Raw genomic sequence first — 45,672 nt, 5'->3', positions numbered from 1 at the left:
TTGTTTTTATGATGTAAGAATGAATAATAGTAACCAAAAAGAATTCATTTGGTGTGTTTTTAAAGGTCTAACAGGCCTGTAGGCGTGAAATGAATGTGCGGTTAAGGGGTAAGGGTGGTTAAAGTGAGTTATTGCTTTGTACGAGCCTTTAAGGGTAATAAAAAGAGAAGTGCCTACTATATATAGGCACTTCTCTTTTTAACGAGGATTTAAAAGAAGGATGATAGGCTTACCAGCCTAGTCGGGATCGTGTTTTTAAAATAGTGAAGATGGATCTTCTTTATCTTTCATGTATTGAGCAATCATAATTATTAGCATTTCTTTAAACTCTAGTTGAGGTAGTTTAGTAAGAATTGCTTTGTGAATCTTTCTGAAATACTCTTCTTGTGTGAATAATTCATTTTTAATTGTTATTGTTACTAAGTCTTTCTTTAAATCATTAAGTTGATCGTAATTATTTATAACTTTATCGGCAAATAATTCTACAGAAAGTTTTTCATAGTAATTAAAAATTCCTTGTAGTTGTTCAAGATAACTTCTTTTTGATGCTTTTTTTATTTCCATAATTTTATTTTTGTCAATTCTTTGCAATGGAATATCTAAATTTTGTTTCAAAAAAATTCAGCCACCTTTTAAAAATATTATATTAAATTTATTTTGCTTTTATATGTTTTTAAGTTTTTTTTATTATACTATAAATGTATATCAAATTAATTGATAATTGTATAGAAAAAGGAGGAAATAAGCTATGAATAATGCTGAACAAACAAGAGATGATTTTAGTGAAGCAATGTATGAACTAATGAGTAGAATATGGAAAGCGATTTTTAAGAAAAGAGAGTTATCAAAAATAAAACGTGAACCGGAAGGTAAAGAAGGAAAAGAAAGCGACAAAGATAAGGATAAAGAAGGGAAAGAAAAAGAAAAAGAAAAAGATATTGATAAAAAAGCATTGGAAAGTATTAACAAAGAAGAATTGACTGGTAAATCGAAAAAAGTATATGAGTATTTAGAGAAAAATCCTGAAATAGCAAAGCAAGTAATTTTAAAATTTTTAGACGAGAATATAAAAATGCAATCTAAAGAATTTAAAGAAACTAATAACGAAGTTATTGAGGAAATACAAAAATTAAGAAAAGAAATGAATATGAATCATGAAAAAACAAATAAAACATTAGAATCAGTAAATAAAATTGAGAAAGATCTAATAGAACAACAGAAAGAAATGGAAGATTTAAAGCAAAAAGGAAAAGATATTAAAGTTGATGAAATTGAAGAGGTAAAAGAAGAAAAGAAACAAAATTCAATTTCAGATGAAATGTTAAAGATCTACAAAGAAGATTCTCAGTTTTATCAAAAACATGGAAGCCCATATGTGTATTTAGAGAAGAAAGAAAATGAATATTTTAGTGAATTTGAAAAATACAATTCATTCGATAAAAAAATTCAGGCTTCACAAAAAGAAATGCTACCTAAAATGGTTGCTTTAGGATGGAATCCTGAAAAAGATAAAGAAATGAATATTGTTGTTTTTAATGTTGAAACAAATAGGAAAGAAAAATTAAAAATTGAAATAACTAATAGTGAGTATGATAATGATAAAAAAGCATTCAAACTGAAAGATTTAAAAGGAAAAGAAATTGATGGAGATATCAAAATATTATTCAATCAAGATAAATATAGACTTATCCCTGAATCTTTTAAAGATCATGAAAAAACTAAGATGAAAAATTTAGAAGGTATCAAAGAAGTTTATACATTGAGCAAAGGAAGTAAAAATCAGAAAGAATTAGAAGAAGAAAATCCGCAATTCCGTCACATGAACGCAAGTACCAAAAATATGGACAATAAGTTCCTAGAATTTGCGGAAACAGGTGAAACAAAATGGGGAAAAAAATATGAAAAACCATATGAATCAAAAGAAGAAAATGAGAAAGAAAATGAGAAAGAAAGAGAAGAAGAGAATGAATTAGAACTCTGATAAAATTAGAAATATTTTTCTTTAATACCACAAAGTATTCATGAATACTTTGTGGTATTAATAAAGACACCTCTTTTAAAAAGAGGTGTCTTTATTTTTTTAAGTGATTCGGTTTATTAGCTTTTATGAAACTAGAAAAGATTTTGAAAAGATCTTCACGCTCAGAAATATCCAGATTGGTAATTTCAAAATATTTTTCAGCTAAAGCGCCTGTCTCGATTAAACGTCTAGCTCTTTCTTTTCTGAGATTTTGTGATTTTTTTCTCTCAATAGATTTTTTTGTATCATGATGTAACTTTTTTAAATCTTTAATTTTCTGATCAATTTTCTTTAATTGATCATCCTTAGTTTCCATTAGAACCTTCACCGTTTAGTGAAATATTTCTTAATTTATCTTTTGCTTGTTCTTTAAGTATATTGATCAAAGTAATAGCTGTTTGTTCGTCTTCTATTTCCCAAGACTCAAATAAGTGTTTTCCAACGTTTGTATTCTTTTGTTTTTCTAGGTTTTTCTTTTTTTGTTGGAGTTTTTTTATTTGTTCTTCAATATCATTTAGTTTCTCGTCTGTACGTAACTTTGCCATGATTACACCTCCTATTTGAATTATATAGAAAAGAAATAGAGAATAAAAGAGAAATCTAAATATAAGACCACTATGAAACTTGTTGATGGAAAAATGAAGTGGTATAATGATCACGAAGAGAAACGAGTGCCCATTTACACAGTCAGTTTCCTAACTGTTTCATGGGTAATCAAAACTTTTCCAAAGTTATGATTCAAACGTTGTCTGGCGACAATAGCCCTACGGGGGAAATGAAAGGAGGAAGAATCAAAATGAGTCTGTTTTATTTCAATGTGAGGAATATTAATAAGTCTAGTCAATCCGCTGTTGCTTCGGCTTCATATCGTAGTGGTGAGAAATTATATTCTGAGAGAGATATGGAATTTAAGTCTTATAGAGGTAGAGAAGTAAAACCCGATTCTTTTATTCTTGCTCCTAAACATGCTCCGAAATGGGCTTATGATCGTGAAAAGTTATGGAATGAAGTTGAAAAAGTTGAGAGGAACTGGAATAGTAGATTATCACGAGAACTTTTAGTTGCACTACCTGTTGAACTTACTAATGAACAACAAAAAGAAATGCTAAAAGAATATGTTAATGGGATGTTAGTAAGTGATGGAATGGTAGCTGATATTTCTATACATAGGGATCGTGAACATAATCCACATGCGCACATTATGTTGACAGTTAGACCTTTCAACGAAGATGGGAGTTGGGGGAAAAAAAGAATAAAAAACGAAGATGGAAAATGGATACATTCTATTAATTGGAATGATAAAGAAACATTGTTAAAATGGCGTGAATCTTATGCTGAAAAAGTGAATGAATGGTATAAAAAAATGAATATTCCTGAACGGATTTCCCATGAAAGCTATGAAAAGCAAGGTCTAAATAAAATCCCTCGATTGAGACTTACAAGAGAAGAATATCAATTTGAGGAAAGACAAAAGGAAATTTCAAAAAAAGAAGGTAAAGAATATCAGCCATCTTCACATTATGCTCAGATAAATAAAGAGATTGAAGTTGCCAATAAAAAGATAGAAATTATTGAACAAAAAGTAGTTTCATTATCTGATTATCGTCAAAAATTTGAGAATGAAAAGTTAAATGAATTTAATCAGATTCGTAGATCAATGGATTTATCAGAATTTGATTGGGAAGTACTTAAAAAAGTAGCTGGACGTGTCGGTGGTTTCCTTGATTATCAGAGTGCAAAAGAGAATCTAAAAAAATTAGATAATTGGAAGAAAAAAATTGATTATAAAAAACTACAAATTGATGCTGAAGAAAAGGTTTTATCAAAAGCAAAATTGTCCTTTGATAAGAATCCTAAAAGTGTTCTAGCTTATGGATTCATTCCAAATAAATTTGAAGATTTATTATTGGAAAGAACTAATGAGTTAGATAGTAAAAAAGATGAATTAAATCGAACAATTTCTTATTTTGAAACGATATATGATGAATCTTTAAGAGCCTATGAACTTCAAAAGGAATTTACTAAGGAGGAATTTAAGTTTTTATATCCTGAGTATGCACAAGAATTCGATGGATCTAATGTGGATCTTTATGATATTAAGTTTTCATACACGCAACAATTTAGAGAGAATACTATAATCCATGAATCGCTTCCTGATTTTAATAGGAATAATCCTTATTTAGATGATGAACATCATAATTTAAAAGATGTATTGAATGAATGGGATCGTGTAAATAAGGACTTGCTAATTTTAGAAAGAACTAAGACTAAAATTCAGAAGGATTATAAACACACATTTGATAATTTTGATGCGGAAAAAGTATATGATTCATCAATTAAATTTACCGCAATCAATGAACAAATTTCTGATAAGGAAAGTAGAAAAGAAGCCTTAAAAGAAAAACTATTTAATATGATGAAAAATTACTATCCAAATATTGATGATGTAACAATTAAGGTAATCCCTCCAAAGGTTCAAAGCCAATTACTACTTCTACATTTAACAGGAGAAAGTACAGGTATATTATCTGAAGATTTATTACTACTAAAGCAAAAGAAATATAATGATAAGTCTTATGAACAAAATCATTACAGACCTTCAGATAGAAAAGGATTTGAGCCAAGAGGAAAACATGAATTTGAAGAACAAACGAATAATAATGTCGCAAGTAATTCAGGACAATTATTTAACACTCTAATTCAAATGGCTCAAAGTCAAGAAACCAAAGATAATGATTTAGAAAGAAAACGAAAAATGAAGAAAAAAGCTAGAAAAAATTATCTTGGAGGTCATGAATTATAGGAGAGTGAAAATGAAAAGAAAAGGTAGAAATAAGTTTGTTCAAATTTTATGCGGTTTAACTATAGGTACTATACTTGGATATTTCTATGCTGGATTACTTAGAGTGCTGAAAGAACACAATAATCTTCAGGATAACTTAAAGGATTATGAGGGTACAATTCAGTTCATGAAAACAACTGATAAGCAAATGCAAATGTTATTTCTTGTAGTATTAGTTATATCAATGGGCTTTGTGTTCTCTAAAATGGGATTGAAAAATAAGAAATATGAGGATGCTAGTGACTTTGGTGTTCATGGTACTTCAAGATGGGGAACAATTCTAGAGCTACTTAAAGGGGGAGCGATTTCTAAAAATAGTAAATACTCCGAGACAGACCCCTTTAAAACCTTAAATGTTGAAAAAGGGATAATTTTAGGTAGAGATATTGAAACAAAGAAGTTGGTCATAGCTCATGATGAAACTACGGTGGACAATCTGAATGTAAATGTTGTGGGTTCTTCAGGATCAGGGAAAGGCCAAGCTTTTGCGATAAATAATTTAATAAACAACAGAGAGAGAACCATTATTTGTACAGATCCTAAAGGTGAATTACATGAAATGACTCGTAAAATAAAAGAAGATCAGGGTTACAAAGTATACCAAATTGATTTTATTAATTTTGAGTCTAATGCATATAATCCGCTTGATTATGTAAAAGATGATCAAGATGCATTACAACTAGCTAAAACAATATCAAAAAACTCTAAGAAAGATGATAAAGAGGATTACTTCTTTAATACCGCTAAAGATTTACTAGCTGGATTAATTATCTATTGTAAGAATGAAAAGCCTAATGCGAATATACCAAAAGATGTTAAGAGGGAATTTTATCGTTTATCAGATAATGAAAATTATTTGAGGGAATTATGTGACGAAATTGGAGAGGATCACCCAGCATACAATTTATTGAAAGATGCCAGTATTGCTGAAGGTAAAACAAGATCAAGTATATTATCATCTTTTGCGCAACAAACAGCTATATTTTCAATACAAAAGGTTGCAAGAATGACTATGCATAGTGATTTTAATTTTAACGAATTTCAAAAAGAGAAAAGTATATTGTATATAAAAATTCGTATGGATGAAAATCCGTTCACACCACTAACAGCAACTTTTTTTGATCAATTGATAAGTGTATTTTATGACATTGCTGATCGTAACCACTCTGAATTACCTATTCCATCGACCTTCTTGTTAGATGAATTTGCGAATATCGGAAAGATAGAGAAGTATCATAGGGTTTTATCTACTTGTCGTGGGTTAGGTATGAGTATGATTACAATTATTCAAGATAATGCACAATTAGAAAATTTATATGGAAAGGAAATAGCAAGAACTATTATTAATAACCATGACTTTACGCTCTTTTTAAGAACCAAAGATCCTGAGACAGCTAAATATTACTCTAATTTAGCTGGTGAGACTACGGTTCGCATGACATCTGAATCATTAAGTGGTCCTTCAGGTATGTTTAGTGGGAAGTCTACAAGTTCTAGATCAGTACAAGAACAATATGTAAAACGACCTTTAATTACTGAAGGAGAATTAATAAACATAGATAAGCAAGATTGTTATGTGTTTATTTCTGGATATTACCCTTTGAAATTGAAAAAGGCATGGCAATTTGTTATCTATAAAGATTTCTTGAAAAATTATGATGAATATAGAGAAAGATATCGTTCGCTATTTAATCATAATGATAAGAAAGTTGAGGAACTAACTGATAATGAGTTGGAAAAAGATGTGAAAGTTAATTTACAAAAAGAGAAGATCGTTCAAGAGCCTGAACCACAAATGGATAAAAAAGACGAAGTTGAGTTGAATATTCATGAGGAAAATGAAGTTAATAATTTGAATGATGATATAAATACACCTCAGTCGATAGAAAAATTGGCTAGAGATTACTTGGATGGTAAATTTACATTAAACGAATATCTACCGAGAGAAAAGATTGAGTCTATTAATATGACACTTTTTGAAGAAGAACGGGAATATGTAGATTATAGTGTAGAACTTGAAACGATTATGGAAAATGCTGATTTTTCAAGTGAAAGCATCGAATCCGTTATAAAAATTAAACAGGGTATGCAAAGTATGGAGGACAATAAAACTGAAATAGCCAAGAACGTTGAAATGGCTAACAATATTGATGATATTGAAAAGTTACTTTCACAGGACATAAAAGACATTGAAAAAGATATTGATGAAGAGTTAAACTTTTTAGTCCAATAAGAAATAGCTTTTAAAAATACCTAAAATACCCTAATTACCTTAAATGTTACGATAGGGGTATATGTAAGGGGAAGGTAATTTTATGAGGGGGAAATAGTAGTGGAACAAGTTATAAAGATTGAAGAGAAACCATTTGCTTTTATTGAAGGTTGCATAAATGCATTGATTTTAGTTATTCCATTTTGGCTAATTATTGGTTTTGTTGTTTATGTAAAATTATAAACAAAACTGATGCTTTGAAAAAATGTTCAAATAAGAAAGGAATATGAAAATGAAATATCAATTAGAGTACGATAAAGTCTTGTTAGCAAAAGACAGAATTGTTTTGGAAGAAACAGGAGAGATCATTTCATCTGTTTCAATATGGATTCGTTTTGGGAAGGTATTTGATGGAGATATCTCTTGCCCTGAACATATGATTTTAGTTGATGGGGAAGAAAAGTATTTATCTGAATTGTTGAGGGTAGCGTATGATCCTAAAACAAAAGAGTTTAGTTTCTACCCTCATGATGCCATTGGCGACAATTATGAAGTTGTTGATTATACAAAAGATGTGGGAGAAGTATTTACAGAACCTCAACCTATCAGTAAAAAAGAATTCTTCTCGATTATCGAAAAATACGGACATTTATTTGAAATGGATAATAGTTTGCAAAATTGTGCATACTCGTCTTATAAAATTGAAAGTAAGCTTTAAATTTGGGATTTTGATGTTATGAACAGTCTAACAAGACTTATATCATATAGAATTTAGGATAAAGGAGAATGAATTATAAATGGGATATACTTTAATCTTAGCGGAGAAGCAAAATCAGGCTGAAGCCTACGAGGAAGTATTCATGAATACCAAAAGAAAGAAAGGATATATAGAAATTCCAGCTTGTCCTTTGTTTCCGAATTCAGCAATTTTAACGTGGGCTATCGGTCATTTAGTAACACTTTATGATCCTGTAGATTACGATGAAAAATTAAAATATTGGAATTTAAAAGATCTTCCAATTATCCCTTCAGAATTTAAGTTTAAGGTATCAAATAATAAGGTAGAACAGTTCAATACTATTAAAAAACTAATGAAAGACGCTTCAGATGTGGTTATAGCGACCGATGCGGATCGAGAAGGGGAAACATTGCCTATAGTATAATTCGCTTGACAGGAGGTGGAGAGAAGCCTTTAAGAAGACTATGGATTAATAGTTTAGTTGAAAAAGAAGTTAGAAAAGGATTCGAAAATTTAAAAGATGCTAATCAATTTGTGAGCTATTACCATGAAGCACAGGCGAGACAAGTTTCAGATTGGTTAGTCGGACTAAATGGCACACGTTTATATAGTGGATTGCTTCAAAAAAAAGGGATTAAAGGAACGTTTACAGTTGGAAGGGTTCAAACACCAACGTTAAATTTAATTTATGAGCGTGAAAAGGAAATTACCAATTTTAAACCGACTTCTTTCTATGAAATAGAGGGGTGTTTTGAAAAAGATAATCAAAGTTTTTGTGCCAAATACAAAGAAAAATTTGATTCTGAGTACCTGTTAAAAGAAAAACTAAAAGAGCATAACATATCTTTGTATTCGAAAAATACAGCGATTGTAGAAGAAGTGAAAACGGAAGTGAAAAAGGTATCTTCACCGAAATTACATTCTTTATCGAGCTTACAGGCTCTAATAAATAAAAAATACAAATATAGCCCTAAGGAAGTTTTAGAAACGGTTCAATCGTTGTATGATAAACCGTTAACCCTAGTTACGTATCCAAGAACAGATACGCCATATATTACAGAAAACGAGTTTGAGTATTTGAAAGAACATTTAAAAGAATATCAAAAAATTGCTGGTGTAGATTTTGAACCATATTCATTAGAACCCAATTCTAGATATGTAAATAATAAAAAAGTACAGGAGCATTATGCTATTGTACTGACTGAAAAAATCCCAACAGAAAAACAAATAAGTCAATTAACGGACAAGCAAAAAAATATCTATTTTGAAATTGTTCATAGCGTACTAGGAATGTTCCATCATCCTTATATTTATGAGGAAACGAAAATTGATTTGAACCTTCAAAATTTAAAGTTTGAAAAAGTAGGGAAGGTGGAAGTGAGTAAGGGATGGAAAGTCTTATTCACTACAGATCATGAAGATAGTAAAGAAGAGGATGAAAGAGGAAGTTTACCCAAACTTAATCGTGGTGATAATTGTGCGGTTGTTTTGAAAACAAAAGAAGGGAAGACAAAAGTTCCTAAAAGATACACTGAAGGTGAGCTTATTATACTCATGAAAACCTGTGGTGGAAGTAAAGTGTTAGACAAATTAGATCAAGAAGAAAAAAATGCTTTGAAAGAGACAGAAGGATTAGGTCAAGAAAGTACAAGGGGTAATATCATTGAAAATTTAAAAAAACAAGAGTATATAGAAATTAAAAATAACCGGACGTATGTTACTAAAAAAGGAGCAATTTTATGTGATTTAGTGGAAGGGACAATGTTAGCTAATCCAAAATTAACAGCGGGTTGGGAAAAATATTTAAAGAGAATAGGAAAAAATGAAGGCACAAAAGAAAACTTTATTGCCAATACAGAACGGTTTGTACAACATTTAGTTACAACCACGAAAGAACAACTAGAGGAAATGGATATGTCGGAACAGGTAGAACAAATAGCTTCTCAGGATTATTTAGCCCTTTGTCCTACTTGTAAAAAGGGACACATTGTAGAAAAAGAAAAATTTTATGGTTGTACCAATTATAAAGAAGGTTGTAAGCAAACATTTCCTAAAGAGAAATCAGGAAAGAAACTTACAAAGACACAGATAAAATCCTTATGTGAAAAAGGGAAAACTAGTAAGATAAAAGGTTTTAAAGGCAAAAAAGAATTTGCTAGTGTACTTGTTTTTAATGATGGGAAAGTTTTATTTGAATTTCAATGTAAATAGGAGGACTAAAGATGTTAGAAAAACATGAGATTTTAGGGACGGATAAATCAATTTATGAGAAACAAGGGGAACAACATTTTGATTATGAAGAAATAATTCATTTGAATGAGGATATTAATGATTATGTGCTTGATGGTTATATAAGCATTAATAAATTTGATAAAGAATTCTTTAAACCAGTATATGTGAAAAGAGTGTGAGAAGGATGCAAAACTTTATAACAGTTGAAGATACCAATAAAAAATTAGAAAAAGGCCTTGAAGAAATTTTTAAAAATGATCGTTTTCAGCATTTACTAAAAGTAATGTCGCAATTTAAAGGTTATTCAACTAATAATACAATATTAATTATTGCTCAAAAGCCACATGCTACTATGGTGCAAGGTTTTAATGATTGGAAGAAGATTGGGAGAAGTCCGAAACAATATGAGAAAAGTATCCGTATCCTTGCTCCACAAAAGCAAAAAATAAAAGTTGAAAAAGTAGATCCTGTGACAAAAGAACCTATGCTAGATAAGAATGGTAAAGTTCAAACTGAAACTGTAGAAAGAACCGTTGGTTATAAAATGGTAAGCGTGTTTGATGTTTCCCAAACTGTAGGTAAAGAAATTCCTAAAGTGCGTGATTTTATTAAAAATAGTTTGTCAGATAACCAATCAATGGATAATTTATATAAAGATTTCTTTAAACATGTGAAGGAAACAACTCCATATGATATTAAGGAGAGTGTTACTGATCAAGGAGTTGGGGGATATTATAACAGGAACACAAATGAAATTGTAATAAGTACAAACGAAAATAAAAATACAAATGACAAATTTGCTACTTTACTACATGAATATGCACATGCGAAGTTACATCATAAAGAAAGTGAAATGAAAGACCTTCCGAGAGGACATAAGGAAGCGCAAGCGGAAAGTGTTGCTTATGTAGTTTCTAGTAATTATGGACTAGAAAGGGATGATTTTTCTTTAGGATATATAGCTACATGGGCGAAAGATCTAAACTTAGCTAAAAATGCAATTCGTGAGATTCAGGAGGTTTCAAGAGATATAATTTCTACTCTTGATGAACTACAAAAAGACAAAATTCTAGATTTCTATCAAAATAACGATAAACAATATTATGAAGCTGTAGAGTTCTTTGAAAAAGATTTAGGATTAAAACTAAGTAATAAAGAAAACCTAAATACTAATCAATTTGAATTACTTAACAAACAAAACAATATTATTCTATCAGCTAGATTAGAGCATTCACCTAAAAATGATAAATTCTATTTGAGAACCAATAAAAATATGATTATTCCATTATCTGAAGTTCATAAACAAGGAGATTACCATTTATTAAATAAAGAAATTACTAATAATAAACTAGTAGAAGCATCTCAATTTAAGCATGTTGAATCCTTGCTTGAAGTACACAAGATATCTGAGGGTAAGTATGCTGTTGCAAGTATGGGTGGAACAGACATTGTATCTAGGGAATATACAAATAGAAAAGATGCACAAAATCAATTGTTGAGAATAGCAATCTCTCAATCTTTACACAAAGAAACCGTTTTAAAGCAATATATGAAAGAACAATTAAATGAAAATCTTGAAGAAAAAGTTCAAGATATTAGAAATGATATAGATAAAAGGCTAAATGATATTAAAATAGATACCAATTTTCATGTAGGACAATATTTATCCTATGGTAGCCAAAAAGAAATACTCCTTTCAGAAAATAGTGGGAATGTAATAGGCTGGACATTATTAAAAAATAAAGAAATTCAAACTATGGATGAATTAGTTGATTATGCATTTAATAAAACTAAAAATCTACCAAGAAATAATGGATTAAGAGAAGAAATTACTAATAATGTTTATGTTGCCGAAAAAGAAAAAAGCGAGGATTTAAAAGTAATAAATTCTAAGGACGGTTGGTATGTAGGGAAGTTAGACAAATATAATGGCGTTGAAAGAGTTACAGAATTTTACTCTAGCGAAAAACAAGCTCAAAATGAATTCAATTCTTTAAAAGGGCTGGAAGATAAGCCGAAGGAAAAAGAAAAAGAGGAAGAGCTAGAATTAGAGAGATAATAAAGTAGTTTATGAGAATTATCATAAGATTAATGGAAAGGCTTACTATCGTAATAGTAAGCTTTTCTAATATTAAAATATGCTCTAATTCGGATATTTAAACATTTTTGTTTAAAAAATACACAAAAATTGTTGTTTAATTAAACACAAGATGGTACAATTTTCTTGTGATGAAAGAACGTTGATTAAATAAACATAGTCCTTTTTTTAGAAAGGGCTTTTGTTATAAATTTTGTGAATAAAATACACAAAAGAGTAGGTGGAATTATGAAATTAGCGATCTCGATGAAGTCCAATTTTGCTTTTGAGAGATTAGTCGCGATTTTAGAGAATCACGAATATGGAAAGGAGGTTGAAATATATCAAAAGAATGTACAGACGGTAACTGATGTAGAGGATGTAGTTGAATTTTGGAAGGTAGATTATATTGTTGTAGATTCAAAAGTGATTGATTCAAAATCTATATGTGATTTTTTAAACAGAAATGACATTGAATTTACTGTTTTTGAATCAGATTTTGAACTAGTTATTGAACAAATATTAAACTTCTTTTCCCTACAACCCAGTGAAGAAGATCCTTTACAAATCAAAGAAGTGAATGCAAGTGTAATAGCTACTAAACCACCTGTTGAAAAAAAGGAAAAGATAATTTATCAAGAAAAGGTTGTAGAAAAAGAAGTATTTAAAACATCTTATACATCTATTCCTAATCAACTAATTGTAGTAGGCTCTATGTGGTCTGGGGCTGGTTCTACAACATTTGCACATAATTTAGCTAAAGCAATAGCTGGACGAGGATTAAAGGTATCTTATGTTGAGTATCCAGTTCTAAAACCTTACACCTTTGATTACTTGGCTATTCCTGTTAAAGAACAAGAAAAGGAACAGGAATATGTAGATGTAGCAAGAGAACTTCGTATGAATAGATCATTTAAAAAGCATGGAGCTGTATGGAATGAACATGGTGTGGATTGGTATGTAATAGATTCACGTTTAGAGCCTATAGAGTCATTTGGATACGAAGAAATGCTGAAATTTGTTTATTCAATAAACTCGACAATTACTATTGTAGATGTTTCGAATCGTTTGAATGATCCAACAGTACAAAGTTTATTACACCATGCTGATCATATTTATATTTGCATAGAGCCTGATCCAATCAAAATAGATTGGCTATCAACCATTAAGAACGGTGGAATTGATGCTGAGGTACAAAGGGAAGAAAAAAGGGCTATTGATTTCCTAAATGAGATTGAGGAAACAGAGGGAGTAACTTATCAATTTATAAATATGAAATATACAAAAAAGATTGATACTACTACATGGCTTGAATCTCTTGGAGATAAGAAACCGTTAGTTCTTTTCCCGACAATTCCTTATGAGGATTTAATAGAGTTAACTTGGAAATCTGAATTCTTATATGATAATGAGCAATATAAAATAAAAATCGAAAAAGTGCTAAAACCCGTTCTAGTACAAATATTACCTCGTCAATTTTATGAATTACCTAATAATGGTGTGAAGAAAAGGTCTAGATTCATACCTAAAATATTTTAAGAAGGGGAAGAAGAAATGAAGTTGAAAAGGAAATTAAAGGTACTATTACCTGTTTCAATGATGGTATTAGGAATTGGTACAGTGGGATCTTATGAACTAGTTTTTAAAGACAAAATTAATACAACTGATGTAATTGTTGCAAAGCAAGATATCAAATTCAAATCGGAAATTACTAAAGATGACATAAAAGTAGTTTCTGTAAGAAAAGATATAGCTGTACATGATGCATTGAAACCTGAAGATGTACAACTTGTTTTAAATAAACATGCTTCAATTGATATTAAAAAAGGAACTCAAATTTATTCTAAATTAGTGGATACATATAATCTAATTCCAAATGAGGAAAAGGGAGAATTTATTGCTCCGATTCCTGATAGTTGGTTGTTTGCTGTTCCGGGATCATTACGAAAAACATACATTGCAGACTTTTATCTTGTGCCTGATAAAGATCAAGCTGTAATTCGTTCCCTTGTTCAAGATTCTAAGGAAAATGAAGGGAAAAATGATAAAGAGCCATTAAAAACTGATGAAGACTCAGATGTAGAAATTATGAGGTTAGCCAAACCGATTTTACAGAATGTTCGAGTAGCTTCAGTAAAAGATAACGGAAATAAAGAGGTAACGGAAACACAAGAAGATCAGCAGAATGCTACAGGATCAGTATCTAATATTGAAGTTATAGCTGATCAAAAAATGTTGAATAAATTAAAAGATTATACAAGTCAAGGATACAAAATTTATGTTGTCTATAAGTTTGGGAGATAACAAGAAAGGGGTTATGCAAATATGAAATTATTTGTAATGTCTTCCGATGAAGCGCTAATTAATAAAATTAAAGAACGAAAATTTTTTACTTCGGTACAACAGATTAATGATGTTGAAAAGTCTAGTAAAGATGGATATTTATTAATTTCAGATCGTGTATTACCTTATAGTGAATTATCTACTATAGAGTTTGAAAATAAAAAGGTATTTTACATGTTAGAGAATCAATACAAACCTCAACTTGAAAGTACAGTAAAAGCAATTTGTAATAGTAAGGATATTTATTTAATTCCACCTAGATTAGTAGTAGAACAAATTGTTGATTTTATTGATCAAAATCTTAATCTAGCAATGGTAAAGAAAACTAATATCATAACTTTCTTCTCTTCAGTTTCTAACATAGGTACTACTTCAACCTGTTTAAGCGTAGGAAAAGCGTTAAGCCAATATACAAATGCAAAAGTAGGAGTTTTATTACTGAATGCATGGGATAGTGGGACTGATCAACTGAATTTTAAAGGAAATTATATGGATCAGGTTAAAAGTAAGTTAGCATCTAAAACCATTAGTTCTGAACAGGAATTTCTGTCACAATTCCATATGGTTAATCCCAACCTATATATATTAGGTGGTAATCGTGATACTAAAATGGAAAGATTATTTACTAAAGAGGAAATTAACTATTTAATTGAACACTCTAAACAGACATTTGATGTAGTCTTAGTTGATGCTGGATCGCATTTTGATAATGCAAATATGGTTCAAGCATTAAATGAGAGCAATTTACGATTTTTAATTATGAACCAACAAACAAAGGCAATAAGAAAATTTAATCAATTTCATCGTGATATTTTATATCCACTCGGTTATGAAAAAGAGGATCTGTTAATGATTATTAATCAGTTCGAAGACTTATCGCATTTGCCTACTACAAAAGATATTCATAAAGATATTGATATACCATTATTAACAACAATAGAAAAAAGTGAAAATGGTATGCTTTCTGAGATTGAACGAACTGTACTTTATGATTATGAAGATGTCGGATACAAACAGTCAATTAATGCTGTTGCTAAGTCAATCGCATCCAGTGTTGATTTAATTTTTAATGATGAACTTCAATTGCCAAGAAGAAGGAAAATTTTTGGCATCCTGTAAAAAAGGAAGGAGGTAAAATAAATGTCAACAGTAACACCTAAATTATTTGATATAAACTCCCATTTACAGGAAAGTGGAGTGGCAGACGTTATTAATTACACTGTGGAAAAAGCCAAAAGTGTAAAACAAACGCATGAATTCTCAGAGGTACTAGAAATCGTCAAAAAAAGTATAGAAAATATATATGAAGACAGAGGTATTAGTTCCGATGAAAAGATAAAAAGGCAAGAAATAGAGCATAATGCAATTTTAGGTGATCATGAAGCCGAAAAGATTTTAACAAAAGAAATTGAAAAGTGTCTTAGGGAACAGAATTTACTAGATGTAAAGTATCCTGACTTTTTTGATTCACTTGCTCAAGCTCTATTCCATGAAATTTATGGATTCGGAGCGTTTTATAAGTGGAAAAAGTATCCTGAATCAGTATCAGCATCCATCATAGGTAAAGAAATATGGTTCAAAATTAACGGTAAGTTTGTAAAGCAAGAAGAAGAATTACGAGACGAGGAACATATCTATGAGATTTTTCGTGCATTGGAGGTAGGTCATAAAGGATTGAAAATCAATCATGAAAATCCAAGGGCTGAAATTGAAATGAAGGATGGAACAAGGGTTAACATTATTCGTCCACCAGCAAATTTATTCCCTGTAATTGTTTTTCGAAGATTTATAATTAAAAACTTCTCTTTTGAGGAACAAGCGAGAAGAAAAACAATTTCTTCTGAAGATGTAGAACTAATGGAAATCATATCACAGTTGTATCTTAATATGATTATAGCTGGACATGTTGAATCAGGAAAATCTACTATGTTAAAAACAATATTTGCTAGTAGGAGTCCTGAAAAGATTGCAATTTGTATTGAAACAAGTCCGGAAAGTTTTCTGAAAAAAGATTTTCCTGATCGACTCGTATATGACATGTATACCATTAATGGAAATATCGAAGATGTAATTTATTCAGCTTTAAGAACAGATCATGATTATGTAATCTTCCAAGAGGTACGTGGAATTGAAGCCGATGGTGCTATGAAGGGGGCAGAAAGAGGGACAACTGGAATGATGATGACCTATCATATTACTGATCCGTCTAGAACGCCTGAACAATTAGCACAACATATTGTTGATGCATACGCAAATAGAAAGCTAGAAAATGAAATTAGACGAGTAGCAAAAAACTTAGATCTTGGCATTATCATGAAAAATGATGAACCCAAAAATGAAAAGAGATTAATGAGTATTTATGAAATTTGTTACGACTATAAAGGCGATAAAGCTTGGATCAACTATTTAATGAAATATAATGAATTGGATGAAAGATGGGAATATAATTCAGCAATTTCCGAAGCATTAATGAAGAAAATAAAAGGTATTGATCGGAAAAAGGCTGAAAGATTTATTCAATTGCTACAAGAAAAAAGCAACCGTTGTCCAATAACTACAGCTGTAAAAGAAGATATTCTATTTTAGGGGTGAATAAGCGTGATTTTGTTTATCGAAGCAATTTCTAAGATTCTTGGATATTCCCTATTCTTTTATGGTTTATGGGCTTTATTAGGTGCTCCATTCTTACAAGGTGAGTTAGAAAAGAACTTTAGAAGATGGAAAAATAGACGAGAAATTAAAAGATGGGAAGAAGTCCATCAAACAGCAAAAAAGAATTACGAAGTACACCCATTTGTTAAACATCTAGAATTACTACTTTCTAGTATTTCTAAAAATAGTAAAAATGTAAATGTGTTTAATTTCTTGTTTGCATCAATGCTCATTTTCGTAATAACTGTTACAGTTTTATACTTTTTGATTCATGATCTTGTATTTGCTTTAGGTATAGGTATTACTTTTGGGATTTTACCGTATGTTGCAATTAGATATAGATTAACAATGTTACGATTAAAAACACAGTATGCATTCTTAATCGAATACCATGTTTTATTCCAAAATTATCAAAGTACCTCAAAAGATATATACTATACAATGTTAAATGCTGTAAAAGAAACAAAAAATAAAGAATTAAAGCATATCTATATGAAACTATTATCATCACTTCAAAAGGATAGAGGGAATTTAGAATTTGAAAGAGCGGTAAATGTATTTTCATATTCAATAAATTCAACCTTTGCGAAACGTTTTGCAAAATTATTAAAAAAAGCACATATAGATCGTGGTGATATCACCATGTCTTTAATGGATTTAAATGCAGATATAAAGAAAAGGAAACAAGATATTCAAACTGATAAAACAAGAAAATTAGAAACAGTAATTTTAGGGTATTCACCAATGATCTTATTTCCTCTCATGGTCTTTTTAGCTTATAGGATCTCAGGAGTAGTAGATTTTTGGTATGTTTTCCAACAGAGAACGCCACTAATACTATTTACGATTAGTTTAGTAATGTCAATTTTTTCAGTCCTCACAGCTTTTGTTATGAGTAAACCGAGAGCCGATATCTAAAATGGGAACTATTACAGCCTTAAAGTATTCTTGAATACCTAAATTGTATAATTCTAATTTTAGATATTAAATATATTTGCTAAATAGATGGGAGTGTAAAAGATGTGTCTGTAGATTTATTGGTAAGCCTGTTTGTCTATCTATTGGTACTCATATTCTTTGGAATAGGAGCATATCAAACTTATGCTCTATGTACTTCTCTTGAAGAACGAAAATTACAAAGAACAAAAATTGCTCAAAGTATCCAACAAAAGAAGAAAAAGTTCATTTTAGCTAATAATAAATCAAAATTCCAGCAAAAATTATCAACCGCAGAAATTAAGTATATAAAGGCTTCTCATTATCAAATTACAAGAATTGTAGTGTTACTTTTTTTAGCAATCTATTATCTAGCTATTCCATATGTAACACTAGGAGAATTTTCCGTAATGAGCCTACTTTTGGTTTGGGGTATATATCTAGCTACAGAACCAATTTTTAAATACTCAATTATCTCGATAGTGATTAATTATTTAATAGCATTAAAATATCAAAAGAAAATGACAGAAGTGTTTACATTATTTGATGTTTTAAAAGCTGATTTATATTCATTAAATCCTTCGCAAGAAGTTAATATATATGGAATTATTAGGGATTCTTTACCGATGTTTGAACATATTGACGGTACAATTGCTAGATTTCTTTCATTATGGAAGTCTGATCCTGAAAAGGCTAAAGACGTTTTTCATGAAGATATTGGTGGAGAAGGAACAAAAGCATTAGGAGATATTATTTTTAAAATGGATCAAACTTCAAAGGATCAAGCATTAGAAACAATTAATGCTGAATCTAGCGTATTTGCTTTTTCCTATTATGAAGCACAAATGCAACAAAGCGGAAAAAGTAAAACATTAATGTTTGGGGTTTTTACTACAACAAGTTTGTTAATCATATCATGGTTAGTTCTTTATATCTTTGCCATGTTTAGTGATATTTTAGGAAAAAGTCATATTTAAAGGAGGTGAATGTGCATGGATTCAGTCATTTCGAAAGTATTATTAATTGCCGCAACACTCGTAGTAATTGGTGCGGTGGTGTGGAATCAATTAACGCCTTCAATTGAAGGCAAAGGATCACAAATTCAAACTCAGATTGATGGAACAAAAGTAAAATAAAAATTAAAAAATTTTAAATCGTAAAGGAGAAAAAAATCATGGATTCAGTCATTTCAAAAGTATTATTAATCGCCGCAACACTTGTAGTAATTGGTGCGGTGGTGTGGAATCAATTAACACCTTCTGTTCAAACTAAAGGTGGAGAAGTACAGAAACAAATTACTTCTACTAAAGTAGCGCCTTAATACCTACAAATTAAAAAATAAGTATTTAGCAAACTTTTATGATAATCCATTGAATATTCAATGGATTATCATTTTATCGAGAGCATTATTTTTGAGAATAATAAGAGTTAAGAAGGTGTGATGTATATGTTTAAAGTGGAAAGACAAAATGTGTGCGCATTAGCTATCCCTATGACAATTGCTGAACAAGTAATCGAATATAGAAATCAGTCTGGGATGGCTGATTTAGAAGAACTTTCTACAGGCTATGAAGATACAGGATATGTTGTCAAAGCAAAGGTAGTGCGTAACCTTAAACAACATATTAAAAAAGGAAAAAACAATTTAAATACAAAGGAAAGAATGTATTTACTAGAGATTTTTAATTATTTGCCGATCTGTGGAATTCAATTGAAAGTAGAACATTGGAATTTAGCTTACTTCTGTATTTGCGCTGATCTAGAACAATCTTTAAATGAAAAAGAAATTGAGAATCTAATAGAATTCATTGAACTTGCGGAAGGTAACATTTTCCCATCTGAAGAGGAAGAAAAGAGGGAGAAAATGTTGTATTCCAAGATTTATGGTGAGGGTGGTGAAGTTACAGAAAAAGAAGAACAAGAGTATAAGAACTTACTAGAAAAGTATACAAATAACTTTTACCAAGCAATCTTTTAATAGTAAATAATTAAAATATGAAAGGGGTGTGCGTATGAATCAAGTTCTTTCATATGTATTATTGATGCCATTAATCCTTTGGTCAATTTTTCAACCAGCTTTATTTCTCAATGCATCCCAAGTCGATGAAACTATTAATTTAGCTATATATGAGACTCAAAAGAAAGCAAGTTTACAAGGGAAATATGATTCAGCTTTATATAAAGAAATGAAGGACTATCTTGTAAATATCCATCATTATAAAGCGGATCAAATAAAAATTAAGGGAACTGAAACAGTAACCACTAGAGGGGAAAAAATTTATATTGAGTTTGAAATTCCTCAACCTCCATTAACAGTTATTGATGTATTTAAGATTGATAATTCTAAGCCCTATAAGATTAAGAGAACTGTTAGAAGCGAATATACAGGGACTACATAAGGAAGAGTGATATTGTGGGAGATCTTATCAGAACTTTATTTATCGTATTAATGGCTGTTATGGGATTAACTTTGAATATGAATATTGCCACATACGCAAAAAGCTCTAAGTATTTAAAAGAGGATCTAGAGGTAGCTGTACATGATGCAAGCTTAGAATTGAAAAAAGATGAACTTGCAAATGGAAAGCTAGTGTTTGACCCTATAAAAGCAAAACAAACATTTAAAGAAAGTTTAAAAGATAACACTGGATTCCAAGAAGGGACAGATTATAAAATCCTTGAATTCCAAGTGCTTGATCAATCTAACTCCAAATTTCCAGTGAAATATAAAGCGAATACCCTGAAGTTTCAAGATACATTTCAAAACCCTACCTTAGTAGCGATAATTGAAACTACTACAAAGAAATATTTTTTAAGTAAAGAGGATCGGGTTGTTAGAAGAGTTGCTTCTTACACATATAAAGTAAAGACTCCTAATCCAATAAATCAAAATCTAGGACAATTACAAAACGTTACCGCAAATGAAAAAGGGTTAGTATTTCCATTGTCATTTACTCAAAATGTAACTTCTAATTTTAATCCTGAACGAGTTCACCCAATCACAGGAAAGGTAGAAAAACATAACGGAGTCGATATATCAGCGCCTAATATTATGAATCAACCTGTGGGGGCTGTAAAAGATGGAACTGTGACATTTTCTGGTACTATGGGTGGATATGGAAATCTAGTTATTTTGGATCATGGGAATGGTTTTGAAACTAGATATGCACATTTAAATTCTATTACTGTATCAAAAGATGCAAAAGTAATAGCTGGTCAGATTATTGGACATGTAGGATCGACAGGAGATAGTACAGGGGCACACTTGCATCTTGAAACTAGAATGAATGGACAAGTCCTTAATCCATTAAGCTTCTTTAATAAGGAATAGGGGGACGGTTAGGATATGAAACGTAAATTACTTATTTATATATGTATGGCCTTAATAGTAATGGGTGCTTCGGTGTATTGGTTTGTAAATCATAATACAGCATCAAAAGAAACCACAAAGCAAACTCAAACTAAATTTTATATAGCCCCACCAGAAAAAGCGGGAACAAATAACGATTTAAGAAAAAAATTAGGTGTATTTAACCGTTATGATGGTGTGAAAAAAGAGTATTTTGATCAACAATTAGAAGCTATGACAAAAAAGGAAAAATCAGTAGAACAAGTTAAACAAGAAATATATCAATTGGAACTTTGGGAAGATGCAAATAAGAAAATACCTGAAGATGTACGATGTGGAGTAGATACAGTATATACAGCAATTTACGAAACGAAATCAAATGATTATAGCGAAATTGATAAATTAATAAAGAAAGATTTTAATGGGAAGTACGCTGATGTAAATATTTATTGGGATAATAAAAATAAGATAAATCGTATCGGTGTATTAGCCATTCAATTTATGTATCAGTAAGTAAGCTAGAACTTTGGAAGATAGAGATTTACTTGTTAAATCTCTCGATTCGAGAGTTTTAATTTTAATGTATCAAAGTTGGGAGGAAAACTATGAAACTAGACTGTGAATGTCAAGAGTGTTTAGCTGGTTTATTACAAGATTTAGCGGAGGAAAAAGGAAATTGTTTTACTTGCAAAGGGAAAGGTTATATAGTATTTGACTTTTCTAAAGAAGAGGATATTTTAAAATTTGTACAATATATCCCTGAAGGATATCATTGGCTAAAATATCATTTTGATCTTAATGAGTTGTCACAAATCGAATTAGAAAAACTAAAAGAAGTGCTTGTTAATCAATATAGGGAAACAAAAGCAATCAATTTAGATCATTTTATAAATCAAATTGATGAAGAATTATGGGACACGTTAAAACAAGAAAATACAAAAGAAGCGATTGATATGTTTGTATCAATGTATAAGGGCTGGTTAAAAACTGGTGAAATTGTATCGCCTGATGAAGAATTGGAAGTAGATCAAGAAGACATAGATGTTATGAAAGCAGTATTTCAACAATTCCATAATCTATCGGTAGAGCATTCGACTTTGAACAAGAGCAAGGAAACTATTAAATCATAAGGGGTATCCTATATGGAAAAGATAGAAATTGCAAAAGAATTACTGAAAAATAGCTTGAATATCTATATAAAGATAAAAATAGAAGAATATATTTCTCATTTTGAAGAAATTGAAGAGGGGAGTTATTTCAATAAAAAAAATCATGAGGATGATTCATTAATTCGTTTTCATAACTGTATTACTTATATACAAGAGAAAGGATTTGATATAAAGGGTTGGATGCTGTATGAAATTCCTATCTATTATTCTCATTGCTTTTATAACGAAAATACAGGGCAAAGGTTTGATTTAATGGTATTAAATATTGGTGAGGTAATACCAGCTTATATAGATTATTCAGAAGAAAAAGATGCTGAAACAATAGAGGAAGCTATAAAAAAATACGCTGTATAGAAATTTCTAAGGGGTATTAAAATGAAAGTTATTCAATCTGAAATTTTAGTAAAAGGTTATAGAAATGGAAACTGTTACATTATCATCAAAAATGAAAATGATAATTTTAATGTGTATCAATTGTTTTGTGATGTAAATAAAGATGTGAAAGTCAAAGATATTAAAAAGATTATACCATCTTTAAAACACTTGCCTGATGTTGAAATTATTGTTTCTTTTCCTAACGAAAAGTTTGAAGCTTTTTTATTACTTCATGATATTGATGTTAAGAATATGAATGTATTTAGAATCGGATTAAAGAATAAACAAATCCTTCTATAGTACGGAAATTAAAGAATAAAGACCTGCGGTAGTATGTCAACGGAAAAACAACAGAAATCAAAGTTATCAAAGGACATTTTGTTGAAAAAAGACATTACGAAACTAGACCAGTAATGTATGTAATTTACTGGAAAATATTTGAAAGGTAGCGATGACAGGTTTTATGTCACACTTTCACGCACCTTTCTGGCGTAAAGAGTTGGTGATTGCGTAGTAGCGCATCCACCAATCGCACAAATTTTCTTGCGGTTAGAACGAGTGCACGTTTGTGTTGATGCTTTGGTACTTCATTATATTTTTTTACGTAATATTCTTGGTAATCAGATACATACTTTCTTACAGAGTTGGCGGCTTCAACTAGGTAATAACGTAAGTAGTGATTTCCATTACGAGATAATGAAGTGTTTTCTGCAATGAAACGACCAGATTGATGTTTGCGCCAATATAATCCGGCATATTTTGCAATCTTAGTTTCATCATCAAATCTTTCGATTTGACCAATTTCAGCGATAATACCAGCAGCGAATACGGGACCCACTCCAGGAATGGATTCAAGTGTTTGAGGTAATCCAGCCATGATTTGCTTAATGGACTTTTCTATTTCCTTAATTTGTTGTTGATAGGTACGAATGACCGCAATTGATGTTCCGAGAAGGACATCGATTGAATCTTCCACTACCTTATCTAAACGATAGGAAGAGCGAACAGCCTTTTGAATGGTTGACGCAACACATTTTGGATCACCGAACCGATTCTTTCCTTTTGCTTGTAGGAACTCAGCGAGTTCGTTTAAAGGCATGTCAGCTAATTCCTCTAGACTAAGTTTTTCAAGGAATAGCTCCATCATGGCGTTGCCGAATATAGAAGAATCCACCTCTTGTGAGAACGTATTACACTTATAACTTAGGTGTTGTAGAAAATGTTGCTTTTCCTTTGTCAACATTCTAACGAGCTGATAACGAGATCTTGTCAATTGTTGTAGTGCTACGTACTGGCTTTCTTTTACGATAGACATTTGATTTCGTCCGAACCGTAAATAGTCAGCGATGACGAAGGCATCAATCTCATCTGTTTTATCCATGTCAGAATAGCTTTTCTTGAAGTTCGTAATTTGTTTTGGATTCATTAGAAATACTTTTGCTCCAAAACTTTGTAACTCTTTATCATAATGAAGAAACATAGATGGATGAAAACTATAAACAGATGTAGATTCTAAACCGATTTTAAAAATTTCTACTTTTTGATTGGCTATACGCTGTAATAATCGCTCTTTTAGCGCTATGGCACCTGGTAAATCATTATTGACTGAAAAGGAGTCTAGCTTTTCTCCGTCACCATTTAGAATACAAGTTTTTATATCAAACGAACTTACATCTAATCCAACAAATAATCTCATGTAAGAGACCTCCTTTCGATTTAGAATCATTGCTTGGACGTCTCGAGATATCTCTAGTGTGCACGCCGATCAACAACCTCGTGTATGAGAGCTAGTCCTGAATCGAAAGCCGCCCTAGAGCTACTAACATCTAAGTTCGAGGGTCAGGCTGCTCAGCCTGCGAGTAGGAAGTCCCGCACGTTCACTGAGAAACACTCTTTTTATGTGGTAAATCCACAGGAGAAGAAAGAATTGTCCCAAATGATCCTAAGACCATTATCTAGAAATATCTTGAGACGTCCAAGGATTATTTATAAGTCTCATAGTAGGAAGAAAACCTAAGTTTGAATTACAGCTTAAATATAATATACGAGGAGAATAAACAAATGAAATATACCAGTGTTTTTTTTGAAAATCCTGAACAGGCAAAAACAATGAGTATTCATGAATACGATAATTTTGTAATTCAATTACAGCAAGAAGCACATATAACCCCTTCTGTTATCCGTCAGGTGTTTTTTAAAACACAATTAAATGAAGAGGAAAGAAATGTACTGGAATACACTGAAGAGGATATTTCAAAGGTAAGAAAAATAGAAGGGGATTTATATAATTATTTGAAAGATAAGCACCCTCTATTTTTGGGAGAAATAGAAGATCTATTTCATAAGGCGATGGAGAAGTACAATCCTTTTTTACCTATTGTACAAAAATTTTTAAAAGGTAAAAGGCTATATGGAAATACATATAAGGGAATTCGTATTTATAACAAGGACTACACTGAAGAGAAATATATTTTAACAAATTTATCTTTAGAGAAAATAGAACTTGTTCTTATGTTTGTTGAAAGTTTGTTTGATAAGAATCTAAACCTAGATGAACTTATTTTTTATGCATCTATGTTCTTTGATATATACGAAATGGAAGGAACAACTTTCCGAGAATTTGGGGAATCTAAGCTAGAAAATATAAATCTATCAAAAGTAAAAATATATAAAGTATGTTTGGATGCAATCCGTTCTAGACATGGAAGTCATAAAGAATTATTACTACACTCAAAGTTATTATGGGAAAACATGTCATTAGGAGTGCGGATCTTCCGAGTAATCTATTATCATGCTGAAAAATTCCTTTTAGATTCTCAAAAAAATTATCAGGAGAATCAAGTCCAATACATTGAAAAAATATATGAACTTAATCCTAATAAGGGTGAATTAGATAAAAACGTAACTATGAGTATTCAAGTGAAAATGCTAGAAAAACAAGAAATGGATAATAGTACCCCTATTATGGATATTGCCTTTGAAGTGGAGGTATGGGATATAGAAGATTTAAAAAACAGGGGACTTACTATTAATATCGAACCTCCTAGCGAGCAAATAGATTTATTAGCTTATAAAGAATGCTCCGATCAATATACAGAATTTGCAATCGGATATAAATTTTCTCCTTATTTTAACAAGTGAAATTTAAAAGTTAGGAAGAGATATCATGAAACATAAAGTATTAAAAGTTGCTTTGTCTTCTCTCATAGTAAGTAGCATATTTCAATATCCTGTCAAAGAAGCACATGCTGAAAAACAAACTACAAGATGGATACATTATGGTGAAATTCAGAAAGATATGCGTTGGGAAAATCCGAAAATTGTTCCCTATCCAAATCAAGAATACGGTGATTATCCTGATAGCATCACTTATGATCAAGATGGTCAAACCGGTATTCTAAAGGCTACACGTATTAAATTAACACCAAAAGAAAAGGTACATCATAAGGATAGTATCTATCGAACAGAAACCAAAGAGTTTACAAAAACAGTTAGTAACACCTACCATACTAATGATCAATCGTTAGTGCCAAAAGAAGTGACGATTAATGAAGATGGATATCAAGGGAAAATCCCTCTAGTGGGAAATGTTGAGTGGTCAAAAAATTGGGAAACAAATAGAACTGTTAACCTAGATGGACATTGGGAAGACAACATATTTAGAAGGTATTCGTGGCAAGCGCCAGCACCATCTAGTATATCGAAGAACTATTATGATGAAAGAAGTGGACAAACTCTTAATTTCCAAGTTCCTCAATCGGGTGATAAATATTCGGTGGATTCTAAAGGAATGTGGATACAGAGCCGAAGTGAAGGACGAGCTGAATACTATGATGGTGCTGGAAATAGTCGTTTAGGATTTATGTCATATAACCCGTATACTTATTATGGTGATATGTATAACTTCAGTGATTCTAAACCCCTTAAACCTGATACATATTACGGATTAGAGCCTGATAAGGAGAATTGGATAGTTGAGGATTGGGGATGGGATGAATGGGACGTACAAGATGCTGAAGATCCAAGATGGCATTATAAAACAGCACAGTTCGGTTATCGTTGGAAATCAGAATCAGGGAGGACTAATAGATATCGTAAAGGCGTATGGATTGATTATATAAAGCAAGTGCAAGGATATAGATATGCTCAGGAATATAGAGGAACATTTAACTTGCCTGATATTCTCAAAGATTTCACTGGAAAGGCAACTTATAAAGGTAAACTTTCTAAGGAAGTATTTGATCATTGGAATGAATATGATACAAGTGGAAAATGGGATGTAGAAGTTGAGTATGTTGGAGATATTCGAGCGACAAACTTAAAAGCGCAATCTATTACTATTTTAGATTCAAATAACAAAGCTATTAATCATCTAGTTAAAGGCAAAGAATATAAGGCGAAAGTAGACTTTATTAATGATGGTGAATTAGATGTAAAAGCATTTAAAATAGCATTCTACCAAGACAATAAAAAGCTACAAACAATAGATATTAAGAGCATGAAAAAAGGAGAAAAAGCTACAAAATATTTTACCTTTAAGGCTGAAGATTCAGGGGATCATACATTCCGAGCAAAAGTGGACGATGAAAATGTGATTAAAGAGATAAATGAAAATGACAATGAAGTTTCCACTACTCCTTATGTAAATACAGTACCTAAAATTGAATTGAAATATAACCCTAATCCAGTATTTGAAGGAGATAATGTCACTTTAGAAATGTTACCGAGTGATGAAGATCCTAGAGATAAAGAAAAGCTACAAGTTATACTAGAAATGAAAGAGAATCAAGGAAACTGGAAGAAAGTATTTGAAGAAAAAAAAGCTATATCAGGGAAGACCTTACAATATAAAATAGATTCGATAAAAGATGGAACGTATGAATTTAAAGCAACAGTAACAGATCCTCATGGTGAAAAGGGAGAAGCGAAAGTCTCTTTTAAAGCTGAACCACTTAGTATTAAAGGGAAAGTGGATCATACAAAAGAGTGGCAAGAAATTCATAAAAAGCTAAACCATTTACCGGAGCAATTTGTATCAGGGGAAAAATTTGTTACGTCAGCCATTGTAACAAATTATCCGATTGAATTTGTTACATTAGAATTCAAAGGAATGCAAGTAAACAAACAGGATCTCATTATTAGAAAGCCTTTGAATTCAAGTCATCCAATATATAATCTTGATATTTTTGAACCATCCATGACTGATCCGAGAACGAAGTTAGAAAAAGGTAATATTTACTTCATGTTCACAGCGAAATGGAAAAATGGTATTATCAAAAGAGATATCGTTACTGTTGAGATTATAGAGGATGCTTATAATACCTTTGATTTTTATCGAACTAATTGATTGTTAAAGGAAACAGTAACTCGTTATTGTTTCCTTTTTTTATTTTATATGTATTGGAGAGGTAGGAAAAATGGATACAAACAATACAATACCTAACAAATCGTACAAAATAGATCCTGTCATGAATTATGTTTTCCTTGCAACTTACATGATATATAAGAGATCTAAGTTTACTGAATTTCTAATTATAAAACATTTTAATTACCCTACCATTACTGAATTATCAACGACTAATAAGCCTGAGTTTTTGAAAATGATGATTGATGATGTATTTAAACAGACAAATAATGTAGCATCATTAAAACCGTTTTTACAAAGTAAAAGAATGAAGGAATTGAAAGAAATCATCCATCAAGAAGTTAGTGTCTCACATAAAAGAGTCGTATTGAATGTGAGAATTGATGAAACAGAAAGAAAAAGAATAAAAATGTTAGCAAAAGATGTAGAAACAGTTGGAGAAGTGATAGAAATTGCAATTGCACATTTCGTTTCCAATTGCCCTGAGAAATTATTTGATGTGATTACATTCGCTCTTATTTCTACTATTAAAGCGGAACAAACAAAATAGGTGTTTTATCTAAATATAGACTTGAAATAAAGGTTGATTGATCTTTATTTCAAGTCTATATTTTATTTTATTACTTTAATTCGCTTCAGTAATTCCAGTCTTCCGATGCTCTCATACTGTTCTTTAACGTATTCTATTACAGTGTTTAAGTATTGAGATAACGTATAGAGATAGTTTTTGAAATTATTAAATGTAATATCAGGTATTGGTTTCTTTTCATCAAGTTCCCAAAGAAGTTGCCACCAGTCAAAGTGTATAGGTATTGGAAAACCTAGTTCTTTTAAATTATTCTCTAAAGAATCTAAATAACGCAATTGTGCTATGTTTTCTATATTACTAGCAATATACAAAGATTCTTTTTTTTCTACTTTACTTAATTCTTCAACACTATTTAATATTCTAGGCAAAAAATAAAATGGATCAAAAGATGTAGGGACATTTGTGAATTCGCTTTGTTCAAGCATTTCCCCCATGAATAATCTCCGTATCTTTGAAACAATTTCTTTATTATTAAAAATAACACCACATTCGTAATTCTTGTTACTATTAAAACTAAAATTAGCTGAACCAATGTATGCGAAATTATCTGTAATAAACATTTTCGAATGATTAGTTTTTAGCTGTGCACATAACACGAAGTTTTTAAATATTTCTTCTATCTCTAATTTATCCTCATTAGAAAAGGTCATTATTGAATATAGTAAGCTAACATCAATTCCTGAATCAGCAAGTTTAGATAACTCCTTATAAAAGGATCTTTCGTATTTATTCTTAAAATTAAAATTGTATGTTGCTATATTAATTGTTTTTGTTTCTTTTTTGCATCTTTCAAGCAAATCGTTCCACAGATCCGCTTCTTTAAAAAGAATTATTTCGCCTTCTTGAAATGGAATTTCTTTTATCATATACATTCTTCCATCCTTTTTTGAATATTTACCTACCCATAACCCTGTATATGAATTATACATGACGGTTAATCAATATTTCAAAGCAACAATACAAAGTAAACATAATGTTTTTATAAACAACTAGAATTAGGTATAATAGTTATGATTCGTCATTTTAGACATATCCCTAGATAGAAAAATAGGATATGTCTTTTTTTATTTCAGAATATTCTGTTTATTTATGAGAAATCTTGTAGTAAAATTCATTGTACCCAATTCCTGTTATTATCGAATTAAGACTGTATATAGAAAGAAGGGGGATATTATGAGCATTCAGACAAAAGGAAGAGAGCAATTAATAAGATTATTGAATGAATGGTATGAAGAAATCCGTTTGTATCATGTCGAGAAATCCAATCAGTTAAAAATGAAAATAGAAGAAAATTTAAAAGAGATTGAAACAGATCAATATCTTTCACTCTATTATTCACTACTTGAATTTAGATATAAAGTGTTAGTAGAAGGAATTAATATTACAAAGGAATCGTTTGAAAAGGTAGAAGAAATTTCGGGAATCAAAGATCAATATTTATTTTTGGCTTACTATTATCATTTCTTTAAAGCAATACATTCTACAATTTTGTCTAATTACAATGATGCAAAAGCACATTATGATAAAGCGGAAGAACTTTTAATTTATATTCCTGATGAAATCGAAAAGGCTGAATTTGAATATAGAATGGCAAGTTTTTACTATCATTCATACCAACCATTTGAAGGTATTCAGCATGTATTAAAGGCTAAAGAAATGTTTTCAAATCATATAGGATATGAAATCAACCATGCATTATGTGATAACCTATACAGTATAGCTTGTATAGATTTACGGGAATTCGGAAGGGCTGAAGAATGTCTGAATAAGGTAATAGATGTTCTCAAAAAGAATAATGAAGAACATTTGTTAATAAAGGTGCGTTACAATTTAGGATGGTTATACCATATTGAAGATTTATATGAATTGGCTATTCGACATAGTTCTGAAATTGTAAATAAAATTCCGAACCATTATAAAGCATTATTTGTTCTAGCGAGAGCATATTATAAATTAGGTGATATTGAAACAGCAAAACAACATATAGAACAGGGAATGAAAAGCGCAATTCAATCAGGAAATGCAGAATATAAGCATCGTTTTGCAGTTATCAACGAATTAGTCACAGAATTACCTAAAGCACGTTTAGAACAAGTTGTTACAGATGCAATTTCTTATTTTGAAAAAGAAGGAATGTGGGATTGCGTAAAAGAATATGCCGAAATGTTGGCCATTCAATTCTATGAAACTGATGATCATGTTAAAGCAAGTAAATACTTTTATATCAGTAACAATGCAGACAAGAAACATTTGAGAAAAGGGGCGTTGAAATAATGATTAAAATAAAGAAAGTTGTATTAGGAATGGTATTAGTAGGTACTTTAGCATGTAGTATCAATAGTTTTAGTAGTTTAAAACAAGCGTCACTTAATGGTGGAGAAACACCATCACCAGCAAAACCGAGTTTATCTGTTGAAATACCTAATGATTAAGTAGGGTAGATATTTTTTTATGATAAATAATTAGAATATTGGCACTTGTTCTTTCTAAGAGGGAGAAGAAGTGCTTTTTTAGGCTTGGGCGGTGGCACTTACTCCTTATAACCTTCTGAAAGCCTGTACAGGCGTTTCAGAAGCTAACAAGGAGATATGTGTCGCTCACAGCATTAAAAACAGGGATAACTACAGAGAGTACGCTCACGCTACTCTCTGTAAGTTCCTCCTGTGTTTGCCAAGGCACATGCTGGACGAACCGAAAAAAACAAAAGATTAAAAGCGGAGAGTAGGCTAACGCCTACTTTTTTTATGTGTGCCAGGCATGGCAACTATCTAGGTGGTGGAAGTCCACTGTGGGGGTACACATCGACCAACCACTAAGGAAGCGCAAGGTACTTACCGTGAGGTAAGGGCTGGAGGAAGCGTGGAATAAAATCTTGGCTCGACGAACAGAAACCTGATATGAAGGCTTTATAAAGGGATGAGGCTCCATAACAAGTTAAAGTCCAAAAGATGTGCGTAACTTTGTAGAGTAAATCAGGCGAGTAAAAGAGGAAAGATAGCTGCCTTACCCTGGGAGATCTTGCGGATGTACTAACAGTACAGTCGAAAATGGTTAACCGCAAGAAGTCAGCCGAAGCCATAGTAGTGGAACAAATTCATGAAGGGCCGAACAGTTTATAGTGTTTCAACGCCATGAATGCGTAAGTGACGTACTCCGAATATGTTAATGATGAAAGTATGAGCGTATCTCAAAGGATAATCAAAATGGAGTTGTCACTTACTACGTGAAGGGAAAGGAGAAACGAGTGTGGAACTCTTAGAAGCAATTTTAAGCAACAAAAATATGAATGAAGCCTACTTACGCGTTTATAAAAACAAAGGTGTTAGTGGAGTTGATGGTGTAACAGTCGAAGAACTAAAGCAATATCTGAAAGAGCACAAGGACGAGCTACGTCAGCGCATTAGAACAAGGAAATACCAACCACAAGCTGCCTTAAGAGTGGAAATCCCAAAAGAGAATGGCAAGATGCGCAAGCTGGGAATACCAACAGTAGTGGATAGAGTCGTTCAACAAGCCATTCATCAAATACTCAGCCCGATATTTGAGAAGCAGTTCAGTGAATTCAGTTATGGTTTTAGACCAAAAAGAAGTTGTGAGATGGCAATTGTTAAAAGCTTGGAATTTCTAAACAACGGATATGATTGGATAGTAGATATTGATTTGGAGAGATTCTTTGACACAGTTCATCACGATAAATTGATGCGAATTATATCTAACTCAATACATGACGGAGACGTCATTTCTCTCATAAGAAAGTATCTAGTCAGTGGAGTTATGGTGAATGGGAAATATGAAGAAACACCAGTCGGAACTCCGCAAGGAGGCAATCTCAGCCCTTTACTGAGTAACATTATGTTGAACGAACTGGATAAGGAACTCGAGGGTAGAGGACTTCAATTTGTGAGATACGCTGATGACGCTCTTATCTTTGTGAGGAGTGAGAAGGCAGCGGGCAGAGTGATGAAATCAATCGTGAGATTCATAGAAAAGAAACTAGGCTTGATAGTCAATACAGAAAAGAGTAAAATCTCTCGGCCAAAAGATTTAAAATTTTTAGGGTTTGGATATTATTACACCCTCAAGGATAAGAGATATCAAACGAAACCACATCCAATCTCGGTACAAAAATTTCAAAGAAAACTGCACCAACTGACAAAACGAAGCTGGAGTGTACCGTTAGACTATCGAATATTGAAACTTAAACAAGTGATATTTGGATGGGTCAATTACTTCAGGAGTACAAATATGAAAGGTGTTCTGGAGCGAGTAGACCAGAAGCTCCGCGCCAGAATTAGAGTGATTATCTGGAAGCAATGGAAAGTACCGAAGAAACAAATCAAATCGCTTGTTCAACTAGGGATTCCGGAGGAAGAAGCGAAGGGATTAACCTACTGTCGAAAGGGCTTCCGATATATAGGGTTATCGAAAGTTGTTCAAAGAGCCATCTCAAATCAAAGACTAAAGAAGAGGGGATTCCCTTCTTCTTTAGAACGCTATCTAAAAGTTCACACTGTAATATAAACTGAACCGCCGTATACGGAACCGTATGTACGGTGGTGTGAGAGGGGCGAGAATAATTACTTTATTTTCCCTCTACTCGATTTATATTATTTTTGCATTTGCACTACGCACTGTAACATACCGCAGAATCACTAAGCAAAAAACAGGTCAAAGTTTCCCCTTCGGTTTAACCTGTTTTTTGCTAAGTGATTCAGGGAAATTGGCAAGGGGCTGAAAAATTTTTATTCCGATAAAAAAATTCGGACATAAAATTTTTTCAGCTAAAACCCTTGCCAACTTCCCTATGCGGACGTTCCATGCTTCATGTCAAATGGCAAAAATAATTCCCTTTGGGAAGATCATTTGCGTAATGCAAATGCAAAAAAAGGAGAGAAAAAACATGAAAACATTAAAAAACATGCAAGAACAAATCTTTCAAGATCTAAAAGAATTTATGGAAAGACAAAATACTTTTGAGATCCAAGACATTGTATATCAAAAGTATGAAGCTGGATTCTTTTGTTATAAGGCTTTTGCTAAAGAAATGAATGAAGACGTGGTTATTAAACTAAATCCATATGATGGAGAAGTAAATTTAATTTTTAAATCAGATAAAAATCAGGAATGGCATGTAGGGTATATATTAGATTCTATGAAAAATACAGAAATTATTGTTGTAAAAGAGTTATGGAATCTAGAAGAATCAAAACAGCATGTGCATTTATTCACTGATTGGGAGAATGCTATGGATTATACGAATCAACAAATAGAATTGTTTGCGAGTATGTGCGATCAACGTGAGAGTATTGTTGTTACAGGACAAGAGATTGAAGAAGAATTATATGAATGGATAGGGGAAGAAAATATGAATCGAAAATTAGAGATTATAGCATGTTATTTAGGATTTGAAGACGGAAAAACGAAGGAGGGGAAATAATATGTATACAGTAAAAGAAAGAACACGTACATTTATTGAACGCTTTTTTGAAGAAAAGCACATTCCAAGTGATATTTTTGTTATTAAACATAAAGGACTTACACATGTAATTGAAAATGAAATTGTTATAGATATGATTAAACAAGCACCAATAGGAGAACAAAAAGTAATTGAAAAGCAACTACGAAAAATAGATTTTTATAATAGAGATATCAATCATTACTTGGGGTTTTTAGCAAATGCATATGTTCAATATCACTATTAATAAAAAGAAAAAGGAACACGAGCATAGGGAGTTTATTTTTATTGAATACGTGTGTGAAGAATGCAAGGAAGGTGATTGGAGTAGTGAAATCATACCCAAAAAGAAATGCCCGAAATGTGAAATGTATATGGACTTCATTGAACATAAATAAAAGAGTGCAAGAATCGACCCTCACACTCTAAACAGCATTGGCAAAAGGCAAGGTTGCAACTTGTCTTTTGCTATTATCTTAATAAGAATTATACTATTGGTAGTATGTAAAGTAAAGTTTCTACGAAAAGCCAAATGAAAAAATGATTTTATGGGGGAATATGCACATGAGTTTTAATCAGCATAAAACACCTAGTACAAAGCACCAATTAATATTAGGGAATGTATATTATGAATTAAGAAAACAATTAGAAATGAAGCATGTCAGTATTTTTGCGCCCTACACTGTCTATTTAAGAAATGTAAAAGGACGTTTTGGACATGCCAAACCTCAACCTGATCTTTCAGTTGTTGTTTCTGATCATAATATAGTAAGAGAAAATTGTATTGTGGGCGCACCGGATTTAATTGTAGAAGTATTATCTCATTCTAATATGGATAAAGATCTAGTGGAGAACGTAAAATTATATGAAAAGAATGGTGTAAAGGAATATTGGATACTGGATCAGTTCGAAAACAAAGCATATGTTTATAAACTTACAGAAGGTGGACAATATATAAAAAGCGAAGATTCATTTATAATAGAAAGTGATCTCCTTCAGTTAGAGTTAGATTTAGAAAAACTATTTTAAAAGGAGTGTTAAATAATGCAATTAGGAAAAGTATTTTTAGATGATGACAAAACTGAAATTATGGTTGAGTTAATTCATGATATGGAAAATGGGAAAAAAGTTTTAAAAGGATTTGTTTATGAATTAAAAGATGAAACAGCCGATGAATTTAATTATGAAGAAAGATATGCTGATATTCCTGTATTCAGTAATGTCATGGAATATCAACCAAACCAAGATAAAGAAATTGAAGATTGGGCGGAAGAATTGGTTCAAGAGTATCAGTTGTACTTACAAAGAAAAGAAGATGAAAAACAAATGATTCAAGAAGCCTTTGATGTATTAAGTAGAACTGTGAAAGAGCCGAAGAAAAGATTAAAACGAGCATAAAAATGGAATCTAATGATTCCATTTTTATTTATGAATATAACTAAATGTGTTTTAAAAAAATATTTACTTTAAACTATATTTATTGTATGTTTTTTATATAATAAATAAGATATAAGATAGGGAATAACTGTTACGATGTATCCTGTTCTCTTATATATCAAAATGAAAAAATTAACAAAGTAGGTGGTCATTATATTTAGCTTACAAAAAACAATAACTAATATTATTTTTAAACCTTTTGTGGTTACTTTGTTTGTGTCTTTTATTTTTTTATGTGTAATGCCGATTTCTAATGTAGAGATAATAGAACGTTTCTTGGTGGATCTTAACCATGTGACGAATGCAACTATAACAAACTATATTCTTAATTTGTTATGGACGGTACTTGTAAAATGTTCGATTCCTACATACAAAATTTTATTTATGGTATTTTTAAATTTAGAACTTGTTATGCCTATGCTTAAAAAATGTATATTGAAAAATTTAGATTTAGAAAATATATCAAGTAGTTATAAAAAATGAGAATGAGATAGAAAATCTTGTTCTCATTTTTTATATAAAGGCATTGAAAATAAGCTACGCTTATTCTCTATATCAATACCCACCGCCCACCCTTTTAAAACAAATATAGTTTACATTATTTTTATTTATAAACTATATTTGTTTTATTAATAAAATATGATATAATAAGATAGTCAGTTAGATAAGTGGATTTTTATATAACTTATAAATAAGGGTATTCATGAATACTAAATGAGGAGAGGAATTTAGATGGAAAAACTTGAAGAAATTCGTAAGGATATACATAAGCTGTCTCACCAATTATGGTGTAAATTGGATACATTAGAGGAAGCAAGCGTTCTTCATGATAATGTTGATTATTGTAATAACAATGAAATGAAATTATATGATGCTCTTGAAAAGTTTTTAAAAGCTGAAGGTGTATTTACTAGTAATAGTTCAAATAAAAAATGAAAGGGTTGATATGATTTGACGAATTTAAAAAGCTTAGAAAGATACATGAGGTTTCTTGAAAATAATAGAGAGAGTTTAGGGCAAACAAGGCGAGTAGATGATATATTGGAAGCCTTAGAAAAGATCGTGAAAGAAACAAGGGGACAAGGATTTCTAGGTAATGAGAAACAAATGGGACTAGATGAAGGTATGGTATGGAAGCATTGTTCAACTGAAGAATTGAATACACTGAGAGAGTTTAATAGGGAGTTTTTTAATGCACAAAACCCCAATAAGAAAGTTAATTATCATAAGCAAGAAGCTAAGGATTTTAATTTAGAAAATATGAGTATGGAAATACCGGAAGTTATACTATCCTCAAAAGCTATTAGAGAAATGCTTACTGAACGGATTAATGAGTTTATCAGAATAGAAAAATCAGAAAATGATGGAAAATATCATGTAAAATCCAGTTTCGTTAGAGGACAAATTAATGTAATTACTACCCTTTTAGATGAAACATGGGACTTTAAAGAATCAGGACAAAGTTATTTTGATTTCTTAAAATACCTTGTTAGTAAGTACCAACTAGAGGGAGTGTGGAGAATTAAAGAACTCTCTTAAAATCAAATTTTATTTAGAACTAGGAGGATATAAAATGAGTAAGTTTTTTAGTATATTTGGATTTATAGTTTTAATGTTACTTGCTTTATCATCAATGGGTGATTTATTACAACAAACTGGACTAACGAATGAAATGGCTATACAAGAGGTGGTTGCGGGAATATTTGCTCCTTTAAGGAAGTGGTATATTGGTGTACCTGTAGTTATATGTTTATTAGGATTTAACACTAGTGTTCTTTATAGAATGCTTAATGGACATAGTGAAAAGAATAATACATTTCTTATGATGTTTGCATTAACTGGTTGTATGGTATATATGGCAGGCGCAATTTCTATAGCAATACTGGATGTAATAGTGTAAAAAGTTGATTTTTATAGGAAGGAAACGAAAATAATGAAATTCATCAATTGAATTTCATTAGAAAAGGCAGGTTGGAAAATGCATACTTTTTATAAATTAGAAACTGATATAGAAGTAAATAGGACATTAGAAAAGCCATATGTACTTAATATTAAAGTTCATTATTTTAATGATGAATTCAAACAAAGGATTCAAAACATGGTTAAAATATATGAGCCAGCCTTTGAAATTAAATGTAAAAATTTCATCTTGAAATATTTACAGAAAGAACATTTCAAGATAAAACTTGTGAGTTATAGAAATAAAGAAGTTATGGCTTCACAAACAGGACATTTATCTCATTTGATAAACGTAGAACATTTTGATTTTGAAAATGATATGTATGTATTTCTAAAGCGTAATGAAGCTGAAGAAGCAATGTATAAAATGAAAGAAGCTATTACAGAAATCTTAAATAAGGAAGCACAATTTGAATTTTATATAAAGGGAGAATGCGTTATGAAAAAAATAAGAGTAACTTTCAATATGAGTAGTGGTGAATCAAGGGCTACCAATTTAGATGTTAAAGATTTTGAAGAAGCACAAAAAAAGATTTACGACAATTTCCTTCTTCAAAGGACATTAAATAAGAGCGTTTTATACAATAATGCAGATCATCAAGAAGGAAATGTATTTGAAGTTAATAAAGATCAAGTAGTTTGTATTGACTATGAAGAAGCTGAATAACACCCAATATATAATTGAAATTTTGTAGTGAGGTGAGATTTATGGAGAAAAGAGAATTAACAATTTTAAAAATACAACTAGATGAAACTTTTAAGTCCATAATGATTAGTACGTTAGCTTGTCTTCTTACTATGATGTTGAGTAATTATTTACATAATACAGTAAAGATTCCAGAGTGGTCTACTATACTTATTGATCAGGTGATACCTTGGATTTATGCATTAACAAATATTATCTTGCTCATTAAGGCTATAAAAATTAAAAGAAATATGGACAGTCTAACATAAAGATATTACTGTAATAGATTTTGAATTTTGTATTAAGTGAGGAAAAACTATGAATAGAGATGATATGAGAATTTCATGTGTTTATTTTTTAATATTTTTGATTTTTATAATTATGCTTTTTTCGCTAATTTTTGAAGCCTACTGAATTAGATAGTAGAGTTTAATCAAATTTGAATTTTATTAGGAAATGAGGGGACGAAAGTGAGAGGAGAAGTAATATTTAAAGTCAATCCCTTGTGGGGAAAGGGAGTAAAAAAAGAGTTAAAGTTCTGGTTATTGAAGTATTTAGTGATTTTTTGTGCAGTTATAATTTTTTTAAATCTTATATACACTCAAGATTCAATATTATCTTCAAAATCAATTTCAGTTTTAGCGTTAGAAAATTATGGTGTACACATACCAGCAATTTCTGATTATTTCAAAATGATTATCATACCTATATTTGTGATATTAGGTATTGTATTGCTCTTCAAAACACTAGGATTGCTTTTATATATTGTTTGTTCAATTTTTATATTGTTTTTTCACATCGTAGGAGTATCAGCATGTGGAAAATGAAGATGAACGGAATAGATTTGATATTAAAAGCAATCTCTACAATAGCTTTATGGTTATATTTGTTTCCAGAAATGCTGAAACCTAGTAATGTTCCTTTTAGATCCCTTTTCGATATTTTTTCAAATGACCTTGCAGGAACATTTTTTAGTTATATGTTTTTTTCTATTGGATATGTAATTTATTTTATTTTTGTAGTATTCATGTCACACAAGGTAATTTGGTCTAATACACTTGCACAAAAAAATTAAATAAAAAGGAATGATAATATGTTTGCAAAATATGAAGCTTTTAATAACGATGAAAATAGTGGTAAATTTACTAATCGGATGCTTGCTTTAATAGGTATGCATGATTTTATTAGTAATGCAGGTAAAAAAGATGAATATGAAAGAGGATATATTACTTCAGGTTTACTTCAGGTAGAAAGTGAGTTGTGTTTTTTATTGTCTTTATTAACTTCAAAAGAGTTAGAAGAATTTTATAAAAAAGTAAAAATAAATTGGTCTGATAATGTTGAATTTGAAGGGAATAGACCAACTATGAAAAAACCGAAAATTTACGAGGATTTTCGTATTGATGAATTTGAATAGTATGAAATTAAAATTACATGAAAGGATCATGAAAATATGGATAATCTAGCATTTGATTGGTTTTTAATAATAAGAATTTTTGTTTACTTCGGTTTCGTTGTTTTATTGGGATATTACTTTACAAAGGGATTGTCGCTCTTTTTTAAACAAGAGGAAGAACCTATTATGGGAAAAGACGTAGATAAAGTTGTAAATTATATGAAAGATAAAAATTTAAAATCTTGTAAAGTAAGCATGGATAAAAAAGAAATTGAAATATCTAGCGACAAAACCAATATGGTTAGACGTTCTAATAGACACTCACACGTACATCATTTTACTGAGGAAAAAAAACATAGAAATGCTAGTGATCTAGTAGATCCCTTAATCACAGCAAGCACTATTAATAACATAATACTAGACGCTGATAATGGATCAGACAAATCAAGTGGGATGTGTTCACCTGATACTTCTTCAAATAACTATAATGATAGTAGCAGTGACAATAGCTCAAGTTGTGATTAATTAAAAGGACGAGACTATATCTCGTCCTTTTAATTATGATGCCAAAAATAAACTGAATATAGTTTAGAAAGTTGTTTATTTTAAACTATATTTAGTGTATAATGTAATTATTAATATTAAAAGATTGTAAGTTCTATTAACATAAAGTATTCATGAATACTTTATGTTAATAGATTAGAAGATTTATAGAACAAATGATTACAAGATTATTAGTTAATAACATTACAAAATTAATATAAAAGGAATGAATAATATGAAACTTATGGAACGAAATTCACAAACTGTAACAGAAAAATCAGTAGATATGCTAAAGGCTCTAGGGCATCCCATCCGTCTTCAAATAGTACGATACCTTATTTCATGTAAGATCAGCAATGTAACTCAAATACAGACACAATTAGATATACCACAATCTACTGTATCTGTTCATCTAGCAAAATTAAAAAGTACAAGAGTATTAAAATCACAAAGACGTGGCTTAGAAATGTATTATCAAGTAGCAGATAAAACAGCAGTAGATATTGTTACATTACTTTGTAATTAAGGGGGGGATCAGTGTGAAGGAAATTCATAACATTTATACTGTAGTTTTATATAAGGATAACAAGGAAGTTGGATGTGAGGTTATATATGAAGCATCTACTAAAACTAATTCATTTCAAGAGAAGATACAGTTATGTATAAAGGGCTACAATGCAGATCGTGCTAACATACATTATCTTGATAAAAAGACCTCTAAATTTAGTTTGTTAAAGACCATTCTTACAAAGGAGTGGTTACAAATTTAATAGATTTTCCTTATAAATGTGTAAGCGTGAAGTATCAAAATCTTACCTTTCATGCAAAAAAGAGTTCAGCCCCTAATGGTGCGCATTGAGGGGCTGAACTCTTGAGAACTCTTATGATATTGTAGAAATGATATTAATTCACCTCTAGCATTATAACACTAAGTTATTCGGAAATTAAACCATTTATTCGAATTTTATGATGAAGGGAGTTTGCTAAAATGAGAGATAGGACACATCTTATAAAATCCTTATTTTAGTGAGCTTAATCAATTCTACAAATACACAGTTAGTTATATATAAATATGGGGTGATGAAATGGGAATGTATACAGCATTTCGGGGGAAAGTAATTATTAAAGTAGAATACAAAGAATTAGTTGAATTAATTAATGATGGTGATTGGCACATAGCAGTTGATAAATATCCGTTTCTTCAAGAATATTATGATATCGAAAGAAGCACTTTGATTCCATTAAGTAGGGAAGTTATTCAAAACAGATGTAATGAGGTGGGGAGTTGGACTAAAGCAGGAGAACTGGATTTGGAAACAGATCCTTTAGATTGGAAAACTGATAGTACGTATTTTACTAATCTAAAAGGGCTAGAGTGGACATTCATTGCATGCCTAAAAAACTATGCAGATAAAAATCATTCCAACAAAAAACCTATTGGAGCATTTATCGAACAGGTTCTGTCGGAAATTGTAAGTGAGATTATTAATATCCAAGTTTACTATGAAGAATGGGATAAACCAGTAGAATATGAGTTTCAAAAGATGAAAATACTAACTAAACTTTTCAAAAAAAAGGTAGTAAATAAGATAGTAGCCAAAGGCGTTAATTTATAGAGTTTAATACAATCTGAATTTTGTAGAAAACGTAGGGAGGAATAATTTATGGGGGTAACTTGGACTTATTTCAAACAATTTGAAATCGTAGAACATGAAGAAAATGATTTTAATAAGATGATACGATATTTTGATCAAGGCGAATTAAGATTTACTTACGCAACAAGTGGGATATTAAGAGCTGTATACGAAAATTATGGAATACATATTCCGATATATAGTCAATTTGAACCTCCAAACTCAAAGGAATTAGAATTAGTTTCGCCTGAAGATCTAGTTCATGCTTGTGAAGATGCCATAAAAGTTTTAAAAGAAGGAATTAACCCAGAATTTAAAAGTTTTGATGGTGAGAAAAGTTTGCTATGGGAGTTAGATGATCTCGATGGACGGAATGGGGGAAGTAGAACCATAGTAGAATTAAATGCAAGGATAATTGATGAATTACAGCGTATAAAATCAATTTCTAGCCAAGGATACTATATTATTGAAAATGAACAATAAATAGAAGGATCTTTACAGAGTTTTAATACAATTTAAATTTTGTATAGAAAGGTACGGAAATATGGAAGTGAAAAATAAATTAGAAAATATTATTTGGCACATTAAAACAAATAGAGTGGTTTTAGGTGATAAAAGAACTTTAAATGATGTATTAGTAGCTTTAGAAAATATGGTTGAAGAGAAAGTTATTGTTGCTCCTGTTGATGATGTTATATTGCAATCTCACCAATTCACTAAACAATTGGGTGTTGTTACATCTGTATTAAAAGAGGTTAGGAAATCTAATATAAAGGAGATTGAGAACCTTTAAAGATTTAAACATTATAGATCCTTTGGGCGGTGGCACTTACTCCTTATAACCTTCTGAAAGCCTATACAGGCGTTTCAGAAGCTAACAAGGAGATATGTGTCGCTCACAGCATTAAAAACAGGGATAACTACAGAGAGTACGCTCACGCTACTCTCTGTAAGTTCCTCCTGTGTTTGCCAAGGCACATGCTGGACGAACCGGAAAAGCAAAAAACATAAAAACGCAAGTAGGCCAATGCCTACTTGCTATTCAAATACTTTCGTATTTTCTTTATGGAGGGTACATATGAAACCGAAAATTAGTAATCGGAAATATTATAGACAACTAGATGAATTTAAAAAAGAAAGGAATGGATATATACATATAATTATAATCTCTCTTTCAATTATCCTCATACAAGGAAGTTTCATTTATATGTATCTAGGGTGTTTTTGCCCATCCCTTCGAGAAATCAAGACTAAAATGAAAAATAAACAGAAAATATAAGGCTCTTACTTTGTGGATATGACCACAAAGTAAGAGCCTTATTTCATTAAATTTGTTCATACATTTTTCCTTGTAGTCTTTTGTTTTCATCCTTTAATCGCCTATTCTCGTACTCTACTTCCTTGATTCGATCCCGTAATAATTGAATCATTGCATCTTTATTTTCATCACTCATTTTCCGTTTTTCGAATTTTGGAGATACAGCTCGTTGCTGTTGTTTACGAAGCGTTTCAATTCGTTCACGAAGGGTAGTATGACTATACAAGTAAGACTTGGACACTTCTGCGAAGTCGGAGACAGAGTTGAAATTAATACGTCTATTCTCTTTAATCAGTTGTCTAATTGCTTTCTCAACCTTTTGTAGGGTTTCTTCTCGCTTCTTTTTAGCCAAGGCTACAATAGCATCTGTAGATCGTTTATGTTTCATGATGATACACCTTTTTCTTTAATAATTTGAGCATCAAAGAGAATTTTTTTAGCACTCTCCCCCCGATGAGACTTGCCTTCGACAAGTTGGTTTCTAATTTTGATGAGGTTATCCAATTGTTCCTTGGTTTTCTCATTGTAAATTGGGTAGTTTTGTGTCATCTGAATATGTTCTTCCACTCGCCGGATTTCTCTTTCAAAGTCACACAGATTGTCAGGGGTTGTACAGAAGTTTGGGCATGTCAGACATGGGGTTACAACATAAGGACAACCTTCCTTCTTCGAAGCCAGGCAAAACCCAAGTGGTACTCTTATAGCCTCGATATTACTGCGTATATATTCCCAATGGATCAAGTCTTCGTCCATGGCCATTTCATTTACTTGACCATTATCTAAATTTACACGAAGGAGAGGTCCTTTTTTCTTTTGTGCCTTTTCCCATTCTCGTCTCAATGTATCATCGGCTATCTTAGCATAGACTAGTGTCATTTCTGGTGTAGAGTGGGCAAACCATTTCATAATGTGAGTAAGATTCATTCCTAGATTAATCAGCTCCACACCTTTGGTGTGCCGAAAGGCATGGTTTCGAAAATGATAGATACTTTCATCTTGATCCACAATGTTGTATCGTTTAGCCAAACGATTTAATGCTCGTGATATATTCCCACTACAAAATGGGTTCCCCTTACGTTTTCCTTTTGTATGAACGAATAAGTATCGATCAGGATTATTTTCTATAGTTGACATATCTTTAGTTTGTTCAATGACAGCTTGAATAATTAGTGCTACATCTTTATCTATAGGAATACGATGTTGTTTAACATCAGTTTTGGGAATATCTCCTTGAAGATAATAGTTTCTGTTCGTATCAGTAATTAAGCAATTATAGTAACGAATATTGAGTATATCACTTATTCGCCATCCTGTAGCCATAAGTAAAATGATAACAGGAATATATTTCTTATCGCTATCTTTCATAGGGGGATTGAGTTCATCAGGATTATGACTTAATAACAATTCTAACTGACTCATTACTGAGTCAGGAATATATTTAATCTCATTTTCATTCCATCGTCTTTGTTTTGGGAAATCTTCCTTGAAGAACAAAGTGAAAACAGGTGTAGTAGGTGCTTTAGGATGTTCAGTACGTTGTAAGTAATCTATAAATACTTTTACTCCATACAAATAATCCGCTTTAGTTCCTTCAGATAAATGGCCCAAATTATGGTTAACGTATAATAAATATTGTTCAATATGTGATCTTTGCAAATCAGTGATACCGTTCCAATTAGGATAATATTTTTGTAAGAACACTATAAAGTGTTTGATTCCTCTTAATATTGTTTGCAATGATGAAAAACTACGTGAAACCGTTGTAAACTTAGCATACTTTTTAACAGCTTCCCTATAGGATGGATGAATATCATGAAATGATATTCGATATTCAGCTTTACTTTTAGAATAGCGTACATTAGGAATATTTCTTACATCCCATATATCTTTTTCAAACTCTTCTCTTATGTCATAGAAATCAAACAGAAATTGATACGCTCGATTAAAAAAAGCAATAGCTTTACTTGAAATCTGTCCTTTTGAATTTGTGATGTTGACATTCCTATTAATTAAATAACTTTTGTATTTCATAAGACCACGTTCATATGGTATCTCTATAAAACTATGGATGTTAGGATAATGTTTGTTTAAAAAAGCAGCTAAATGTTTAAACGTAAATGAATAACTTAATAGAGTTCCAATAGTTACACTTCTATTTAATATTTCTATTGCAAAGAAATATTTTAACTCTTGTCGAATATAGAAAGAAAATGATGTGAAATCTATTCTTTTTTTATTTGATCGCCAAGATTCTTTGCTATCATATACTTCGAAGAAGTTATCCCTTAAATCCCACACATCGTTTATCCGATACCCCTGTAATAGCTGCAGTAATTCATCTTTTT

At 30.9% G+C, this 45,672-nt stretch carries 55 protein-coding genes (1 of these 55 cut by a window edge); 48 read left to right on the top strand and 7 right to left on the bottom strand.

Annotated features, from left to right (window positions below):
* Positions 1–255 precede the first annotated feature (255 nt).
* On the bottom strand, positions 256–615 hold the full coding sequence (locus QCI79_RS33530; protein ID WP_000812483.1) for a hypothetical protein: 360 nt from the start codon (positions 613–615) through the stop codon (positions 256–258).
* Between the two features lie 133 nt (positions 616–748).
* On the opposite strand from QCI79_RS33530, the gene QCI79_RS33525 reads away from it, so the two are divergent.
* Complete coding sequence (locus QCI79_RS33525; RefSeq protein WP_021728915.1) at positions 749–1,981, top strand: hypothetical protein; 1,233 nt, start codon at positions 749–751, stop codon at positions 1,979–1,981.
* Positions 1,982–2,072: 91 nt separating this feature from the next.
* On the opposite strand, the gene QCI79_RS33520 is transcribed toward QCI79_RS33525, so the two are convergent.
* Together QCI79_RS33520 and QCI79_RS33515 are read right to left on the bottom strand one after the other, a co-directional pair.
* Complete coding sequence (locus tag QCI79_RS33520; protein ID WP_000448103.1) at positions 2,073–2,336, bottom strand: hypothetical protein; 264 nt, start codon at positions 2,334–2,336, stop codon at positions 2,073–2,075.
* Positions 2,326–2,565, bottom strand: a complete 240-nt coding sequence (locus QCI79_RS33515) for a hypothetical protein (protein WP_001096581.1) — start codon at positions 2,563–2,565, stop codon at positions 2,326–2,328. The genes QCI79_RS33520 and QCI79_RS33515 overlap by 11 nt, the downstream gene beginning before the upstream one ends.
* Before the next feature lie 251 nt (positions 2,566–2,816).
* Between QCI79_RS33515 and mobQ the strand changes: the two genes are divergently transcribed.
* The 23 genes from mobQ (at position 2,817) to QCI79_RS33400 (ending at position 23,246) form a co-directional block, all read left to right on the top strand.
* Positions 2,817–4,823, top strand: a complete 2,007-nt coding sequence (mobQ, locus tag QCI79_RS33510; protein WP_000051943.1) for a MobQ family relaxase — start codon at positions 2,817–2,819, stop codon at positions 4,821–4,823.
* A gap of 10 nt (positions 4,824–4,833) precedes the next feature.
* Complete coding sequence (locus tag QCI79_RS33505; RefSeq protein WP_000823137.1) at positions 4,834–7,095, top strand: VirD4-like conjugal transfer protein, CD1115 family; 2,262 nt, start codon at positions 4,834–4,836, stop codon at positions 7,093–7,095.
* A 99-nt stretch (positions 7,096–7,194) separates the two neighbouring features.
* Complete coding sequence (locus QCI79_RS33500) at positions 7,195–7,317, top strand: hypothetical protein (protein WP_000438633.1); 123 nt, start codon at positions 7,195–7,197, stop codon at positions 7,315–7,317.
* A gap of 49 nt (positions 7,318–7,366) precedes the next feature.
* Positions 7,367–7,792 (top strand): hypothetical protein, encoded by a 426-nt coding sequence (locus QCI79_RS33495; RefSeq protein WP_000877082.1) that lies wholly within the window; start codon positions 7,367–7,369, stop codon positions 7,790–7,792.
* Positions 7,793–7,871: 79 nt separating this feature from the next.
* Complete coding sequence (locus QCI79_RS33490; RefSeq protein ID WP_021728917.1) at positions 7,872–8,237, top strand: toprim domain-containing protein; 366 nt, start codon at positions 7,872–7,874, stop codon at positions 8,235–8,237.
* 110 nt (positions 8,238–8,347) lie between these two features.
* Entirely contained in the window at positions 8,348–10,024 is a 1,677-nt protein-coding gene (locus QCI79_RS33485; RefSeq protein WP_234027050.1) for a type IA DNA topoisomerase, read from the top strand.
* Between the two features lie 11 nt (positions 10,025–10,035).
* Positions 10,036–10,224, top strand: coding sequence for a hypothetical protein (locus tag QCI79_RS33480; RefSeq protein WP_000890311.1), 189 nt, complete (start codon positions 10,036–10,038; stop codon positions 10,222–10,224).
* A gap of 5 nt (positions 10,225–10,229) precedes the next feature.
* A complete protein-coding gene (locus tag QCI79_RS33475) occupies positions 10,230–12,104 on the top strand; it encodes an ArdC family protein (protein ID WP_001178927.1) in 1,875 nt (624 codons plus the stop codon).
* A 267-nt stretch (positions 12,105–12,371) separates the two neighbouring features.
* Positions 12,372–13,661: a hypothetical protein gene (locus tag QCI79_RS33470; protein WP_000761452.1), complete on the top strand. Its 1,290-nt coding sequence runs from the start codon at positions 12,372–12,374 to the stop codon at positions 13,659–13,661.
* Positions 13,662–13,676: 15 nt separating this feature from the next.
* Positions 13,677–14,426 carry an SAF domain-containing protein gene (locus QCI79_RS33465; protein WP_000769512.1) on the top strand — a complete coding sequence of 250 codons (750 nt, stop codon included), beginning with the start codon at positions 13,677–13,679 and terminating at the stop codon, positions 14,424–14,426.
* A 21-nt stretch (positions 14,427–14,447) separates the two neighbouring features.
* Positions 14,448–15,584 (top strand): P-loop NTPase family protein, encoded by a 1,137-nt coding sequence (locus QCI79_RS33460; RefSeq protein WP_021728919.1) that lies wholly within the window; start codon positions 14,448–14,450, stop codon positions 15,582–15,584.
* A 21-nt stretch (positions 15,585–15,605) separates the two neighbouring features.
* Positions 15,606–17,051 carry an ATPase, T2SS/T4P/T4SS family gene (locus QCI79_RS33455; protein ID WP_000109012.1) on the top strand — a complete coding sequence of 482 codons (1,446 nt, stop codon included), beginning with the start codon at positions 15,606–15,608 and terminating at the stop codon, positions 17,049–17,051.
* 12 nt (positions 17,052–17,063) lie between these two features.
* A complete protein-coding gene (locus QCI79_RS33450) occupies positions 17,064–18,035 on the top strand; it encodes a hypothetical protein (RefSeq protein ID WP_000600037.1) in 972 nt (323 codons plus the stop codon).
* Between the two features lie 104 nt (positions 18,036–18,139).
* Complete coding sequence (locus tag QCI79_RS33445; RefSeq protein WP_000109882.1) at positions 18,140–19,030, top strand: hypothetical protein; 891 nt, start codon at positions 18,140–18,142, stop codon at positions 19,028–19,030.
* Between the two features lie 15 nt (positions 19,031–19,045).
* Entirely contained in the window at positions 19,046–19,189 is a 144-nt protein-coding gene (locus tag QCI79_RS33440; RefSeq protein WP_000378686.1) for a hypothetical protein, read from the top strand.
* Between the two features lie 38 nt (positions 19,190–19,227).
* Entirely contained in the window at positions 19,228–19,374 is a 147-nt protein-coding gene (locus tag QCI79_RS33435; RefSeq protein ID WP_000378690.1) for a hypothetical protein, read from the top strand.
* Positions 19,375–19,500: 126 nt separating this feature from the next.
* Positions 19,501–20,031: a hypothetical protein gene (locus QCI79_RS33430; RefSeq protein WP_000477383.1), complete on the top strand. Its 531-nt coding sequence runs from the start codon at positions 19,501–19,503 to the stop codon at positions 20,029–20,031.
* A gap of 34 nt (positions 20,032–20,065) precedes the next feature.
* A complete protein-coding gene (locus QCI79_RS33425; RefSeq protein WP_001077597.1) occupies positions 20,066–20,452 on the top strand; it encodes a hypothetical protein in 387 nt (128 codons plus the stop codon).
* Between the two features lie 14 nt (positions 20,453–20,466).
* Entirely contained in the window at positions 20,467–21,384 is a 918-nt protein-coding gene (locus QCI79_RS33420; protein ID WP_021728920.1) for a M23 family metallopeptidase, read from the top strand.
* Between the two features lie 15 nt (positions 21,385–21,399).
* Positions 21,400–21,915: a hypothetical protein gene (locus tag QCI79_RS33415; RefSeq protein WP_000823708.1), complete on the top strand. Its 516-nt coding sequence runs from the start codon at positions 21,400–21,402 to the stop codon at positions 21,913–21,915.
* Between the two features lie 92 nt (positions 21,916–22,007).
* The gene (locus QCI79_RS33410) at positions 22,008–22,532 is read left to right on the top strand and encodes a hypothetical protein (protein WP_000762346.1); all 525 of its coding nucleotides are present in this window, start codon (positions 22,008–22,010) and stop codon (positions 22,530–22,532) included.
* A 12-nt stretch (positions 22,533–22,544) separates the two neighbouring features.
* Positions 22,545–22,925: a hypothetical protein gene (locus QCI79_RS33405; protein WP_000411022.1), complete on the top strand. Its 381-nt coding sequence runs from the start codon at positions 22,545–22,547 to the stop codon at positions 22,923–22,925.
* Positions 22,926–22,946: 21 nt separating this feature from the next.
* Positions 22,947–23,246, top strand: coding sequence for a hypothetical protein (locus QCI79_RS33400; RefSeq protein ID WP_000864769.1), 300 nt, complete (start codon positions 22,947–22,949; stop codon positions 23,244–23,246).
* A 166-nt stretch (positions 23,247–23,412) separates the two neighbouring features.
* Here the strand turns inward: QCI79_RS33400 and QCI79_RS33395 are convergent, their stop codons facing one another.
* Complete coding sequence (locus QCI79_RS33395; RefSeq protein ID WP_021728073.1) at positions 23,413–24,642, bottom strand: IS110 family RNA-guided transposase; 1,230 nt, start codon at positions 24,640–24,642, stop codon at positions 23,413–23,415.
* A gap of 365 nt (positions 24,643–25,007) precedes the next feature.
* Here QCI79_RS33395 and QCI79_RS33390 point away from each other — a divergent pair, with 365 nt between their 5' ends.
* The 3 genes from QCI79_RS33390 (at position 25,008) to QCI79_RS33380 (ending at position 28,861) form a co-directional block, all read left to right on the top strand.
* Positions 25,008–26,087 carry a hypothetical protein gene (locus QCI79_RS33390; RefSeq protein WP_000878055.1) on the top strand — a complete coding sequence of 360 codons (1,080 nt, stop codon included), beginning with the start codon at positions 25,008–25,010 and terminating at the stop codon, positions 26,085–26,087.
* 25 nt (positions 26,088–26,112) lie between these two features.
* Entirely contained in the window at positions 26,113–28,293 is a 2,181-nt protein-coding gene (locus tag QCI79_RS33385) for a CARDB domain-containing protein (protein ID WP_000681205.1), read from the top strand.
* A gap of 70 nt (positions 28,294–28,363) precedes the next feature.
* Positions 28,364–28,861 carry a hypothetical protein gene (locus QCI79_RS33380; protein ID WP_000380665.1) on the top strand — a complete coding sequence of 166 codons (498 nt, stop codon included), beginning with the start codon at positions 28,364–28,366 and terminating at the stop codon, positions 28,859–28,861.
* A 62-nt stretch (positions 28,862–28,923) separates the two neighbouring features.
* Here QCI79_RS33380 and QCI79_RS33375 read toward each other — a convergent pair whose 3' ends face one another.
* Positions 28,924–29,766 carry a phospholipase D-like domain-containing protein gene (locus QCI79_RS33375; RefSeq protein ID WP_021728988.1) on the bottom strand — a complete coding sequence of 281 codons (843 nt, stop codon included), beginning with the start codon at positions 29,764–29,766 and terminating at the stop codon, positions 28,924–28,926.
* A 307-nt stretch (positions 29,767–30,073) separates the two neighbouring features.
* On the opposite strand from QCI79_RS33375, the gene QCI79_RS33370 reads away from it, so the two are divergent.
* From QCI79_RS33370 to QCI79_RS33270, 21 genes are all read left to right on the top strand, one after another.
* Positions 30,074–31,174 (top strand): response regulator aspartate phosphatase, encoded by a 1,101-nt coding sequence (locus tag QCI79_RS33370; RefSeq protein WP_021728987.1) that lies wholly within the window; start codon positions 30,074–30,076, stop codon positions 31,172–31,174.
* On the top strand, positions 31,174–31,332 hold the full coding sequence (locus QCI79_RS33365) for a hypothetical protein (protein ID WP_000590521.1): 159 nt from the start codon (positions 31,174–31,176) through the stop codon (positions 31,330–31,332). The genes QCI79_RS33370 and QCI79_RS33365 overlap by 1 nt, the downstream gene beginning before the upstream one ends.
* A gap of 814 nt (positions 31,333–32,146) precedes the next feature.
* Positions 32,147–33,421 carry a group II intron reverse transcriptase/maturase gene (ltrA, locus tag QCI79_RS33360; protein WP_021727498.1) on the top strand — a complete coding sequence of 425 codons (1,275 nt, stop codon included), beginning with the start codon at positions 32,147–32,149 and terminating at the stop codon, positions 33,419–33,421.
* A gap of 379 nt (positions 33,422–33,800) precedes the next feature.
* Positions 33,801–34,337, top strand: a complete 537-nt coding sequence (locus tag QCI79_RS33355) for a hypothetical protein (protein ID WP_000854241.1) — start codon at positions 33,801–33,803, stop codon at positions 34,335–34,337.
* A 1-nt stretch (position 34,338) separates the two neighbouring features.
* On the top strand, positions 34,339–34,602 hold the full coding sequence (locus tag QCI79_RS33350; protein WP_002163101.1) for a hypothetical protein: 264 nt from the start codon (positions 34,339–34,341) through the stop codon (positions 34,600–34,602).
* Positions 34,603–34,919: 317 nt separating this feature from the next.
* Complete coding sequence (locus QCI79_RS33345) at positions 34,920–35,384, top strand: Uma2 family endonuclease (protein ID WP_000009552.1); 465 nt, start codon at positions 34,920–34,922, stop codon at positions 35,382–35,384.
* A gap of 15 nt (positions 35,385–35,399) precedes the next feature.
* On the top strand, positions 35,400–35,753 hold the full coding sequence (locus QCI79_RS33340; protein ID WP_001175924.1) for a hypothetical protein: 354 nt from the start codon (positions 35,400–35,402) through the stop codon (positions 35,751–35,753).
* A 771-nt stretch (positions 35,754–36,524) separates the two neighbouring features.
* Complete coding sequence (locus QCI79_RS33335) at positions 36,525–36,728, top strand: hypothetical protein (RefSeq protein ID WP_000412908.1); 204 nt, start codon at positions 36,525–36,527, stop codon at positions 36,726–36,728.
* Positions 36,729–36,743: 15 nt separating this feature from the next.
* A complete protein-coding gene (locus QCI79_RS33330; RefSeq protein ID WP_000183208.1) occupies positions 36,744–37,331 on the top strand; it encodes a hypothetical protein in 588 nt (195 codons plus the stop codon).
* Positions 37,332–37,365: 34 nt separating this feature from the next.
* The gene (locus tag QCI79_RS33325) at positions 37,366–37,692 is read left to right on the top strand and encodes a hypothetical protein (protein ID WP_021729003.1); all 327 of its coding nucleotides are present in this window, start codon (positions 37,366–37,368) and stop codon (positions 37,690–37,692) included.
* Positions 37,693–37,770: 78 nt separating this feature from the next.
* Positions 37,771–38,418, top strand: coding sequence for a hypothetical protein (locus QCI79_RS33320; RefSeq protein ID WP_021729004.1), 648 nt, complete (start codon positions 37,771–37,773; stop codon positions 38,416–38,418).
* Between the two features lie 41 nt (positions 38,419–38,459).
* Entirely contained in the window at positions 38,460–38,705 is a 246-nt protein-coding gene (locus QCI79_RS33315; RefSeq protein WP_000415284.1) for a hypothetical protein, read from the top strand.
* A 201-nt stretch (positions 38,706–38,906) separates the two neighbouring features.
* Positions 38,907–39,263: a hypothetical protein gene (locus tag QCI79_RS33310; protein WP_001213925.1), complete on the top strand. Its 357-nt coding sequence runs from the start codon at positions 38,907–38,909 to the stop codon at positions 39,261–39,263.
* Positions 39,251–39,511 carry a hypothetical protein gene (locus QCI79_RS33305; RefSeq protein ID WP_021729005.1) on the top strand — a complete coding sequence of 87 codons (261 nt, stop codon included), beginning with the start codon at positions 39,251–39,253 and terminating at the stop codon, positions 39,509–39,511. Before QCI79_RS33310 ends, QCI79_RS33305 begins: the two co-directional genes overlap by 13 nt.
* An 18-nt stretch (positions 39,512–39,529) precedes the next feature.
* Positions 39,530–39,853, top strand: coding sequence for a hypothetical protein (locus QCI79_RS33300; protein WP_000457465.1), 324 nt, complete (start codon positions 39,530–39,532; stop codon positions 39,851–39,853).
* A gap of 36 nt (positions 39,854–39,889) precedes the next feature.
* Positions 39,890–40,357: a hypothetical protein gene (locus QCI79_RS33295; RefSeq protein WP_000369224.1), complete on the top strand. Its 468-nt coding sequence runs from the start codon at positions 39,890–39,892 to the stop codon at positions 40,355–40,357.
* A 253-nt stretch (positions 40,358–40,610) separates the two neighbouring features.
* The gene (locus QCI79_RS33290) at positions 40,611–40,901 is read left to right on the top strand and encodes an ArsR/SmtB family transcription factor (RefSeq protein WP_000772443.1); all 291 of its coding nucleotides are present in this window, start codon (positions 40,611–40,613) and stop codon (positions 40,899–40,901) included.
* Between the two features lie 13 nt (positions 40,902–40,914).
* Positions 40,915–41,145, top strand: coding sequence for a hypothetical protein (locus QCI79_RS33285; RefSeq protein WP_000658561.1), 231 nt, complete (start codon positions 40,915–40,917; stop codon positions 41,143–41,145).
* Positions 41,146–41,460: 315 nt separating this feature from the next.
* Entirely contained in the window at positions 41,461–41,991 is a 531-nt protein-coding gene (locus QCI79_RS33280; RefSeq protein WP_000525927.1) for a hypothetical protein, read from the top strand.
* A 48-nt stretch (positions 41,992–42,039) separates the two neighbouring features.
* Positions 42,040–42,492, top strand: coding sequence for a hypothetical protein (locus QCI79_RS33275; RefSeq protein ID WP_021729006.1), 453 nt, complete (start codon positions 42,040–42,042; stop codon positions 42,490–42,492).
* 61 nt (positions 42,493–42,553) lie between these two features.
* Positions 42,554–42,802 carry a hypothetical protein gene (locus tag QCI79_RS33270; RefSeq protein ID WP_000453241.1) on the top strand — a complete coding sequence of 83 codons (249 nt, stop codon included), beginning with the start codon at positions 42,554–42,556 and terminating at the stop codon, positions 42,800–42,802.
* A 532-nt stretch (positions 42,803–43,334) separates the two neighbouring features.
* Here the strand turns inward: QCI79_RS33270 and QCI79_RS33265 are convergent.
* Positions 43,335–43,715 (bottom strand): DUF6262 family protein, encoded by a 381-nt coding sequence (locus QCI79_RS33265; RefSeq protein WP_000681129.1) that lies wholly within the window; start codon positions 43,713–43,715, stop codon positions 43,335–43,337.
* A protein-coding gene (locus tag QCI79_RS33260) for a tyrosine-type recombinase/integrase (RefSeq protein WP_001028548.1) crosses the window boundary here: on the bottom strand, positions 43,712–45,672 show its 3' portion. Its footprint extends 49 nt past the window's final position; the window shows 1,961 of its 2,010 coding nt (coding positions 50–2,010); its start codon lies off the right edge, out of view — the gene reads right to left on this strand; it ends in the stop codon at positions 43,712–43,714. Before QCI79_RS33260 ends, QCI79_RS33265 begins: the two co-directional genes overlap by 4 nt.

Origin of the sequence: Bacillus cereus group sp. MG1 (assembly GCF_040460035.1) — a bacterium.
Taxonomy (GTDB): domain Bacteria; phylum Bacillota; class Bacilli; order Bacillales; family Bacillaceae_G; genus Bacillus_A; species Bacillus_A cereus.
The sequence above is the reverse complement of the archived record's forward strand: the minus strand, read 5'-3'. Positions and strand labels throughout refer to the sequence as shown.

Bases quoted from the DNA above. Each gene is read 5' to 3' on its own strand.
- QCI79_RS33325 (WP_021729003.1), top strand. From the start codon at position 37,366: ATGAGTAAGTTTTTTAGTATATTTGGATTTATAGTTTTAATGTTACTT.
- QCI79_RS33365 (WP_000590521.1), top strand. From the start codon at position 31,174: ATGATTAAAATAAAGAAAGTTGTATTAGGAATGGTATTAGTAGGTACT.
- QCI79_RS33390 (WP_000878055.1), top strand. From the start codon at position 25,008: ATGAAATATACCAGTGTTTTTTTTGAAAATCCTGAACAGGCAAAAACA.
- QCI79_RS33395 (WP_021728073.1), bottom strand. From the start codon at position 24,642: ATGAGATTATTTGTTGGATTAGATGTAAGTTCGTTTGATATAAAAACT.
- QCI79_RS33460 (WP_021728919.1), top strand. From the start codon at position 14,448: ATGAAATTATTTGTAATGTCTTCCGATGAAGCGCTAATTAATAAAATT.
- QCI79_RS33265 (WP_000681129.1), bottom strand. From the start codon at position 43,715: ATGAAACATAAACGATCTACAGATGCTATTGTAGCCTTGGCTAAAAAG.
- QCI79_RS33350 (WP_002163101.1), top strand. From the start codon at position 34,339: ATGTATACAGTAAAAGAAAGAACACGTACATTTATTGAACGCTTTTTT.
- QCI79_RS33280 (WP_000525927.1), top strand. From the start codon at position 41,461: ATGGGAATGTATACAGCATTTCGGGGGAAAGTAATTATTAAAGTAGAA.
- QCI79_RS33455 (WP_000109012.1), top strand. From the start codon at position 15,606: ATGTCAACAGTAACACCTAAATTATTTGATATAAACTCCCATTTACAG.
- QCI79_RS33475 (WP_001178927.1), top strand. From the start codon at position 10,230: ATGCAAAACTTTATAACAGTTGAAGATACCAATAAAAAATTAGAAAAA.
- QCI79_RS33410 (WP_000762346.1), top strand. From the start codon at position 22,008: ATGAAACTAGACTGTGAATGTCAAGAGTGTTTAGCTGGTTTATTACAA.
- QCI79_RS33375 (WP_021728988.1), bottom strand. From the start codon at position 29,766: ATGATAAAAGAAATTCCATTTCAAGAAGGCGAAATAATTCTTTTTAAA.
- QCI79_RS33480 (WP_000890311.1), top strand. From the start codon at position 10,036: ATGTTAGAAAAACATGAGATTTTAGGGACGGATAAATCAATTTATGAG.
- QCI79_RS33435 (WP_000378690.1), top strand. From the start codon at position 19,228: ATGGATTCAGTCATTTCAAAAGTATTATTAATCGCCGCAACACTTGTA.
- QCI79_RS33440 (WP_000378686.1), top strand. From the start codon at position 19,046: ATGGATTCAGTCATTTCGAAAGTATTATTAATTGCCGCAACACTCGTA.
- QCI79_RS33520 (WP_000448103.1), bottom strand. From the start codon at position 2,336: ATGGAAACTAAGGATGATCAATTAAAGAAAATTGATCAGAAAATTAAA.
- QCI79_RS33470 (WP_000761452.1), top strand. From the start codon at position 12,372: ATGAAATTAGCGATCTCGATGAAGTCCAATTTTGCTTTTGAGAGATTA.
- QCI79_RS33345 (WP_000009552.1), top strand. From the start codon at position 34,920: ATGAGTTTTAATCAGCATAAAACACCTAGTACAAAGCACCAATTAATA.
- QCI79_RS33430 (WP_000477383.1), top strand. From the start codon at position 19,501: ATGTTTAAAGTGGAAAGACAAAATGTGTGCGCATTAGCTATCCCTATG.
- QCI79_RS33305 (WP_021729005.1), top strand. From the start codon at position 39,251: ATGTGGAAAATGAAGATGAACGGAATAGATTTGATATTAAAAGCAATC.
- QCI79_RS33355 (WP_000854241.1), top strand. From the start codon at position 33,801: ATGAAAACATTAAAAAACATGCAAGAACAAATCTTTCAAGATCTAAAA.
- QCI79_RS33295 (WP_000369224.1), top strand. From the start codon at position 39,890: ATGGATAATCTAGCATTTGATTGGTTTTTAATAATAAGAATTTTTGTT.
- QCI79_RS33505 (WP_000823137.1), top strand. From the start codon at position 4,834: ATGAAAAGAAAAGGTAGAAATAAGTTTGTTCAAATTTTATGCGGTTTA.
- QCI79_RS33270 (WP_000453241.1), top strand. From the start codon at position 42,554: ATGGAAGTGAAAAATAAATTAGAAAATATTATTTGGCACATTAAAACA.
- QCI79_RS33370 (WP_021728987.1), top strand. From the start codon at position 30,074: ATGAGCATTCAGACAAAAGGAAGAGAGCAATTAATAAGATTATTGAAT.
- QCI79_RS33320 (WP_021729004.1), top strand. From the start codon at position 37,771: ATGCATACTTTTTATAAATTAGAAACTGATATAGAAGTAAATAGGACA.
- QCI79_RS33415 (WP_000823708.1), top strand. From the start codon at position 21,400: ATGAAACGTAAATTACTTATTTATATATGTATGGCCTTAATAGTAATG.
- QCI79_RS33335 (WP_000412908.1), top strand. From the start codon at position 36,525: ATGGAAAAACTTGAAGAAATTCGTAAGGATATACATAAGCTGTCTCAC.
- QCI79_RS33275 (WP_021729006.1), top strand. From the start codon at position 42,040: ATGGGGGTAACTTGGACTTATTTCAAACAATTTGAAATCGTAGAACAT.
- QCI79_RS33490 (WP_021728917.1), top strand. From the start codon at position 7,872: ATGGGATATACTTTAATCTTAGCGGAGAAGCAAAATCAGGCTGAAGCC.
- QCI79_RS33495 (WP_000877082.1), top strand. From the start codon at position 7,367: ATGAAATATCAATTAGAGTACGATAAAGTCTTGTTAGCAAAAGACAGA.
- QCI79_RS33525 (WP_021728915.1), top strand. From the start codon at position 749: ATGAATAATGCTGAACAAACAAGAGATGATTTTAGTGAAGCAATGTAT.
- QCI79_RS33300 (WP_000457465.1), top strand. From the start codon at position 39,530: ATGTTTGCAAAATATGAAGCTTTTAATAACGATGAAAATAGTGGTAAA.
- QCI79_RS33400 (WP_000864769.1), top strand. From the start codon at position 22,947: ATGAAAGTTATTCAATCTGAAATTTTAGTAAAAGGTTATAGAAATGGA.
- mobQ (WP_000051943.1), top strand. From the start codon at position 2,817: ATGAGTCTGTTTTATTTCAATGTGAGGAATATTAATAAGTCTAGTCAA.
- QCI79_RS33340 (WP_001175924.1), top strand. From the start codon at position 35,400: ATGCAATTAGGAAAAGTATTTTTAGATGATGACAAAACTGAAATTATG.
- QCI79_RS33380 (WP_000380665.1), top strand. From the start codon at position 28,364: ATGGATACAAACAATACAATACCTAACAAATCGTACAAAATAGATCCT.
- QCI79_RS33315 (WP_000415284.1), top strand. From the start codon at position 38,460: ATGGAGAAAAGAGAATTAACAATTTTAAAAATACAACTAGATGAAACT.
- QCI79_RS33385 (WP_000681205.1), top strand. From the start codon at position 26,113: ATGAAACATAAAGTATTAAAAGTTGCTTTGTCTTCTCTCATAGTAAGT.
- QCI79_RS33515 (WP_001096581.1), bottom strand. From the start codon at position 2,565: ATGGCAAAGTTACGTACAGACGAGAAACTAAATGATATTGAAGAACAA.
- QCI79_RS33290 (WP_000772443.1), top strand. From the start codon at position 40,611: ATGAAACTTATGGAACGAAATTCACAAACTGTAACAGAAAAATCAGTA.
- QCI79_RS33465 (WP_000769512.1), top strand. From the start codon at position 13,677: ATGAAGTTGAAAAGGAAATTAAAGGTACTATTACCTGTTTCAATGATG.
- QCI79_RS33405 (WP_000411022.1), top strand. From the start codon at position 22,545: ATGGAAAAGATAGAAATTGCAAAAGAATTACTGAAAAATAGCTTGAAT.
- QCI79_RS33425 (WP_001077597.1), top strand. From the start codon at position 20,066: ATGAATCAAGTTCTTTCATATGTATTATTGATGCCATTAATCCTTTGG.